This window comes from Pseudoalteromonas sp. NC201, assembly GCF_002850255.1.
Taxonomy (GTDB): Bacteria; Pseudomonadota; Gammaproteobacteria; order Enterobacterales; family Alteromonadaceae; genus Pseudoalteromonas.
Window position 1 is genome coordinate 288,358 of sequence record NZ_CP022523.1, and the last position, 57,671, is coordinate 346,028.

A 57,671-nucleotide genomic window follows, 5' to 3' on the forward strand; every position below is an offset into this window, starting at 1 on the left:
CGCCACCTACTCTACAACTTGAGCCTTCAATAAAGATCTGTTATCTAGATAGCCACTAAAACGGGTTGCTAATAAGGCTGCAGCGCTGATAAGTGCCCCTACCCAAGCGGTGTCCTGCAGCGACATATTTTCAACAATTTGGCCACCTAAGACAGAACCGAGCGCAATTCCAACGTTGAAGGCAGCGATATTCAACCCCGATGCGACATCCACCGTTTTTGGACTAAACTTTTCGGCTAGCTGTACAACATAGACCTGAAGACCAGGTACATTTCCAAAAGCAAATGCTCCCCACACTAGTACTGTGATCACCACGCCGATTTTCGACTGCATGGTAAATGTCAACACAGCCAAAATGACCGAGAGTAACGCGAAGATGATGGTCAGAGCGCTTATCGGCCCTTTTTTATCTGCTAATTTGCCGCCATAGATATTGCCAACTGCAACAGATACACCATAAACCAGCATAATAATACTGACTGTAGCGGCGTTAAAACCAGCTTCCTGTTGTAAAATTGGCGCAAGATAGGTGAATGCTGTAAAGGTTCCACCGTAGCCGAGTATGGTCATAAGATAGACGAGCAGTAATCTGGGTTGCAATAATACTTTTGCCTGCTCAGATAGACTGGCAGATGCGCTTTGCTTTAGGTTCTTTGGAATTAATAATGCACTTCCCAAGAGAGCGATAACACCTAAAGCAGAAACTACTAGAAAAGTGGCTCGCCAGCCAAACTGTTGGCCAATCCAAGTACCCAAGGGGACACCTGTTACGAGCGCAACGGTCAGTCCCGTGAACATAATGGCGATGGCACTTGCCTCTTTGTCTTTTGAGACCAAGCTAGTTGCAATCGTAGAGCCAATCGAGAAGAACACACCATGAGCGAGTCCTGTCATGATCCTCGCTAAAATGAGGCTTTCATAACTTGGCGCTTGCCACGCAAGCAGATTGCCAAAAACAAATAGTGCCATCAAACTAAGTAATACAGATTTCCTATTCCATCGCCCTGTCAGTGCGGTTAAAACGGGCGCACCAACAGCAACGCCAATGGCATATAAACTCACCAGTAAACCTGCACTTGGCAGCGAAACTGATAAATCGGAAGCAATGGTCGGTACTAAACCAACAATGACAAATTCGGTGGTACCAATGGCAAATGCGCTTAATGTCAGCGCCAGTAATGCAAGCGGCATAAATAACCCTTTTAACATGATAAGCAATAAGTTGGTGTAGTGTGAAAGCTTTTTTATTTGCAAAAAATAGCGAAAATGACAAAATACTTTTGTAGAAAATGAAAAGGAATACACATGACCGTTAGCTCAAAAACCGAAGATCTAGAAGCTTTTATCTGTGTTGTCGATACTGGGAGTTTTTCCGCTGCAGCAAATCTGATGGACGAACAAGTTGCAAAGGTCTCAAGAGCAGTAACTCGACTGGAAAAGTCCCTGCGTGTAACCCTATTCAATCGAACGACTCGACGGATAGAGCTAACCGAAGAAGGAGAGCTATTTTTACGCTATGCGCGGCAGGCACTCAATACCATTGAGCAAGGTGAAGAGGCGTTAAAGCTGTTACGATTTTCGCCAGCTGGTAAATTAAGAGTGGATGCTGCAAGTCCTTTCGTTTTTCACCAGCTTACGCCTATATTAAAAGGTTTTAATGAGGCCTTTCCCGATATTACTTTGGAAATAACAAGTCATGACAGCATCATCGATTTGCTGGAGCATAAAACCGATATCGCAATACGAATTGGTGACTTGGCTGACTCTAATCTTCATGCTCGTTTGTTAGGTCGCAGTAAACTTCATCTTGTAGCAAGCCCTGACTATTTAAGTAAATTTGTAGGTAATGAACCACTGATTGATCTTCCACATCATAACTTGATAGGTTTTACCGATGCCCCACATCTCAACGTCTGGCCTTTACAAAATCCGCAACAGCTCAAGTTTTCTATTAGCGCATCCAGTGGCGAGACCGTGAGGCAATTATGTATTGCTGGCCATGGCATTGCACTGCTATCTAACTTTATGGTGAGGCAAGATATAAAAGCCGGAAGACTTGTTGAAGTTTTTACCGAGCAAATTATTTCGCCAAATCGCAGAGAAGCAGTACAAGCCGTGTATTATCAAAATAGTGGTGTATCCTCTCGGATTTCGGCATTTCTAGACTACATTGCGCCTAGGCTCACGCTATAGTTTTTTCATTTTTTACAAATATATTTTGTATTTATTGCTGTTAATGAAAATATTTTAAATCGTTAAGCTTCTCATAGTGAAAATAAACATTGAGGAGGCCAAATGGCTGATTTATTTGAGTCGATTAACTTAGCAGGTAAAACACTGAGCAATCGTATAGTGATGCCGCCTATGACCCGCTCGCGGGCAAGTCAACCCGGGGATACCCCTAACAGTTTGATGGCAACCTATTACGCACAACGTGCAACGGCTGGTTTAATTATTAGTGAAGGGACACAAATATCGCAACTCGGTAAGGGGTATGCTTGGACACCGGGGATCTATTCAGACGCCCAAGTTGCTGGCTGGAAACAAGTCACAAAACAAGTGCATGATGCAGGCGGTGTTATGTTTGCGCAGCTTTGGCATGTTGGGCGAGTATCGCACCAAAGTAATACCGCTGGGCTTCAGCCGATTTCAGCTTCAGCAATTCAAGCTCAGGGTGTGAAAGTTTTCATCGATGAAAATGACTCCCCTGATTTTATTCAAGCTCAAACACCTAGAGCAATGACCCAAGCAGACATCAATAATGTTATTAACGAATATCGACACGCTGCACGTAACGCGATGCAAGCAGGATTTGATGGAATTGAACTGCATGCAGCGAATGGTTATTTGATTAATCAATTTTTAGACTCTCACTCAAATCAAAGGACTGATGGCTATGGTGGCTCTGTTGATAACCGCATTCGCTTTTTGCGTGAGGTCGTGACGGCGGTGAGTGAAGAAATTGGCAGTGACAAAGTGGGTGTTAGACTTGCGCCGCTTACTACCTTAAATGGTACAGTAGATGAAAACCCTGAGCAGACATACCTCGCGGCAATTAAACAGCTAACTGCGCTCAACGTATGCTATGTACACATCGCAGAAGCGGATTGGGAAGACGCGCCAGATATGCCTCTGAATTTTAAATACGCAATTAGAGAGGCATTTAATGGCGTATTAATCTATGCCGGAAAGTATACGAAAGGGCGCGCCCAACAAGCTCTAAATGAAGGTTGGGTTGATATGATTGGATTTGGTCGTCCTTTTGTCTCTAATCCTGATTTGCCCTACAGACTGGCAAATGATTTGTACTTAAACGAACATCAGTCTGAGACATTATTTGGTGGAGGTGAACAAGGTTATACTGATTATCAAATTCACGCCTCAAATCCAATTAACGTAAAATAGGCTAAAAGTTAGCTTTCAATCTGCGTATGAATTATTTAATGCGTACGCAGCCCCAATAATGACCATTTTAAGGTGAGCACAATGTAGCTAACTTTTGTGCTTGTTTCTCCCGAATTACCGCTAATGATAGTTCATGTAAATGTATATAGATTGGAGTTTGGTCTAAAAATAGATAATAATGTTGGCAAATTAAAGGAACTTAATACACTATACTTCAGAAAATGAAAAATATAATTCTATTTGCCACTGCACTGCTCTGCACCATCTCTGCTAACGCCCAGTTACCCGTAGAGAGTTACGCACAACTACCTAATATGAGTAAAGTTTCACTCTCACCCAGTGGTAAGGCCGTTGCGTATTTACAAAATTATGAAGGAAACCTTGTTCTTACTGTTCATGACCTAAAAACGCATAAAAAAAATTATATCCTGCAAACTGATAATAAAACGATAGCACTTGGTTGGTACGATTGGGCCAGTGATGACATGCTCTTATTTGGTGCGAATTACACCAAAGTGCAGCGAGGTGTAAAATACACCTCATCTCGTTTATTTAAATTTGATTTAAAAAATCCTACGGATGAATTAGTTCAAATCAACCGTGCTTATCGCTATGAAATTTCGGCACAATTTCAAGATGACGTGATTAGCATACTGCCAGAACAACCAAACAAGATATTGGTTCAAACTGACTTTGATATGGCAAACAAGCCGAGCGTTTATATCTTAGATATAGCTAAAGATAGACGCGAGAAAGTTGTTCGAGCAAGAAGAAAAATATCTAGCTGGATAGCCGATCAACAAGGCAATGTAAGAATGGGTTATGGGTTTGAAGGGATCACGGCCTATTATATGCTCTATGATAATGAGACGAAGGATTTAACCGATTTCTATACCTTTCAGGCTCGTGGCCCGGAAGCTATCCATATTCTTGGATTTGATAAAGACCCAAATATTATTTACCTCACCGCACTTCATAATGGTAAAAATGCGCTGTTTAAAGCAGACATTACTAAACGCCCGCTTTTACCTCAGCTTATTTTCTCCGATCCAGACTATGATTTTGATGGCAGTATCATTTATTCGCACGACGGCAGAGCCATAGGCTTCAGCCATTCCAACCTTGATAACTCGAGAATTTACTGGGACGAAGACCGCAAACGCCTTCAACGCTCACTTAAAGCGGCATTACCAAACTACGACACCGTTGTTATAAGTATGAGCACGGATAATAAAAAATACATAGCGTACGGCGATTCAGACCAAGACTCCGGTACATATCTGATTGGTGACAGAGAAACCAGCTCTTTGGCAGGGTTAGGACGTTTATATCCGGATATTACCGGTGACAATTATTTGGGCAAACAAAGGGTATCGTTTAAAGCGCGTGACGGCCTAGAAATTGAGGGTTACTTAACCCTACCTAAAGCATTCGATGCGGCTGCTCCAACAATCATCTTTCCACACGGTGGACCATACTCTCGCGACTACGCTGGCTTTGATTACTGGTCTGAACTATTGGCAAGCAGAGGCTTTGTGGTTTTCCAACCTAACTTTAGAGGCTCTTTTGGTTATGGTTTTGACTTCTTTAATGAAGCAAATCAAGGTTGGGGAGGAAAGATGCAAGATGACTTACAAGATGCGGCAAACTGGTTGATTGCAGAAAAGTATGCACTCAAAAATAAAATTTGTATAGGTGGTGCAAGTTACGGCGGCTATGCGGCACTAATGGCTGTGGTAAAACATCCTGAAACGTTTCAATGTGCAGCAAGTTTTGCCGGTGTTACAGACTTAGAATCGATAGTCAGTCGTGCGCGCTTTTTCACAAACAAAGAGCTTGTTCGTGACCAATTTGGACAAGATATGGATAAACTTAAAGCACAATCTCCTGTTAACTACGCTAAGCAGATTAACCGTCCCGTGTTACTTATTCATGGTGATGACGATAAAGTCGTGCCTGTGAATCATAGTCGTGACATGGCAGATGAACTTGAAGATCATGACAAGAAGTTCAAATATATAGAGCTCGAGGATGGCAACCACCATCTGAGTTATCAAGCACATAGAGTGAAGACGCTTACTGAGTTTTTAGCTTTTTTCGAAAAACATCTTAAGTAACCTGAGGTTTGGATAAGGAATGTTCCAACTTATTGTTGCTAAGCCACAACTTAGTTTTTTCCTTGTCTAGCCAGCAAGTTTTAAGGAAAACACCGCTTCCGCGTCCTGCTCTCGCTAAGGTACCTACATCCTGTAGGCAAGGCGAATTTACGCACCAATAGCTGGCTATTGGAAGTGAATTCAACGAAGTTAGCGCTAAAACTGGCTGCTAGAAAGGCATTAATTATCCGCAGCTCAGGTTAAGTAGCAAAGCGCCGCAATTAGCGGCGTTTTTTATTGAGAGAGCGACTTCTTCTGTCACAGAGTTGATGTATGATTGGGGCTAATATAAAGGAGAATTATTGTGCAGCTCGTTAAATTATTCGCCATGGCGTTGATGCCTATGCTCAGTGTATCTCAGGCCTCGGCAACGTCATTTTTAGTCTTTGGTGATATGCCCTATACGGAGATAGACAGAGGCATGTTGATGCCAAATGGTGCTCTGCACGAAAAGGTAAATGATATACAGCATGATTTTATTGTGCACGTAGGTGATATGAAATCCGGTGCTGAGCCCTGTACAGACCAGCTGCTTAAAGATAATTATGCCCTGATCTCAAATGTAAGTAGTCAACCTTTTGTATTCACGCCCGGAGACAATGATTGGACTGACTGTGACCGTGAAACCCTGAACCCTAGGTTTGATGAATTAGAGAGATTGGATTTCATCCGTAAACACTTTGCGGTGCAAACACCTGAGCTACCGGCCTTTAAACGCCAGCCAACAATACCAGAAAATCAATCTTGGATAGTGGATGATGTGCAGTTTTTAACTTTGCATGTGCCTGGTACCAACAACGGTCGCAGACAAATCTTATTATCCGATAAAAAAGTAGTGCACGAAGAATCTCATCGTCGTGATGTAGAGAATATTAAGTGGTTGGACAGCTTGTTGACGCCAAACCATAAAGCCGCGGTGATATTTCTACAAGCCGACCTATATCAAAAAGAGAAGCATTCAGGACGTTGTGATAAACACTCGAAAGCTCAGTGCGATGGCTATCAATTATATCGAGAGACACTTGCAGAGTATGCAGCTCAACTCAGTTATCCGTTGCTGTTGATACATGGAGATACGGGAGAGTTTTGCTTTTCTGAACAGTCAAAAAATTTATGGCGTCTTAACGCCCCTGGCGACTTTCAATATTTAGATATTGCAAAGGTTAAAGTTAAGGGAGGTAAAAAGAAGCCGTTTAAGGCAACACGGCTTCTTTCGCAAGATAAAATAGCTAAATGCAAGGGGCTGTAAAGCCCCTTTACACACTTTTTACGCAGCTGTACATGAAGCGTAGCGCGAATAGCTTGCCGTAACTACAGTAAAAGCTCGCGTTGTTTATTGTGGCTTTCAAACTGCTCTTGCTTGACTGTATTGACAAAATGCCACTCACTTTCTACCTTCTCTTTTGTGAAATTAAGCGTTAGATAACCACGCTGATGAATATTGGCATATTCAAGGTCATCGACTAGTAATTGCAATACCTCAGCGAATTGTAGCGCCTGCTCATCGCCTAATTGCAAGTAATACTCAAGCCCTGGAGAGCTGACTGACGCTGTCGCATATTCTTGACCACAAACGGCTCCGCTTGCATCGCAGAGCTTACCTGACCAGGCGTTGTGCGTATCTCCAGCAACGACTACTAAGTTTTTATTGGCCGCTTTTGCTGTTTGTAAAATTACTTCACGTTCAATCGGGTAGCCGTCCCATGCATCCAAATTATATGGTACGGTATACGTGACTCGCGCTTTTTCTTGTGCAGACAATGTTGAGTCACCAGCAAGCAGCCTGCCCTTTATTTGAGCAAGCTCAGTTAGTTGCGTCGGCATTTGTGTGGAAGGGTTGGCAAGAGACATGAGCAGCTCGACTGGGATCATCATTTTAGTCATCAATACTTGTTGCCCTAAAACTTGCCATTTCGCTGTTGAATTTTTCAAATTATCGGTGAGCCAAGTCAATTGGTTTACGCCTAAAAGCTGTTGCGAAGGCGCGGTGAGATCCGCCTGAAATCCGGCAAAATCCACTTGTCCTGTTGTAGGGTCAATATAATCTTGATAGTCGAGTGCTTTAACGCGGCTCTCGTGACGGGTATCTAGCATATAAAGTGATAACAAGTCGCCAAATTCAAATTTACGATAGAGGCTCTCGAGTTGGTCCTTAACCATCGGACGCACAGGCATCCATTCATAGTAGGCTTGCAGCGCAGCAAGTTTGCGGGCAGCGTACTCCCCTTCTCCCTCGTTATGGTTCTCAGCGCCATCCATGTATGAGTCATTGCATACTTCATGGTCGTCCCATACCGCAATGAATGGCGTACTGGCGTGGAGAGCTTGCAGACCAAGGTCCGTACGATATTTTGCATAGCGACGACGATAATCATTTAATGTAATAATCTCGCTCGCATTATCTGCATCCAGCCCTCGCCCCATGGCGTCGGCATTTTCAGTGGCGTACCCACCCATACCATATTCGTATATGTAATCACCTAAGTGTAACACCGCGTCTAAATCGCTGCGTTTTGCAGCCTCTGCATAAACATGAAAGTAACCTGCCGGATAATTTGCACAAGACATGACGGCAAGTTTTACCTGAGTTACATCGTTGACGGGCAAGGTTTTGCATTTACCTATGGGTGAATGCGTTTCCTTAGTGACGAAGCGATAAAAGTAGCGGCTATTTGCAACAAGGCCATTAAGATCTACTTTAACGGTGTAATCGTTTTTTGCTAATGCGGCAAGCTGGTGGCTTTGTAGTAAGACACCAAAATCTTCTGATTCTGATACTTGTAGAGTGACATCCACACTGTTAGGTGTACCTTCAGGAGTGACTCGCGTCCATAATATAACGCTATCAGCTAAAGGATCGCCACTTGCGACACCATGGTTAAATGCGACAGCAAAATCGTTACTCGCAACCGCTTTACTATTACTACTGCCGCAGCCAACTAACGAAACGCTAATTGTTGCTGCGCCAACGCCCATTAATGCACTTTTAATAAAATCTCGACGGGTAAAACTTGCCATTATTATTGTTCCTTAACTGCAAAATGCGCCATATTGGGCGCACTTATCTACTACTTGAAGGAACTAGCTTAGTTAAGCATTATTACAATTTAACGATTGGTCTTAATTAGTGCGGATTTGGAACAACGCGATTTCTGCCACTGCTTTTGGCCTCTAGTAACATCGTATCTGCACGACGAATAATGCTTTCAACGCCAGACTCACCTGCGCCAAATTCAGCAACCCCAAATGAGCTGGTAATATCGACCTCTTCACCGACCGCAATTTGAAATGATGCCTGCTCTATCATAATGCGTGCCCGCTCGGCGACTAAGATTGCCCCCTCTAAGCCAGTATTAGGGAGTACCAGAGCAAATTCCTCTCCACCTAGCCGAGCTATTAAATCCGTGTCTCGTAACATGTCAGAGAGTCGCGAGCTCACGTGAACCAGCACTAGGTCTCCCGCTTCATGGCCAAATTGCTCGTTAATTGCACGGAAATTATCGAGGTCGGTCAGTATCACACTAAATGGTGTTCTGTAACGTTCATATAACCTAATTTGACTGTCAACTTTATCGCTTAACTGCCTACGACTGGCGACGCCCGTTAATGGGTCAGTTTTAGTAATAAAATCGAGCTCTTTACGTAAGTGATCGAGTTCGCTATGCATCGCTTTTGTTGTGGTAATGTTATCTCCGTAGATAACGAAGGCATCATTCTGCAGCGAAAAACATCGTAATCTGAAGAACTCACCACTTAAGGTATCAATTTCAATTTCTGGATAGTCTAATTCACGCCCGTTGCTTAAGCCTAAAAACCATTCCGTGAGTTCATCCCCGTCGATTCTATCATCAAACGTATCGTCTGTTTGTGGGTCGAAGATATTACTCAGTGTGCGTCCTGTTATGTGAGACGAGGGTTGTCCAATTAGCTTCGCCATTGCTTTATTGCAAAATTCAAGAACCGACTTGTTGCTAACAATAGCAACTGCATCGTCACTTTTATTGAGCACTTCACTCAGTAGGGATTGTAAATGGTTAGCGTTAGACATAATTTAATTCCGTTAGGCTTTTTGTTATTTTAAATCAATCGGGAAGATTTATCTTAGATCTCGCGCAAATCACACAAAAAAGACATTTTGATTTCGTTATCTACATCAATTGATTCTAATTTAGCACCAATCATATTCCATTTCACTTATGTTTAATGCAACAAATGAAACGTATAGTTACCTCCATACACAAAGGAGGAACTATGTTAAAACCAACGCAACTCGCAACGATTATTTCTGCTTTGCTATTGCTAAGTGCATGTGGCGAAGCTGAGCAGGCAAGCAGTCAAACTCCGCCTCTTCAACCAATTGATGTAGCACCAACACCGCAAATTAGCATTGCTGATTGGCACACCTATACAACACGCCTTTCTTCTCCAAACGAAGTCGCACTTCGCGCTCGGGTCACAGGAGTTATCGGCTCGGTAAACTTCAAAGAAGGAGATACGGTGCACCAAGGCGATGTTTTATTTGAGCTGGACGATAGAACTTTCTTGGCTGAGGTTGCCAGTCTTGCCGCACAAGTGAAACGTGCCGAAGCGGCCCTTTCGCAAGCAAAAAGTGAGTCAGCGCGTGCGCTTCGATTAAGCAAGCAAAAAGCGATTTCAACCGAAGAAGTCGATGCCCGTGTTTCGCTTACCGCACAGCGTGAAGCCGAACTAGATGCGCTTCGCGCTTCATTTAAAGCAGCTCAACTAAACTTAGAGTTTAGCAAGATCACAGCACCAATCAGCGGCAAAATTTCATTTGCTGAGGTCACTCAAGGTAACACCATTAGAGCAAACGACACCTTGCTTACTACGATAGTCGCAACCGATAAGATGTATGCGTATTTTGATATCGACGAGCGAACTTGGAATAGCCAGTTTGCATCAGTGACGGAAGGTGAGCCGCTTCCTGTGAAATTACAGTTATTGGGCCGTGAGTCACAGCCAGTCATGGGTGAGCTAGACTTTATTGACAACGCCATCGATGACCACTCCGGAACCCTAAAAGTACGCGCTTCTTTTGATAACCATAGTGGACAATTACGACCTGGCTCGTTTGCGCGAGTGAGTCTTTCATCCGGTGAGCAAAACGATCGAGTATTAATTCCAGACCGCGCAGTGGGTACGGATCTTAAAAATCGCTTTGTTCTTGTCGTCAACGACGCGAATACACTTGAATATCGTCTGATCACACTCGGTAATCGCTATGGCGAATTTCGTGCAGTTGAATCGGGTTTAGCCGCAGGAGAGCGTATCGCGGTGAATGGCCCAGCGCGTGTAGGCCCTGGCATGCCGATAAGCCCAAACTCAGTGACGCTTACCTTGCCAGATAACATCGCCGCAGAAGTGGTTGCGATGACGCCAAACGATTCTTCACAAGGATTAAACTAATAATGAAATTTTCCCATTTTTTCATTAAACGGCCTATTTTTGCGGCGATGATGTCGCTTGTGATATTAATCGCAGGAGCCATTTCCCTTTTTCAGCTTCCCGTTAGTGAGTATCCAGAGGTGGTACCGCCGACGGTTGTGGTATCTGCAACTTACCCCGGTGCAAACCCAAAAGTCATTGCTGAAACCGTTGCAACGCCACTTGAGCAAGAGATCAATGGTGTTGAGAACATGCTGTATATGTTTTCTCAAGCAACCAGTGATGGTCGTTTAACGCTTACCGTGACTTTTGCACTTGGTACTGACTTGGACCGCGCCCAAGTTCAAGTACAAAACCGTGTAAATAGCGCTATTCCAAGATTACCGCAAGAAGTACAACGTTTAGGGGTTGTTGCTGAGAAGGCGTCACCAGATCTCACTATGGTGGTGCACTTGGTATCGCCAAGCGGCTCGCATGATACAAGCTACCTCTCTAACTACGCCGATATTTATGTCAAAGATCAGATAGCGCGCTTGCCGGGAGTTGGTGATGTGAAGCTATTCGGCGGCGGTAAATACGCCTTGCGGATATGGCTAAACCCCGAGCAATTGGCTGAAAGAAACTTAACCGCAAGCGATGTGGTTCGAGCAATCCAACAACAAAACCGCCAAGTAGCAGCTGGCTCTTTGGGTGCTCAACCCACAACGAATGAAAATCAATTCCAAATTCTGTTAAACGTTAAAGGGCGTTTGGTAGATACCAGTGAATTTGACAATATTATTGTTAGCGTATCGAGCGATGGCGCGATCACTAGACTCAAAGACATTGGCCGAGTTGAGCTTGGACAAGATAACTACGCGTTAAGGGCTTTGCTAGATGGAAACGAAGCGGTGGCAATGCCGATTTTCCAGCGTCCTGGTTCTAATGCGATAGAGCTGTCGGATCAGGTGCGTGAAACCATGAAAGAGTTATCGACACGTTTTCCTGAAGGGGTTGAGTACGATATTGTTTATGATCCGACAATTTTTGTTCGTGGCTCAATCGATGCGGTAATTTCAACATTATTAGAAGCCATCGTACTTGTGGTATTAGTCGTTATCTTATTCTTGCAAACATGGCGCGCTTCGATTATTCCGCTGGTAGCGGTGCCTGTATCGTTAGTTGGTACCTTTGCTGCAATGCAGTGGCTTGGTGTTTCTATCAATACTTTGTCGTTGTTTGGTTTGGTACTAGCAATCGGTATCGTGGTTGATGATGCCATTGTCGTGGTTGAAAACGTTGAGCGTAATATTGAAAACGGCCTTGCGCCCTTCGAGGCCACTAAACAAGCGATGTCAGAGGTGACAGGCCCTATTATAGCGATTGCATTGGTGCTTTGTGCGGTGTTTATTCCAACTGCTTTTATTACCGGCTTGTCAGGCCAGTTTTACAAACAGTTTGCCCTCACGATCACAATTTCGACGCTGATCTCGGCATTTAACTCATTAACATTATCACCAGCGCTAGCTGCACTACTATTAAAGCCGCACGGTGCTAAACCAGACAAACTCACAGTGGTGTTAGATAAATTGTTTGGTCAGTGGCTATTCAAACCGTTTAATCGCTTTTTTGATAAGGCAGCTCACGGCTATGTTGGACTAGTAAAAAAACTTATTAGACTGAGCACCATTGTGTTGGTGGTTTATTTAGGGTTAATTTTTGCTACTACTAAGTTGTTTAGCACCATCCCTGGTGGCTTTATTCCACAACAGGACAAACAGTATCTTGTTGCGATTGCCCAACTGCCAGACGCTGCGAGTTTGGATAGAACAGAAGCCGTTGTACGTGAGATGGAACAAATTGCATTACAGACTCCAGGCGTTTTACATTCCGTGTCTTTCCCTGGGCTTTCAGTAAATGGTTTTACAAACAGCCCAAATAGCGGGATTGTATTTGTTGCCCTAGATAAATTTGAAAATCGCACATCGCCAGAGTTGTATGCGTCTTCAATCGCTGCGCAGCTTAATCAGAAGTTTGCCATCATAGATGAAGCGTTTGTCGCGGTTTTCCCACCGCCACCAATACAAGGGTTAGGCACCACAGGTGGATTTAAACTGCAAATTGAAGATAGAGCAAACCTTGGCTTTGAGAAGCTATTCTCTGACTTACAAGCAGTGATCGCAAAAGCACAGCAGCAACCGGAGCTAATGGGACTGTACTCAAGCTTTAGGATCCAAGTACCACAAATGGACATTGATATCGACCGTGAGCAAGCAATGGTACAAGGCGTACCGCTCGAGGAAGTGTTTAATGCATTACAGATCTATTTAGGTTCAATGTACGTCAATGACTTTAACTTATTTGGTCGCACTTATCAGGTTACCGCTCAGGCTGACGCGAACTTTCGCTCAGATCCTGCACAGATTCTGTCTTACAAAGTAAGAAACAACTACGGTCAAATGGTGCCACTTGGCGCGGTACTCAAAGTCACGCCGACAACGGGGCCTGATCGTGTTATGCACTATAACGGGTATCCTACCGCCGAGTTAAATGGCAGCCCTGCGCCCGGCTACTCTTCGGATCAAGCGCAAATGGCAATCGAAGCGGTGCTAAACGAAACGCTTAGCGAAGGCATGGCATTTGAGTGGACTGAAGTCACCTATCAGCAGATCCTCGCGGGTAACGTGATGGTGTATATCTTCCCACTGGTTGTACTCTTGGTGTTTATGGTTTTGGCATCGCAATACGAAAGCCTAAAGCTACCATTTGCAATCATCCTCATTGTGCCAATGACCATACTGTCAGCATTGGTAGGGGTGTGGCTAACTGGCGGCGATAATAATATCTTTACCCAAATTGCTCTTATCGTTTTGGTTGCTTTAGCGTGTAAAAACGCAATCCTAATGGTGGAATTTGCCAAAGAAGAGTATGAGCAAGGCAAAACTAATTTGGAGTCAATTATTGAGGCATGTAAACTACGTTTACGTCCTATTCTGATGACGTCGATTGCCTTTACTGCAGGGGTTGTACCTCTGGTACTTGCAACTGGTGCGGGTGCTGAAATGCGCGAAACCATGGGGATTGCAGTATTCTCAGGAATGATAGGGGTTACCTTATTTGGTCTATTGTTTACGCCTATTTTCTTTATGGCGATGACGAAGCGATTATACATGCCAAGAATACGTGAAGCGCAGAGTGCCCCCAATACCATTCCAGTAAAGGATTAATAACTTGTAATCATGTTTAAAGGCCCATTGGGCCTTTTTTATGCTGCTTTTTATTGCCTTGTAACCGCACTATTCACCTTAACTTCATCCGTTTACGCTAAATTATCAGATACCGTCTTTTTCTCGCCGGAGTCTGTTTATGAAATCCAAAATTGCCTTTGCTGTTTTAATTAGCGCTGTTCTCAGTGCCTGTGGCGAGGACATCTCAAATCGTAAAATTGAGCTTAGTGAAACACTTAGCCGTTATCAATGTGATAATGATTCGGTGATAAAAGTTGACTACAACGACAGTGATAAGGCAACTGTCCATTTTAACGAACAGGTGGTTAAGATGAAGATTGCGCGCTCAGCCAGCGGTGCAAAATATCAAGGTGATGGGTTTGTGTGGTGGACAAAAAATGATGAAGGTATGTTGCTTAGACAGGAAGAAGATAAAAACAACCGCATCATCGCACGTTGCGAGATGCGGCCCAATGAAGCCTTAACAGTGAAGGCGCAATCAAACTGATTATAAATGCTCGTCCCAATAGGCAACGTCACTTATATAGAATTAGGATGTCTTATACCGACAACTTTTCAGGTGTAGCTAAAGTACTTTTTACAAACTCAATGGCAGCGCTTACATTAGCAAATAAAACTTGATCTAATGGCTCTGGCATGCCAATTTCTTTGCGCATTTTTTCAATCTGGCTTTTCGCAATTGCCGACTTCAACACATACGCAGCACTAACACAGCCTAACTGCAAACAGCGCTTTGCTGTATTTACCAGTAACTTGTAGGCTTCTGGTGTCGCAGCTATGGCCTTTTCGGAATAACTCACGTAACCCCATGTCGAAGAATGGATCTCGGCTCGACATTGCTCTAATGCCCTAGAAAAATAATGGATCATAGACTCATTAATATTTCCTTCGAAACAGGCAAAGAGGATATTTTGCTCGGCCCAGAGGGTTACTTTCCCGCACCGAGTTTGATAACTATATTTTGACATTAATCCTTATCCGGCTCCTTTCGAAGTGCGGATTATACATCAGCACGACAAGGTTAAAAAAGAGCAATTGCTACTTTTTTAACCTAAATCGCATATTACGCTTATGGCTCAGCGAGTTGCTGTTTCGCTGCCTCAGATTCTTCTTTTAGGTAGTTGTTAAACGACAAGCCTAAAAACTGCGGTAAAGTTGCGCTAATTGCCAAGGAAGACAAAGTACCAATGAGAATGCCACAACACAACGCCATGGCAAAACTATTAAGTCCTGCGCCGCCTAACCACCATATCGCTAACACCGTTGTGAGCGTCGTTAATGAGGTGATAAGCGTGCGGCTCATTGAATCCTTTATCGCTTGGTCTATGGTATTGCCCACGGGACTGGTTTTCCACTGCTCTTCGAACAAGAGCTCTCTAACTCTGTCACCAATCACAATCGAATCGTTGAGTGAGTAACCAATAATCGCCAGCAGCGCTGCAAGCACGGTTAAGTCAAATTCTACTTGCGTTATTGCAAACAAACCTAGCGTCACAATCACATCATGAAAAAGCGCGATACTTGCGGAGACCGCTAAGCGCCACTCAAATCTAAACGCCAAGTAAAACAATACACTAAGTAATGCGAATATACCAGCAAGGCCACCTTGCTCAATTAACTCATTACCCACCTGCGCACCAAGATAACTGGCGTCTAATACGCTTGCTTGCCATTGTGTTTCAATTCCTTCTATCCACTGTTTGACGTGTGTTTCATCGGTGGACTGAGGGGTTTGGAAAACTCGCCAGCTACCATCGTTTTGTAGAGAGATTCGCGCATCTTGAACACCAAGCTCAGCTAGCTTGTTTTGCATTTCTGTTTGGCTCGTTTGCTTGGGTAAATCGATAACCGTAACGTAACCGCCGGTAAAGTCTTGGCCTAATACAATGCCTTTTTGAGTGATGGCTATGAGACTTGCAAGGACAAGTAACAATCCAGAAATTAGCCCGACGAATCTTGCCTTTTGCGTTTTACTTGTCATTTTACTTTGCGCCTTTACGTGATTTTGAATAAAGAGATTCTGATAACATACCGGAGACGACCACACCGGCGAAAATACTGGTTACTATGCCCAGCGCCAAAGTGATCGCGAACCCTTTCACTGGTCCATAACCGATACTAAGTAGGATAAGAGCAGTTATCATCGTGGTTAAGTTGGCATCGATAATACTCGACATGGCTTGCTGATAACCTTGCTTTAATGCAGTAACCATCCCAATGCCTTTACGCCTTAATTCGCGAACGCGCTCAAAAATAATAACATTGGTGTCGACGGCCATACCGATAGTCAAAACTAGGCCCGCAATGCCGGGTAAGGTAAGCACAACACCAGGAAGCAGCGACATTAATCCAATCAGGCAAACTAAGTTTACCAGTAATGAGGTAATGGCCACTGCGCCTAGCTTGCGATACCATACTGCCATAAACAGCAAAGTTAGGCTTAGCCCTAACGCCAAAGCTTTAAAGCCGCTTTCAATATTCTTTTCGCCCAATGAAGGACCAATGGTTTGCTCTTTCACAATGGTGATTGGTGCGTCAAGAGAACCCGCCCGCAACAATAATGCTAACTCTTGCGCGCGTTCCATTGACTGCATATTGGTAATACTGAATCGGGTATTTAATACTTGTTGAATAGTGGCGACTGAAATTACCTCCGTTTTGCGCCTAATCTCTCCTTTTGGATCCGCGTAATATTCGCTGAATACGGTAGCCATTGGTTTACCAACATTGTTTCTAGAAAATCGGTTTATCTTTTCACCGCCTTGAGAAGATAAGAATAGTTGCACTAAAGGCTTGCCGTATTCATCTCTTCCTGCTGTTGCGGACTCTATTTCATCCCCGCCAAAAATGGCAACTGGGTCGACTGAAACCAAAGCGCCAGATTTATCCTTTAATTTTTGACCTCCCATTTCTTGTAATGCATGAAATGAAAGCTTTGCTGTGGCGCCGATAATACGCTTGGCTTGTTCTGGGTCTTGCACGCCAGGTAATTCGATTCGTATATAGTTAGTGCCTTGACGTTGCGTAACTGCTTCTGTGATCCCGAGTTCCTCAATACGCGAACGTAAAGTAGATAGCGCTTGGGTCATTAACTGCTTATCGAACTCTGCTTTTTTCGCTTCGGCAAAACGGAAATTAACTCTCGTTAAACTGCCTTGTTTATGAGTTGTACTGGTAAATTGTGGATAGAGTTCGCGCAGTGTCGCAGTAAGTGCTACGAGTTCATTTTGCCCTTGCGCTTTCGCTATGACCTCAACCTGCTCGCCACTGATAACTTGAGGAATAGATAGGTTACGATAACGATTTTTGATCCGTAGGCTATTGGCTTCGTCTGCGAGTGACTGCAGTTTATTTTGCGCCGCTTGCTCTGTGTCAACCTTGAGTACGAACAACACACCGCCGTCCAAGTCTAGTCCGAGCTTGATAGGTTTGAGTCCAGTGCTTTCTAACCACTGTGGCATCGTTGAAGCACTAACAACCTTAACACTTAGCTTGGAGTGAGACTCAGCCATATAAGCACGCGCTTCGGCGGTTAGCGTGCGGTTTTCAAGTTCAACTAAGTAGCCACCTTGATGAGACTCGATTTGCTTGACTTTGAATCCCTCTCCTTCTAGCTGAGATTTAAGCTCAGGCAGCGATAGAGACACTACCTCGTTACTACTTGCTTGAATTTGAATCAAATTCTTATTGGGATACAAGTTTGGTAGTGCACAAAGGATCAACAAGAACACAATAAGCGCAGTAAAAAAGCGTTTTGCACGCGCGGTTGCTCCACGAGAGGTTGATGGCCTCGTTGGCGAATTTATATCTTTCATATTTTTCTCATTATCTATCTGAGCGATACCGATTTGCTAACGAATACTGGTCATACAGACGTTAGGGTGCTGGTATCAAAACTACTATTTGGGTACTTTATTGGTAGTAGATAATGATTAAGAGGCGAAGTTGAGACTGCCTTTGAAGGTTAAGTTTGCCGGCTTACAGTTGTCGATAAAGCCATTGTTTGGCCGAGTATCACACATATACCAAGGTACAGGTTTAGGTCTATTGATGTCATAGACTGAGGCCGGTATATATTTTTCTGCTGCAAGCTCAAATACAAGCGCATATTCGGCTTGTTGTTTAGGATGTAGAAAATAACTAGGGTGGCTAGTACGCTCGCGTTCCGGTAATAAGCCCTTTTCGTGATGCGTGGTTTCACCACTGAGCTTTATTGGACTTGTAGGGCTTGGCTTACTGGGTAACTGATTGGAGTCAGCGAGGCCCTTTTGGGTGATGTTTTCGAAGCTCGTGCTGTGCGTATCAGAAGTATGGGATAAGTGATTATCAGGCGTTCCTGTCGCGCACGCAGCAGCTACCCATAACAACATGAGTAATGACATAACGGCGAAAAGGTTAAAACGCTTCATGAAAACTGATTAAACAACTTATTAGATAAAATTGCGAGATTGGGGCGATAGTAGCAAATTCAAGATAGCGGTATCAATTATAATGAATGTGAGAGGCATAAAAAAACCTCCAACTTGGGAGGTTTTTCTTGTCCAGCGAGTGGATTAAGGATTTACTTGGTCTTTTAGGCCTTTACCTGCTTTGAACGAAGGAATGTTCGCAGCTGGGATTTGGATTTCAGCGCCAGTTTGTGGGTTACGACCAGTACGCGCAGCGCGCTCTTTTACTGAGAATGTGCCAAAACCAACTAAAGCAACAGAACCGCCATCTTTTAGTGTGTTAGTTACTGCGCCAGTAAACGCTTCTAAAGCACGGGTTGCCGCTGCTTTTGAAATCTCTGCGTCTGCCGCCATCTTTTCAACTAGTTGAGCTTTATTCATTATTAGATTCCTATAACTTTATAATTTGCCTAAGCAAAACCTATGTTTATGCATTTTGCGTTTATGTGCAACCCCAAAATTGCGAAATTCGACGAAATATTTATTATTTTATTGCGTTTCGCCCCGGATCCTGTGGGTTTGTAATCAAACGCTATCAATTTGCTGGCAACTGCGCAAGCTTTGTACCCCATAAAATGCGATTAAAACTCACTATCAGGTAGAACCCCACACTCCACAGTGCGCCAAACACTGGCCAAAAAATGTACCAAGGTGTTGAGATAGAAACTACATCAAAGTTAGCTGCACCGAGATAGCTAGGTGGCGCGCAGACCAAAAATACCACTAATAATATCGGCGCTTTGAGCGTTAATAGTTTGGAAAGTGCATTATTTATTGTCAGCACCAATGCTATCCACAAAACCCAAAGCCAAACCGGAAGTAATTCACTACCTTGGTAATTGATGAGCTGAGCTTTGACCGCAATCAATTCAATGCTCATTCCTATGGCGGAACCAACGAGTGCAAGCACCAAATTGAGATGCTTGTTTTGGTGTCCTGCGAGCATAACGAGACAGCCAACCAACATCAACCAAAGCGCATCTGCTTGAAAAAATAATGCAGCAAACCAAATGCTTTGGAAGAGTAGCGCGTTAGTAATCCAATGTTTGAGTACAGACATTGGACTGGTATCTTGGTTTTCTGGCGACTAAATGCACGGCACTAGTTGCTCTTTGTTTAAACGCCCCTTCGCAGTAGCATAAATAAAATTGCCAAAGGCGATAAAAGCGTTCATCGAAACGTTTACCATCAAGCGAAGGCCATGCTTTTTCAAACCGAACACGCCAATCGTATAGCGTTCTGGCATAGTGCAGACCGATATCATGGAGTTCGTGGACAACCATATCGGTGGAATTTACGATTTGCTTGCTCATTTCACTCACGGAAGGAAGACAACCGCCAGGAAAAATGTACTGCTGAATGAAATCCGATTGCTTGAGGTAATGTTGATAACGTTGGCAGGCGATGGTAATGGCCTGAATCAGCATCGCGCCAGTCGGTTTCAGCAAGTCGTTGCATTTGGCAAAAAAGCCCGATAAATAAGCATGTCCAACTGCCTCAATCATTTCGATAGACACCAGCTTGTCGTACTGGCCGTCCAATTCGCGGTAATCTTGTTTTAGTAATGTGATGTGCTGCTGCAACCCTTCTTTTTCAATCAGTGCTTTTACGTAGGCATGCTGCTCTTCTGAAATAGTTGTTGTGGTTATATGGCAGCCGTAGTTTTTTGCAGCATAAACAGCAAATGCGCCCCACCCGGTGCCAATCTCAACAACTTTGTCAGCTGCCTGAAGATCCAAACGCTCACAGATTGCGGCTAACTTATGTTGCTGCGCTTCTTCAAGCGATGCTTCCTTTGAGGGATACACTGCACTAGAGTACAGCATTTCTTCACTTAAAAATGATTCATAAAGGTCGTTACCAAGGTCGTAGTGGGCGACAATGTTACGCTTTGAGCCTTGTTTCGAGTTTTTATTTTTAAGATGCTTTATCTTATTCACAATGCCGGAGAAAAATGCAAACTTATTTTCAAATGCATCTAGCTGAGCTTGGTTTAGGACGAAGATCTCAATCAGTTTGGTTAAATCCGAACAATTCCAGTGACCAAGAATGTAAGATTCACCTGCGCCGACACTGCCGCCAAGTGCAAATAGCTTATACATTTGCGCTGAATGAACATGAATATCAACGCTTAGGCTTGTTTCTGACTCACCAAAACAGTATTTTTGGTCGCCTTCGACAAGTACCACTTTTCCGGTTTCTAAGGTATTCAACGCGCCAAAGACGAGCTTTTTGTACACTCTATCGAATGTAGAAAGCGAAATTGATGAGGATATTGTCGTGGTATTTTCCATCTTATACTCTTCCGGGGTGCCCAACAAAAGGCACTTTTTTTAAAAATAACTTCAACGCTTGCCAGTAGATGCCTTTAGCTATGCTCCATGTCATTGCTGGAAACCGCTTAAGCAATTGATTAATATTTGCTTCATTGAGCTCCTGCTTTTTGAGCGTCATCGTGGCATCAAATAGCAATTCGTCACCTTTTCTGTTTTCAATATGGATTAGCGTATTGCTACCGGGTGGCTTCACTTTCCAGTGGTAGTGCATATCCAAATTCATAAAAGGTGATACGTGAAATTGCTTTTTAAAGTTCACTTCTTTACTTAATTCAACTAAATAAAAATGACGCTCATTCCAAGGCGTATTACTGACCTCAGCGAGCATATGGCTAAAACCAGCCCCCTTCTCGTCTTCAAAAAAGTAGAAATTAACCGGACTGAAGTAAAAGCCTAAACAGCGTATTTGCGCCATTAAATATACTTTTGTTTGTGATGAAACGGGTTTGCCTAGCGAATTTGACTTAGCACGTGCGCGCTCAACTAAGCTTTCGCCTTCTGTGAGGATATAGTCAGCTTGATTGAATTTAAGCAGTTTTAAGCCGGATGTACCAAACTTTGACGAAATACTATTGAGTGCGTCGAGCTCACTTAAATCTAGCCACATCATATACATGGGGTAAGAAAAAGCATGCTTGGCATGAGCGAATCGCCGATGCCGAACTTTTCCCACCAGTATTGCACTGTTCAAAATGAGATACCCAATTGCTCGGCCACATCTACCGCACTTCTCACCCCATCTTCATGAAAGCCGTTGAACCAGTACGCACCACAAAAATAACTATGGTGTTTACCATCGATGTCGGCTTTACGTTTTTGGGCCGCAATGCTGGTGGTATTGAATACCGGATGATGATAGACAAAGCGGCGGATCACTTTGTCTTCAGCTATCCCTTCATCATGATTTAACGTGACACAGTATTGATGTTTGGCATCAAGCCCCTGCAGTATGTTCATTTGGTAGGTGACAACAGCGGCTTTGTCCGTCGCTTCGTTTAATAAATAGTTCCAACTGGCCCACGCCAGCGGACGTTTTGGCAATAAACGGGTGTCAGTGTGCAGCACCACTGAGTTTGCAGTATAAGGAATTGCACCAAGTATCGTTTGTTCATCACTCGATGGAGTATTTAGTAACGCTAAAGCCTGATCGCTATGACATGCAAAGACGACTTTATCGAAGTACTCATTACTACCATCTTTGAAGATGATGGTCACACCAGAGTCATCACGAACTACTGTCTTGATGTCGGCATTAAGCACAATATTGTCTTTAAATTCTGCCACCAATGGTTGAATGTATTCCCTCGAACCACCTGGGATAACATACCATTGAGGGCGATTTGTGATGTCCAAGAGCCCATGGTTGAAGAAAAACTGGACAAAGAATTTAGCTTCAAAGTCGAGCATCTCTTTGATACTGGTTGACCAGATAGCTGCGCCCATTGGCAAGATGTAGTGCAGCTTAAAAAACTCATTAAATTGGTGTTGCTGTAGCAGTTTGCCAAGTGTTTCAACACCTCGATAGTCGTCTTCTTCGTATAATGATTTACAAAGATCATTAAAACGCACAATATCCTTTAGCAATCGCCAGAAGGTTGGCCTCAGTAGGTTACGTTTTTGTGCGAATAGCGTGCGGAGTGAATGGCCATTGTACTCAAACTTCGATTGACTGTTGTGAACACTAAAGCTCATTTCGGTTTCTTGGCGACTAACACCAATTTCAGCCAGCAATTTTTCAAACTTTGGATAGGTTCTGTCGTTAAATACGATAAAGCCGGTATCAACCGCGAGCTTTTCACCTTGGTATTCAACATCAATAGTTGCTGTATGTCCGCCAATATAATCATTTTTTTCAAAAACTTTCACGTCATGTTGACGACTTAAAAGGTATGCTGCGGTCATACCTGAAATACCGCTTCCAATTATTGCAATCTTAGCCACGGGCTATCCTTTTTGCGAGAGGTAACCACAACGAAAACGGCAGTAACCTGAGAAGTTTTAAAAATAGAGTAAATCTTTTTGGGAAATGTATTTCCTTGCTGCGCTTTTCTATTCCTTTGCTAATGTAACTCACGGCCTCATCGACACTTACAATAAATGGCATCGGAAAGTCGTTTTTATCTGTCAACGGCGTTTCTACAAATCCTGGGTGAACTAAGGTCACATCAATGTCTTTTAATGTTGCTGTCAGGGTGCGCGCTAAATAGCTGACAGCCGCTTTCGACGCACCGTACGCTTCGGCGCGAGGCAAAGGTAAAAATGCACTGCTGGAACTTACGATGCAAAGTTGCCCGCCTGATTTAATTTTTGGCAGTAAAACGTCTAGGCAGTGGCCGATTGAGATGACGTTGATATGCATTACCCGCTCAAACAAATAGCCGTCAAATTGGTTGGGATTATCGATATACTCACAACCACCTGCGTTGAGGATCACAAGATCCAAGCCGTCAATATCTTTGAAGTGATCTTCTATCTCTTCGCGGTTTGTTAAATCAAATGCTTTGCTCTTTGCACCTACGCTGCTTTCTAATTCGTCTAACACTTTTTGGTTGCGGCCACAAGCAGTTACTTGATGTGACTGTTTTGCATAAAATTCCGTAAGACCTTTACCTATTCCTGATGTTGCGCCAGTAATTAAGATGTTGCTCATGCCGTGATCCTTTTATCCAATAGCCGAATCACACCACCGAGTAGTGGAACTTGGCGATACAGCATTTGCGCACTGTCAAAGTAATCCCGATGTTGCGCCACTTTTTCGCCAATAAAACTTAAACGACTATGACCATCGACTTCTATGAGCTTACCGCCATTTAGCTTGGGGTGTTGATAGGACATAGTCCAGTAGATAAAGCTGACGTCATCAACTTGATAGGCGTTCGTAACAAGAAATTCGATTTCAGAGACATTTTCATATAACCCCTGAAAATAACTCGTTAGCGCATCAAGTCCTTGAATTTTATGTAAAGGGTCTACGAAACTGATGTCCTCAGTGTAAATTGAAGCCAATTTACCGAGACAGTATTTGTCTATTTCATTATAAATTGCCACGAATCGCTGCGTTCTGTGATCCATACCTATTTAAACCTTAAATGCGTCAAGTGCTCTTGCTCTTGCTTCTTTATGATCAACCAGCGGCTCTACATAGTCATCCTTTCCGCCAAATGCCGCTAAATAGTCATGAGGAAAATGAATATGCTTTGCTGGAACATTTTTCAATTCAGGCACATATGTACGAATAAAGGAACCATCGGGATCAAACTTTTCGCTCTGCGTGATGGGATTAAAAATACGAAAATAAGGCTGCGCGTCACACCCCGTACTTGCAGCCCACTGCCAGCCACCATTATTACTGGCAAGGTCGCCATCTATTAACTTTGACATAAAATAGGCTTCGCCTTTACGCCAGTCGATGAGCAAGTGTTTGGTTAAGAAGCTGGCAACAATCATGCGTAGCCGATTGTGCATCCAGCCAGTTTTATTGAGCTGACGCATTGCCGCATCGACAATCGGATAGCCAGTTTGACCATTACACCAGAGCTCAAAAGCTTGGCTGTCGTCACGCCACCTAACCGCGTTATATTTATCATTAAAATTAAAACCTTTACATAAACGCGGGAAAGCGACGATAAGATGGCGATAAAACTCACGCCAAATGAGCTCGTTTACCCAACAAAACTCTGGTTTACTTGGGTTTTCAAGCACTTCAGGGTAATGAAGTTGGATCTCTGCGATGAGCTGCTTGGGCGACACAATGCCTAATGCCAAATATGGGCTGAGCCCCGAAGTTCCTTTGATTGCAGGGAAATCACGGTCATCTTGGTAGTCTGCTAGTTTGTCCTTAATAAAACGATTTACAATCGCGACAATGGCATTATCATCGGCTGGCCACTTTTCAGATTCATTGGTCAACTCGAAGAACGTTGGCTTTTTGAAGTTTGCTTCATGTTGTTTATCCAATGGCCAACTAGTGAAGTGAAATTGCTGCCCCACAAAACGTTTTAACCATGCTTTTTTAAAGGGGGTAAACACCTTGAACATCTCACTGGAGCCCGTAAGCACAGAGCCCGGTTTGGCAACGAGATCGCCATCGAATAATTTTAACGTGATCACAGTTTCACACGCTTCATCGCGCGCCACTTCATTTACTTCATACTCTTTATTTGCATATAAGCAATCAATGCCTTTATCGTCACAAACAACTTGAAGCTGCGCCGGCAGCTCAGCGAATGTGCTCGCTTCAATGATATGTAGCCTAATGCCAAATTCACTAAGCTGGCTGCCAAGCTCAAGTAATCTGCGCTCAAGTAGGTCGAGCTGAATACTGGCTACGTTGTGTGACTGCCACTGTGGCTTGCAATAAAAAAAGAGCGCATCGCGTGCGCCCTCATTCACGGCTTCAATCAAAGCCTCGTTGCCGTAAACCCTGAGATCACGGCGAAACCAAAAAGCTGTTTTCATTATTAAATTCCGAATCTTAAACGCAGTTCGTTGGGGTATGGGTCAAAGTACACTTGGCTTTGCAAATACGTTTTAGGATGTACGGTAAGGTGATGCTTGAGCAGGGTCAGCGGTACATATAAAGGTACGATACCTTTGCGATATTGCTCTATTGCGCTGCACATCTCTTGCTTCTCGATGCTCGAAAGCTCATTCTTAAAATACCCCTGTAGATGCGTTAACGTGTTTGCTTGATTTTTGCGATTGGCAGGCTTGCTCAGTGCCGACATCAAACCACTGATGTATTTATGTTTCAGCGTCTCTCTATCAAATTTTTTGCCATCACCAAGTAGACGCCCTAAATCTTTATAGGCTTGGTAATTATGGCTCATCAACAGATATTTGTGCTTGGCGTGGAAATTCGTCAGCTCGTGTAGACCGATGTTTTCCGATTGCGTTAGTTCCTGCCAGCTTTTATAGACAAATACCCGCATTACGAAGTTTTCTCTAAGATGCATGTCATTCAATCTGCCATTTTCCTCGCAAGGCAAAAGCGGATTGTGTTTTATAATTTGCTCAGCAAAAATGCCAATACCCTCAGATGTATTACCTGTTCCTGCTTCGTTATAAACCTTAACACGCTCCATTCCGCAGCTTGGGCTTTTGGCGCAAAACACAAAGCCGGAGAGGCTTTGTGTTTGTGAGGTTGCAACCTTTTCACCAAACTCCTTAAGCTTTGGTGCGACATCTTCTTTACCGTCGGGGCGACTAACTTTGATAATGTCGCCTACGCGGATCTGTCTGATAGTTGGTCTTGGAATTGGCATGCCTATCGCAACTTCCGGGCAAAAGCGCACATACTCAACATGTTCGGCGAATTCATCCATACAAAAGTTTGAACGCTTGTGGCCTGAGTCAAATCGCACTTTTTCTCCAGCCAAACACGCGCTAATGCCAATTTTTATTGGTGATGAAAATTTCATTTCGCAACTATTCCTTTAATAAATCAACTTACCAATTGGGTTTAACAGCTTACTTAAGCCTTTATTAAAGTGTAGTGCACTGCTTACCACGGTAAAGCACAGGCAGCCTTCTTTTGTGCGCGGAGAATGATTATGTTTGTCGTCTTGCCAAATAAAGTCGCCCGGTACGTATTCACCAGCCTCATCTGCAAAATCGCCGTCAAGCAACAAGGTTATCTCAAAGCCCGTGTGGGTGTGCTCTGGAATTTCGCCTTCCGCACCAATTTGTAAAAGACTTGAGCGTAAGTCGCCGTCTTCTAGCAATAACCGAGAGCGGGCGATTTTGCCTACACCTGAAAACTTGGTGCGATCGATATTCGCAATAGCCCGAGGTAACTGAACATCCCTGCCCTGATAGTTAAATGAGGGTTGGATATATTCTTTAACTTCGTCTATTTCGTCGTCCAGTGTTATCGCTTGCATCATCGCCTCGAAATCGCTGCTTAGTGAAGAGTCGCTGCCTCCTCCAAGCTGAACATTCGCTTCTTGCGCTTCAAGCTGTTGAGTCTTTTTCTGACAACATGGACACATTTCGACATGTGCTGCAATTGCGACACTGATACTTGCAGGCAAATTACCTTCAACAAATTGGCTTAATAATGAATCATTAGGGTGATGCTTTATCATGCTTGATCTCCCATTTCTGCGCGAAGTTTTTGTAAAGCAAGCCGTAAACGTGACTTAACTGTCCCGACAGGTATATTAAGATGCTCTGCCAATTGTTCTTGAGACATTTCTTGAAAGTACACGCCTTTGACTATGTCTCGTTGTGCTGGCGGCAACTTATTGATGTATTTTTGAATTTGCGCCGTTTGCAAGTGATCTTGAAAACCGTCGTCGTCAGCCTGCGAGTCTTGAATTATCGGCCAGATGTCTTCACTGATATGTTCTTCTTTATTACTCTTCATTTTACGCAATGCGTCGAACGACGCGTTACGCATCACGGTATAGATCCACGTTGTGGCTGCGCCTTTATCATGATGATAGAGGTGGGCTTTACGCCACACTGACGTCATCGTGTCTTGTACAAGCTCCATCGCTTGGGCGTCATTACCAAATTGTTTCACACCAAAGCGCCTGATTTTTGGCGCAAAGTACTCAAACAAGAAGGCAAAAGCTTTGCGATCTCGTTTTTCTGCAACCTTAACTAAAGCGTCCGATAACGCTTGAGAGGGAGTTTCTTGCACTGCTTTGCGAGTTCCTGACTGAACGTTGCAATCAATAGATTGCTGTTGGCCTAACATAGCTCACCTTCCAATTTATAATTATAAGCTGTAATACGCTGTAAAACTTGGCATGGATCACTATTTTTCATCTAATACAGTATGTAAGAACTCTGCCACCTGTTCAAATGTTTGTGCTTGTTTTATTTTTAGTTTTTGGGTCATCGAGATGGGTAAGATTTCTAGCCAACGATAAGCAACCCAAAGAGGCTGAGTAAAATGCTTGTCGCGGTACAAATCATCAAGGATTGGGTTGGCGATAAAAACACTCTGAAGTTTATGAGCAAGGGTTTCGTCAACTAGACTAAATGCTTCTTCACTACATTGCCATGGCGGCCCATCAATAATGTCACAATCGCCATAACGTAAAGATTGTGAGTCTACTTCCACATTACTGATCGCGACGCGCGATAGTGCCTCAACATCAATGAGCAGCTGACCATAATCATCTTGTGAAAAGTCAACAATTTTAACGTGCACGCCTTCTTTTGAAACATTGTTCGGCGTATCCGCGAGGTATGGGCATAACACAAAACCTTGCTCTGTTTTCGCGGCCTCTTTTACCATATATAGATAGCGCTGCTCAAAGATCCGCAAGCGGGTGAACCCGCCCGGAAGCAAGAATATTGGCAATGGAAATAAAGCGAGTTTCATAATTCCCGTTCAAATATACAAAAACTAACGATAATTACGACGGCCCTATTTATCTGGATCAGTTAACGCTAAATTTATGACTATTCCCAAACGCAGTGTTTAGCTATCACGTTACTATTTGAGAATGTGACGCCCTCAGCTTGCAAGCGTGACTTTTGCTCTTGAAATTTACTACTGTCTTCAGGAAAAGAAATGCGCCGTTGGCTATTTACTACTCTGTACCAAGGTAATGTTGAACCTTGTGGTAGGTTCTTCAGCAATTGACCAACCTTTCGGGCATGTTTTGGATAACCAGCTAAGCTCGCTATTTGCCCATAGGAGGCTACCTTCCCAAACGGGATACCGCCAATTACGGTGAAAACCTTTTCAGCGAGTTCTTGCTGGGGATTGCTGCTTTTCATATTGAATATTTAACTCTTTTAATTTGTCCCAAAAATATCTTGCTACCGGTCCATGGTGGGAAATATGCAAACGATACGCGTGGATTTCAGCTTCAAACTCGTCTTTTCTATCAAACACCCTCACTTGTTGCAAAACACCAGACTCTAATTCTTCTCTACAAAGGTCAAGGCCGATTAAGGCATAGCCCATACCTTGTAATAAATATCTTTTTATTGCCAGTGCGTCATCGAGTTTCATGACATTGTTACTATTTCTGTATGCCAAGCGCTCACTATCAAACTTGAATTTACTTTCTTTCATTGCAAGAGATGGGTATTGCGCAAGCTCCGAAAAGCTCAGCTCTGGTGGCATATAGCCTGTTAATGAGACTAAGCCTAATTTTACGTGTCCAATCGGCATTGATTCTAAATCGCCAGTTGAATGAAAAAGGTCAAACCAAGGGCCAATGCCAAGGTTTGCAATCCCCTGTGTGACTTGCTCAAGCGCAAAAAACCGTTTACCACTTGAGATGTTCATTTCAGTTGCGGGAAACTTAATGAAGGCATTGCCTAATACTTGATCAATCTGGTTTTGATATACAATCGGTTCGTAACAGATGTTAAAGCTTGGTTCATTACCCGCCGCGAATTCAGTCGCGAGTAATGACAAATCTCTATGATGATTAAGTAATTTTTCGGCTTCAAAATAAAATCGACGACCTTGCTCTGTTAACACATTGCGATATTTCTCACGCTCAAAAAGGGCAAATCCCAAAGATTGTTCTAATCTTTTAATTGATTGAGAGACCGCAGGCTGCGTCTTATGAAGCTTATTTGCTGCTTCGGTAAGGCTAGGCGCTTCAACAACGGTGCAAAACGCTGCTAAGTCCGAAATCTTCATAAATAAATCTTATGCAGTATAGAATGTTTTATAATTTTTATTTTATATGTAATTCCATTATTCTGCACGCATTAAAATTGACGTTGTCATGGAGAACAAAATGTTAAGAGTGTTTTCTGGAATTGTGCTGGCTACCCTATTAGTGGGTTGCCAAGAGCAAGCAGAACAAGCCCCAACAGAAGCCCCTAACCGACCAGTTAAAATTCACACGGTTTCGGACCCCAATAGCAGCACGCTTCGTAGTTTCCCTGCTGAAGTGGTGGCAAATCAAGGCTCCTATCTTGCCTTTCGTGTGAATGGTGAACTTATCGAGTTTCCAGTTCTCGCAGGCCAAGACGTACAAAAGGGGCAATTGCTAGCTAAGCTTGATCCTGAAGATTTCAATCTGCAATATGAACAACGTAAAGCCCAATTTGAACTCGCTAAATCGCAGTTATCGAGAATTGAGCCGTTATTTGAAAAAGGCATAGCGACTAAAGCTGAGTTTGATAAAGCAAACGCAGACAAGCAAGTTGCGGAATCTGCATTTAAAATTGCTAAAACAAACCTTGAATATAGTGAGTTAAGAGCACCATTTAGCGGCACGGTTGCTAAGGTATTTGTCAAAAATTACGAAAACGTGGTAGCAAAGCAAAATATCCTTCGCCTTGAAACACGCGATATGATGGATGTAGTTATTCAAGTACCTGAGCGCATCGTTGCACGTGTTGATAAAGATTCGGATTACAAACCGACCGTTGTTTTTGATGGCTACCCTAGTAAGTCTTACCCGCTTACGATTAAGGAATGGGATACGCAGGCAGACCCTGCAACCTTAACCTACAAAGTCGTATTTAGTCTTCCAATCCCTGAGGACTTTAATTTGTTCGCAGGTATGACAGGCCATGTTTACGTCGACCCAAGCAAAATTACGAACCGTGAAAATACAGCAATCATCGTACCTAACCAAGCAGTATTCTCAGATAAAAAGCAAGGCACAGAGGGGAATAGTTACGTATGGGTATATCAAAGAGATAATCAGACCGTCACAAAACGCGAAGTCACCGTTGGTCAACTTAATCATACTGGTATTGAGGTAATGTCGGGTCTTGAACCTGGTGAAGAAATTGTTGCTGCGGGCGTGCATTACTTGCAAGAAGGCGCAAAAGTGAGACCTTGGACTAAAGAAAGAGGTCTGTAATATGAGTTTAGCCAAGTGGTCAATTGAGAATAAGGTTATCAGTTGGATGTTTGCCTTGCTCCTGCTTATTGCTGGGGCGGTATCCTATTTGGGCTTAGGCCAGCTAGAAGATCCTGAATTCACACTAAAAAAAGCCATGGTCGTGACCATGTATCCTGGTGCATCGCCACAACAAGTGGAAGAGGAAGTCACCTTCCCGATTGAAAATGCGATTCAATCTCTGCCGTATGTTGATTATGTTACTTCAATTTCTTCTCCCGGTAAGTCGCAGATCACTGTTGAGATGAAGAGTAAGTACCGTAAGAAAGACTTACAACAGATCTGGGATGAGCTGCGCCGTAAAGTAAATGATCTCTCGCCGAAGCTACCGCCAGGTGTTATGACGCCAAGCGTTATCGACGATTTTGCTGATGTTTACGGTGAACTTTACGCGATCACCGGTGAAGGCTATTCGTATGATGAGCTAAAAGACTACGTTGACTTTTTAAAGCGCGAATTAGTGCTAGTAGAAGGTGTGAGTAAAGTCACTGTTGCGGGTGAGCAACAAGCACAAGTGATCGTCGAAATATCAACACAAAAACTGTCACAACTTGGCATTGCGCCTAGTTACATTTTCTCGTTGCTACAAGCTCAAAATACAGTATCTAATGCGGGTAAAATACGAGTTGGAGATGAGTCTATTCGCCTGCACCCTACTGGTGAGTTTACAGACGTTGCAGAGCTAGAGGGTTTACTTATCTCAAAGCCCGGCGCCAAAGAGCTTATTTATTTGGGTGACGTGGCAAAAGTAACACGCGAATATGCGGAGGTGCCGAATCATATTACACGTTTTGATCAAAAGCGTGCACTGCTGGTTGGGGTTTCTTTTACTTCTGGTGTAAATGTTGTTGAGGTGGGTAAAGAAATCGAACATCACTTACAGCAATTAGAATATCAGCGCCCTTACGGTATTACGATCAACACGGTTTACAATCAACCAACAGAAGTAGAAACCTCGGTTGATGGTTTCATCGTTAGCCTTTTAGAGGCCGTTGCCATTGTAATTATCGTTTTGCTTATTTTTATGGGTGTAAAGAGTGGTATTTTAATCGGCGGTATTTTGCTTATTACCGTGCTGGGTACCTTTATCTTTATGAAGATATTTGCCATTGATTTACAACGTATTTCATTAGGTGCTTTGATCATTGCGCTGGGGATGCTAGTCGATAATGCCATTGTAGTGACTGAAGGCATTTTGATTAATATTAAACGGGGTCAATCTAAAGTAAAAGCTGCTGTGAACATTGTTGAACAGACAAAATGGCCACTTCTTGGCGCAACCGTTATCGGGATCACCGCATTCGCACCGATTGGCTTAAGCTCCGACGCCAGTGGTGAGTTTGCAGGCTCGCTATTTTGGGTGTTGTTAATTTCACTACTGCTAAGTTGGGTGACGGCTATTACACTGACGCCATTTTTTGCCAATATGATGTTTAAAGGGGCTAAAGAAAAGTCATCAGATACTAGCGAAGAAGACGACCCTTATAAAGGTGTGATCTTCACCGTGTATAAATCCATGCTGACCTTCTGCCTTAAAAATCGTGCTATTACTATTATTTCTATGGTACTGCTATTAGTCGCTGCAGTTGTTGGCTTTAAATCAGTTAAGCAATCTTTCTTCCCAGCTTCAAATACACCGATGTTCTATGTAGATTACTGGCATTATCAAGGTGCAGATATACGCAGCACGGCACAGAATGTTGAGAAAATTGAATCCTTTTTACTGGCCGATCCGATGGTTAACGAAGTAACGGCAACGATTGGGCAAGGCGCGCCTCGTTTTATGTTGACCTATTCGCCTGAAAAACAATACGACGCTTATGGTCAGTTAATTGTACGTGTAAAAGACCGAGAAGCAGTAGTGGCTATGATTGCCAAGCTTCGCGATTATGAGCTTGAAAATGAGCTAGACGGACGTCTCAAAATAAAGCGTATGGAAATTGGTCCTTCAACTGATGCAAAAATCGAGGCTAGGTTCTCGGGACCAGACCCTGTTGTGTTACGCCAACTAGCTGAAGAAGCCAAAGGTATTATCAGCCAAGACGAGAAAGCGTTTAATATTCGTGACAACTGGCGACAAAGAACCAAGCTGGTACGCCCACAGTTTAATGAATTGAAGGCGCGTCGATTGGGGATCAGTAAATCAGACTTAGATCAGTTGCTACTGACTTCGGTGTCAGGTAACAAGGTAGGGTTATATCGAGATGGTACACAACTGTTGCCTATCATTGCGCGCTCTCCTGAGGAAGAGAGGCTCAATGTTGAAAATCTTGGTGACTTACAGATATTCAGCCCTGTCCTTAGCGTCTACGTACCAGTTTCACAAATCGTGGATGATTTTAGTGTCACTTGGGAAGATAGCCTGATCATGCGCCGCGACCGTAAACGTACCATCACGGTAATGGCTGATCACGACGTGATAGGTGATGAAACCCCAGCTAAGTTATTTGCAAGAGTGAAGGCGGATATCGAAGCCATTGAGCTACCCCAAGGGTACGAGATGCAATGGGGCGGCGAGTATGAGTCGTCAAGCAAAGCGAAGAAAGCTATTTTTGGCTCATTACCAATCGGTTATTTAGCGATGTTTATGATCACTGTATTGCTCTTTAACTCTGTGAAAAAGCCATTAGTGATCTGGTCTACAGTGCCGCTTGCTATTATTGGGGTAACGGCAGGCCTTGTTTTACTACAAGCACCATTTAGCTTTATGGCGCTGCTAGGCTTGCTAAGTTTATCCGGCATGTTGATTAAAAATGGTATTGTACTGATGGATCAAATAAATATCGAAATAGACTCTGGTAAGTCCCCTTACCAAGCGGTATTTGATTCTGGTGTGAGTCGTGTAAGGCCGGTGTCTATGGCTGCTATCACAACCATACTGGGTATGATCCCGCTATTATTTGACGTGTTCTTCCAGTCCATGGCGGTCACCATTATGTTCGGTCTTGGTTTTGCGACCATACTGACGTTGATTGTATTACCTGTGTTACATTGCGTGTACTTTGGTATCGAACAACCAAAAGACTAGTTGAGCGACATCCACCTTCTTCGGAAGGTGGATGTTATTATCGCTTTCGCTGTTTATCTTTCACCTTTAAATCGACAGGAGTGCTACAGCCACCAACTGTCTAACTTATCTGCAACAAGCTCAGCCCTCCAGCCTAACGCAAGATCGGGTTTCATCAGCAATTGCTTTTCTTCCGGTGACTTTTTCCACGACCAGCTGATCACCTGATTGATTTGTTTTTTCGAAGCAAACACATCAACAGGAATATCGTTAGTTTTGGCGACTTCGGCGATAACCTGTTTGATATCCTTGCACGCTGCTTTGTAACCTTTGAAGTCGATAAGTCTTCTCACGCGTTGTGGACAATCTTGTTCACTTACTTCTTTTGCTTTTTCTATACAGGCGAGAATTTCTTTGCCAGAGCGATTAACTTCCATTGGCTCAACACCTGGAACATTACGTAAACTTCCCAGTGAGCTTGGACGACGTTTAGCAATTTCGACCATGTTATGTTCTTTAAGCACGAAATTTAGCGCTAAGTTCTTTTTCTCTGCCTTAGCTCTGCGCCACGCTGCAAGTTCTTTTAGAGTAGCAAGATCTCTAGGCTTAAGTTGCCACACGTTTTTGACATCAAGATAAAGTACTTCATCAGGTTGACGGAAGCTCCTCTTTTGGGCAAGCAACTCACTCTCTTGAAGCACTATGTTAAATAGCTGCTTTTCATTTACTCGCGCTTGAATAGTCTCAAAACATGGCAGTAAATGATATACATCGGAGGCGGCGTAATCTAATTGGCTTTGAGTTAAAGGGCGGCGTAACCAATCTGTTCTGGATTCACTTTTGTCAATGTCTACGTCTCTAAGTTGCTTCACCATATTAGCAAAACCAATACAACTCCCCTCACCTAACAACTGTAAAGCAAACTGGGTATCGAAAATTGGTGATGGGATAAAACCTGCAAACTTTAGAAATACTTCGATATCTTCTGACGGAGAATGAAGTACTTTTAAAACACTAGTATCTGAAAACAACGTCCACAGCCTACTAAAATCCATATCGGCTAGTGGATCGATAAGGGCAAGGTGGTTACCATCAAAGATCTGTAACAGAGCAATTTCTGGGTATAGGGTGCGGCGACGCATGAACTCGGTGTCGACGGCGAGCACTTTGGCTTTCGAAATAGACAAGACAAATTCATCTAGTGCTGTTTGGCTTTCAATAACTTGATACTGCACTGTTACTCCCATGCAATTTACATAACTAGCCATATCACGCTAGTTATAAAAAAGCCGGCTAGTGCCGGCTTTATTTGTTATTCTTTTAACGCTCTACGCAGTATTTTACCAACGTTAGTCTTTGGTAGTTCATCTCTAAACTCAACTAGTTTTGGTACTTTATAGTTCGTTAGATTATCTCGGCAATGTGCAATTATATCTTTTTCTGTTAAAGATGGGTCTTTTTTAACAATAAAAACTTTAACTTGCTCACCACTAACCTCATGAGGCACGCCAACCGCTGCAACTTCCAACACGCCTTCGTGCATGGCAACGACTTCTTCGATTTCATTAGGGAAAACGTTAAAGCCAGACACTAAGATCATGTCTTTTTTACGATCAACGATGTAGAAGAAACCGTCATCATCATAAGTAGCGATATCACCCGTTGCAAACCAGCCGTCTTTTAAACATTCGGCGGTTGCGTCTGGACGGTTGTAGTAACCAGCCATCACCTGTGGTCCTTTAACACACAGCTCACCGGGCTCACCTTTAGGTGTTTCATTGCCGTTGTCATCAACTATCTTAATGTCAGTGCTTGGTGCAGGTAAGCCAATAGACCCGTTGTAGGCTTCAAGATCGTGTGGGCAGATAGTAACTAGCGGCGCACATTCTGTAAGGCCATAACCTTCCATCAGCTTCGACTTTGTCACCTTCTGCCAGCGTTCAGCGACAGGGCGTTGTACAGCCATACCACCACCTAAAGACATTTTCAGGGTTGAAAAGTCGAGGTCGGCAAACCCTGGTGTGTTTAACAGGCCATTAAATAGCGTGTTTACACCGGTGATAGCGGTAAATGGAACTTTTGCCAACTCTTTTACAAACGCAGGCATGTCACGCGGGTTGGTGATCAAGATATTGTGACCACCGTACTTCATAAAGGTCAAACAATTCGCTGTTAATGCAAAGATATGGTATAGCGGTAGTGCCGTGATAACGACTTCTTTTCCTTTAACTAATACTGTATCTAAACAGCCTGAGACTTGCTCTAGGTTTGCTACCATGTTGCCATGAGTCAGCATCGCGCCTTTAGATACGCCAGTTGTACCGCCAGTGTATTGCAAGAAGGCAAGGTCACTTAGCGTCACGTCTGGTTTACTGTATTTTGCAGGATCTGCTGCAATTACTTGTTTGAAAGGAATGGTATTTGGCAGGCTAAAGTCAGGCACCATTTTTTTGAAGTGCTTAACAACAAAGTTCACCAGATGCTTTTTGAAGCCACCTAACATGTCACCAATTTCTGTCAGCACTACATGCTTCACACTGGTTTTTGGTAAGGCTTGCTCCAGTGTATGGGCAAAGTTTGCAAGAATAAAGATAGCTTTTGACTCGGAGTCATTTAGCTGATGCTCTAATTCGCGCACGGTGTAAAGCGGATTGACGTTTACAACGGTACAACCAGCACGTAGTACACCTAAAATAGTAACTGGGGTTTGCAACAAGTTTGGCATCATGACAGCAACTTTATCGCCACGGCCAAGTTTCAATTCATTTTGTATATAACTAGCAACTGCTTTGGTCTTTTCATCAACTTGCTGATAAGTCAGTGTCTTACCCATATTGGTGTAGGCTGGATACTGAGCATAATCTGCAAAACTTTTTTCAAATAATTCAAGCAATGAGTTGTAATGCTCTGGGTCGATAGTTTCAGGCATACCTTCTGGGTAGCGCTTAAGCCAGATTTTTTCCACTCTTAGCTCCTGTGTTCTCGTTATTTTTATATTCACCCTAAACCATAAACGATGTAAGGCACTTTAACAATTGAGCAAATACTCTAAAAACGCCATATTCCCACAATATCTGAGGATTTACAATCTAGATGCTGTTGAAACGTAGGCTTTAGCGCTCTTTGTGAACTTTTCTTTCCATGATTAGTTTATTCTTTACGCTCCTTCAGTTGTGAACGATGTTTTGTCGCAGTTTTGGTGTGCTTCAATTAGCTTATAGCAAATTTCCGGGTTTTCCATATGGCAATGGTGGCCGCCAGGTATTTTCTCAAGCTTGAGTGAGTCGAAACAGCCTTTAAATTGACTATATTGTCTGACAATCATGTTATAGCCTTGTTCTGCTAACACCAGTAAGGTTGGAATGGTAATCCCATTGAGCGCGGATTTTGCCTGCGAGATGGAATACCTAAATCCAGAGTGGTGCTTTAGCCTAGGGTCTAATGCCAGTTGCACGCCTTCACTGTGCGGCAGGGTATTTCTTGCCATAAGCAGCGCTGCTATTTCTACGGAAACATCACTGATTTTACTGCGCAGTTGCGTAAGTGTATTTATATCAGGATAAACCCGTGGTTCAGATTGTTTTAATTTATCTCGGGAATTAAACGCATTAATGAGCTGGGTTTTGGTATCACTCTCTGAGGTACTCACAATTCCTATTCCCTCGATTAATACCAAAGATAAACAGCGTGTTGGATAGCAGCTTGCAAACAAGTTAGCTATCATCGCCCCCATAGAATGACCAACAATATGGCACGTTTTGATTTGTGCTAAATCTAAAAAGTACTTTAAGTCATAGACATAGTCGATAAAGTAATAAAAGGCGTCGGCACTTTTCCAATCTGAATGTCCATGACCTGGTAAGTCAAGCGCTATATGCGTGTATTGTGTATTGCAAAATGGCGCAAACGGCACAAAACTGTTGCTATTGTCTTGCCAACCGTGAAGGTAGATAACGGTTTGCTCTCCTTCTCCCCAGTGTTGGTAGGAGAATGGCCCGATTTTTTGTTCTTTTATCGCATATAGAGACATCGACGAATTCTTTTAGTGTTCATTGTACCATCATTGATTTATCATCTTACCGTGACATATTTGAACTTACTACTTTGATTTGTTGAAAATATTTTTATCCAACATCCATTTTATTACGAATGCGTTTAAATTGATCAAATAGTAGAGAATCACAAACCTTCATCACGATAAGTACACGGGAATAACAATGAATTTCAAAACTAGCCTTTTGGCCTCATTTGTTGGATTAGTATTTGCGGCTCCGACACTGGCTGCTCCAAAAAACATTATTTACATGATTGGCGACGGTATGGGGCCGGCTTACACAACGGGCTACCGTTATTTTAAAGATGACCCTTCCACGAAAGTGGTTGACCCAACGGTTTTTGACTCTATTTTGGTTGGTATGGCGCATACCTACCCAGACGACGACACGGTTGTAACAGACAGTGCTGCGGGCGCAACCGCCTTAAGTACAGGAACGAAAAGCTATAATGGCGCAATTGCGGTAGATACCCATAAAGACCATTTGGAAACGATGCTCGAAGTGGCGAAAAGAAAAGGTAAAACAACCGCGCTTGTTGCAACATCGCAAATCAACCACGCAACACCTGCAAGTTTCGCGTCTCATAATGAATCACGTCGTAACTATGACGACATTGCCAATGATTACATAGACAATAAAATCGCAGGAAAATTACCTGTAGATCTTATGCTTGGTGGTGGCACTAAATACTTCATTCGTGAAGATAGAAACCTAGTTAATGAATTTAAAGACGCAGGTTATCAATACGTCGATGCTTTATCTAAGCTTGATACGCTAAATAAAATTCCTGCGATGGGTCTGTTCGCAGAAGTAGGTCTGCCATTCGCAATTGATGAAGAGTCGCAGCGCCTAACTAAAATGACTAAAACGGCATTATCATTATTGGAAAACCAGAATGATAAAGGCTTCTTCTTAATGATTGAAGGTAGTCAGATTGACTGGTGTGGACATGCTAATGATATCGCTTGTGCTATGCATGAAATGGACGACTTTGCAGAGTCAATTAAGCTGGCAAAGGCTTTTGTTGATAACAACCCAGACACTATCTTGGTGATCACAGCAGATCACTCTACCGGTGGATTAACGCTTGGTGCGAATGGTCAGTATCGCTGGGAGCGTGATGTGGTAGCTAAAGTGAAAGGTTCAGCGGGCGAGATAGCAAAAGCACTCACAAAGACAAAAGACGTTAAAGCAACATGGCAAGATCTCACAGGTCTTGAGTATGACAGTGCGACTGAGCTAAAAGTAAAAGAAGCTCTTTCACAAGGTCCGAAGGCGCTTAGTGTTGTCGTAAAAGAGGCAATTAGTGATGCATCTTTCACTGGTTGGACAACGGGTGGTCACACCGCTATCGATGTACAAGTGTTTGCCCATGGTAAAGGTAAAGAAGCGTTTATCGGCTCGCAAAACAATACCGCAATTGCTGATAAACTGATTGGATTTATTAAAAAGTAAAAATCTTCATCTATTATTTCAAACAAAGAAGGTCAGCATTTGCTGACCTTCTTTGTTATCGAGTCTTGGAAGAGATAATATACCAATTAGCTTTAATACTTGCTCAATTTGAAGGAGCAAATCTGACGCTAACGGCGTTAAAAATTTCTCATTTAGAACAACTAAATAGCAAAATTTTCGTCTTGTTATCGACAAGATTTTCTCGCCTCAAAATAGACCACTTAATTAAGCGAATTGGTATTACGCGTAAACAGAAACGCCAATCATACCTTTGATCTCATCTCGTCTTGCTTCCGTTGCAATTGCTTTGTATTCACTAATTGCCTGTCCAGTACGAAAGTTAGGGCGGTCGTAGATAGTCGAACGTTGCTGCGATTGGAACTGCTCCACCAACGCAATGCCCTTTTCACTGGTTTTGATCTGAGCGGTATTGAGCTTAGCCGTACTCACTTCTTCAATAGCAGGGCTCACCGCCTTTTTAGGCTGTGGCTTTACTTGATATGTACCTGCTTGTTGAATGATTGAATTTAGTTTCACAGTTTAGCTCAATAAATACGAAGTGCTTGTATAAAAATACGCCTTTATTCTCGACCTGGCAACTTTTTCCACGTCACAGTATCCCTTACATATTGCGGCTGGGCGTCAGCTGCATCCACAGATAAGCCTTGTGTGAAACTATCGTCGGCTATAAACAGCATGTAATAAGCATCCGGTAACGTGATATTGTCAATGATTTCGCAGTCAAGCTGTGTGGCAAGCTCTGAGAATGTTTGCCACCCTGTACCAACACCGGCCGCGCCAGTTGATGTAAAATCGATATTTTCAGGTTTAATAACTGTTTCTTCGGTGCTCGGTTGAATAACACCACGAGTTTCGCCGTTGTATTGGCATAAGTAGATCTCACCCATACGTGCATCTATTGCTGACACTACACTGGATTTACCTGTTTCCATGTATGCTTGTTGCGCCATCGCCTGCAAAGTTGAAACGCCAACCAACTTAAGACCTGAAGAATAAGCTAAGCCTTGCGCAACCGCTGTACTTATTCTAACCCCAGTAAAACTGCCCGGCCCACGTCCAAACACAATGCCATCAAGTTCACTAAGCGTGATATCGGCTTCGCGTAAAATACGTTCAACTAAGGGAAGTATCTTTTGGCTATGCTGCTGTGGGCAAACCTCGAAGTGGCGAATAAACTTGCCTTCATAGTGCAATGCAATACTGAGTGCTTCGGTGGAGGCGTCTATGGCCAACAGGTTATTTTTCATTTTTATCAATATTCTCTAAAAATCGGATTGCCTTGTTTAAGTCTCTCGTGCGAGACATATCGGGCAAACTACTTAAAAACGTCTGGCCGTATTTTCTCGTAACTAAGCGATTATCGCAAATAATCAGTACACCTTTATCGTTAGCATCACGAATTAGCCGTCCAACCCCTTGTTTCAACGCGATAACAGCTTGGGGGAGTTGTATTGCATCAAAGGGTTCTAATCCACGCATTTCAGCGTCTCGCATGCGCGCTTGCAACAAAGGGTCATCTGGTGAAGCAAATGGTAGTTTATCAATGACAACACAACTCAACGTCTCACCTCTCACATCCACCCCCTCCCAAAAGGAGGCCGTACCAAGTAGTACGGCGTTACCGTGCCGAATAAATTGCTCTAAAATTATCCGTTTCGATGCTTGACCCTGCATAAAAATGGGATATTGCAGTGCCGTATTCAGCCCTTCGTAGACTAAATGCATCGCGCGATAACTGGTAAAGAGTAAAAATGTACGCCCTTTTGCAGCTTCAATCACCTGTTTTGCAAGCTTTACCAGCGCATGTGGCATTAAGTCGTCACGGCTTTCTGGCAAATAGCGTGGCAGGCAAAGCAAGGCTTGCTGCTTATAGTTAAATGGGCTATCAACAATAAATTGTGAGGTCGGTTTGAGTCCTAAGCTACGACTAAAGTGCTCAAGGGAATTATCAACGGATAAGGTAGCGGAGGTAAATACAAAGCTTGCCTCAGTGGTTTTGACAATTTGTGCAAACTTACTTGATACATCAAGCGGCGTGATATGAATAGATAAAAAGCGCCTTGTGGTTTCGAACCAGTAACTAAATCCAGTTTGACTGGTATCAAAGGCACGTTCAAACTGATTTTTAAAGGTCATGACCTTTTCAAATGGGTGTTCTATTTTTTCACTTCTATCCAGACAAAGTTTGAGCACTTTATAGAGAAAGTCTAAGTTAGCTATCACTCGATGCATGGCATCGCAAATTGGTTTATTCGCCAGCGCCTCACGCCAATCACCACGGGCACCATCGCCACCAAATACCAAACGCAAATCGGCGACACTGGTTTCCAATTTATTGAGTGTTTTGCCAAGTTGCAACATATCTGGAATATCAGAACGGTAGATCACCCTTAAATCGTTAATAAGCGCCTGCAAAGCTTTAGTGCTGATAGTCTCACCAAAGTAGTCACTGGCTATTTCTGGTAATTGATGTGCTTCATCGAAGATATAGCTATCCGCGGTTGGCATTAGCTCCGCAAAGCCTAAATCTTTTACGGCCATATCGGCAAAAAATAAATGATGGTTGATCACCACAACATCGGCATCGACTGCCTTTAATCTTGCCTTTCGGATATAACAGTCTTCGTAGTCTGGGCACTCTTTCCCTAAACAGTTGTCTGCAGTTGAGGTAACGTAGGGTAATACCTTTGCGTCTTCTTCGATACCCACACAGTCGGCTAAGTCTCCACTGTGTGTTTCAGAAGCGAACTTTGCAACCATGGCAAGTTGGTGCATAACATCTGGGTCGTCGGTTGGCACATGGCTCAAATGCTGTGATAAACGATAAGGGCAAAGGTAATTGGCCCTACCCTTTAGCAAAGTGACTTTTTCCCCACTGCCAAGCACCTTTTTTAGGGTTGGCACGTCACGATGGAATAATTGCTCTTGCAAGGCCTTAGAGCCGGTTGAGACGATGACTTTACCTTTAGACTGAAAGGCAGGAATGAGATAAGCAAACGTTTTCCCCGTCCCTGTTCCAGCTTCGGCGATGCATTGTCCACCATTTTGTATGGTTTCTTCTACTGCAATAGCCATATCAATTTGGGGCTGCCTTGGTTGATAGCCTGGGAAGTGCTGGGCTAAAGGCCCCGTAGAAGAGAAAGTCGTAGATACAGCCAAAGTAATGTAGTTTACAAACAGACAGGTCGCGAAATTGTATGTGGCTAAGCACCAAATCGCAAGTAATCATTCAAAACCAGCATACCGACACCAACAATGATTGCCTTCAATTAAAAGTTGCGGTGATTAGCTGAAGAAATGGTAAACAAGCAAATGAGGAGAAGCGCAGTGCTTAAATAAAATACTAAAACAGTTATACTATCAGGAAAACACAGGGGCTAACGCGAGCACAGACAGACCTACAACGAATCAAGCTATAAGGTTCTTTACTGATTTATACGGCATGTTATTTCTCCAGTGTAAAATGGTGAACGGTCAGGTTAAATTAGCTTTGGCTTGACGTGGTGGCTACTGGCCCTAGTGAAATTTGTTGAGCATAAAGATTGAGGGAAAAGCCGTGCGGTATAGCTACACGGCTTAAATATGTACAAAATAAGTCTATTTTGGTCAACAGTTACTTTGTTCAGCTAACAGTGATGGTTGGATCCCATTGATAATATCCTAAAAGCGACTGGCTTTGACCATCTGAACTAAGCGTATATAACGCAAACTGAACTTGAAAGTTTTCAGTGCCTGAGTTTCGCACCTTAGAATCCAGCGTCATAAAGTTTGTGCTTACATGCGCCGCTGGTAAACCATTATTGTTGCCGGAATTAACATTTGGAACTGCTGCTTCAGTGCGATTTACGCTGTTAGTCACAAACGTGTTAAATACCTGAGTACCACCAAATTGTTTGATCCCGTAGATAATCACTGCATCATCGGCGTTGCCGTAAATCGACGTGCCGCTAAAGGAAACATTGTCCCCAGCGTTTGCTCTAAAGTTTAGTACCGCAGTACCTTGTCCACTAACAATGCCTCTGGGATCTGAAGCAATCATAAACTCACTGTTATGATCTATAGGTGTGGGATTATTTTGGTCTTGGCTTGGGTGGGGGTAATGCGCTTTCACGTACTCTGTATCAATGACAATGAGCACATTAATGCTTTCTGAAGATGCTTCTAATGTTGACATGACATTCCTCTCCTATCGGATGAAATTTACAAGAAATTAGTGATCCCTCTCTTGTGGCGTCCTGCACATTCACCATATCATCGAATCACTTTCTTTCACTTAACTTAAAATGGATTTACGGCCTAGAATTTTTATCCTAGCCACCATTTCGTTTATAAACATAGGTGTGAAAATGCTAGATTTGAATTACACGGCATTACACCTTTATAAACAAAATATCTTATTTTTTAATATGGTTGGGGGTAGCGGTTACTAACTTTTTGAAAGGCGGCAGTTTTTCTGGTCTAAGTATTGCGAAGACGAAAAATATCTTTACCAGTTCTGGAAATGTATTGGCACCGAGGTGAAGTGAGTTTAAACTAACAGACGCAACAAAACATTTTACGATCACGCCCATGTATCTAGATTCTCACCTTTATGTTCTTCGTGAGATTTTTCCTCCTCATCCTCTTCATCTTCGCTTTCTTTAATTTTTTCATGCTCAGCAGCTTGGCGTTTAAGTTCGATCTCGGTTTTTAAATCTTTCTTAACTTTTTCAATCTTATAGTGCTGCACACCAGCTACATGAAATGCAGACTTATGAGTTACATCTAGCCGTACGATTGGGCCTAAAAACGGTTTAAACGCATCCATATATTTCTCCACTAACCTATTGTTGATCTTACTTATTATCGGCTGTTATAAGCTATTCTTTAATTTGCGTTAAAAAATGATTGCCAAGTAGAACAAAATTATGTTTATCTATAAATGAACTTTTTGAACAGCAGATATATTACAAAGGTAACATCATGCTAATAACACTGACAGCAATTCATCATCACCATCATCATACGGGATAACCTGTCAGGTATTTCGCTGGTGGGTTATTCCTTAAAGGAACCTCCGGCGAAGCAAAAAGTATAGTCAAAGTTTATTTCGCCCCGAGGTTCCGCCTCGGGGTTTTTCGTTTAAAGAATTAGGAAATAAATAATGAGCAACAGCAACCGTTTAAGAATCGCAATCCAAAAATCAGGCCGTCTTTCAAAGGATTGTCAAGCCCTACTCAAACAACTTGGTGTAAAACTAAACCTACGTGAACAGCGTTTGATCGCCCACTCTACCAACATGCCTATTGATGTACTTAGAGTACGTGATGACGATATTCCCGGCCTTGTAATGGACGGCGTTTGTGATTTAGGCATTGTCGGCGAAAACGTGTTAGAAGAAGCTCAAGCTGAGCGTGTTCGCAACGAGCAGTTTGCTGAAGTCACTAAACTTTCAAGACTGGACTTTGGCTTTTGCCGTTTAGCACTGGCGTGGCCACAAGAGCTAGGTCAACAGGATAAAGCGTGGTTTAACGGCAAACGCATCGCAACCACCTACCCTGAGATTTTAAAGCAATATCTAAAGCGTGAGAACATTGATGCTAGCGTGGTCATGTTAACGGGCTCGGTAGAAGTAGCACCTCGAGCAGGCCTTGCTGACGCCATTTGTGACTTAGTATCAACCGGTGCAACGCTTGAGGCTAATGGCCTTATGCAAGGCGATACCATCTTAGAATCTAATGCTTGCCTCATTCAAAATTCAGCATTGACTGACCAAAGTAAGCTTGCGCTTATCGATAAGTTAATGCCACGCCTTAAAGGGGTGAAACAAGCAAAAGAAAGCAAGTACATCATGATGCATGCACCAAAGAATAAGTTAGATGAAGTATGTGCATTACTTCCAGGTACAGGCCAACCAACTTTACTTGCACTTGCTGGCAGTGATGAATATGTTGCACTTCATATGGTTAGCTCTGAAACCCTATTTTGGGAGACAATGGAAGAGTTAAAGGCGCTCGGTGCTAACTCTATTCTCGTCATGCCAATTGAAAAGATGATGGAGTAACAGCATGTTTGATTGGCAGCAAGCCACCAGCGAGCAACGCAGCGAATGCTTGAGCCGTCCTGCGGTCAAAGTGGGCGATAAAGTAAAAGCAGCAGTTGAAAAGATAATTGATAACGTCGCTCGCAACGGCGACAACGCATTACTTGGTTATGCCGAGCAGTTCGACGCACGTATTAATCCAAGAATACGGGTAACAGGATCAGAGCTTATTGAAAGCGAATTTGCGTTAACACCTGAACTTAAAAGTGCTATTGACCAAGCGTATAGCAACATTAAGAAGTTTCACCAGTTGCAGTTACCACAAAGCAAGAAAATTGAGACTCAGCCAGGCGTGACCTGCGAGCTCAGATATCAAGCGATAGAAGCCGTGGGTTTATATGTGCCAGGTGGTAGCGCGCCACTGCCTTCTTCTGTCTTGATGCAAGGCGTGTGTGCGCAGCTAAGTGGTGCAAAACCAATCGTGTTGGCGACGCCGGTTAAAGGCGGTAGCCAAATACATCCTGCGATTTTGTATGCGGCTAAACTGTGTGGCGTTACGGATGTGATTGAATGTGGTGGTGCAGGTGCAATCGCTGCCATGGCGCTAGGTACTAACAGCGTACCAAAAGTGAACAAAATTTTTGGTCCAGGCAATAGCTTTGTCACAATGGCAAAACAGCTGCTTTCTCAGTCAGTGCCAGGACTTGCGATTGATATGCCGGCAGGCCCTTCGGAGGTGTTAGTGATTGCAGATAAGGGCGCTAATCCAGAATTTATCGCCGCCGATCTACTTTCTCAAGCGGAGCATGGGGAAGACTCGCAAGTCATATTATTGGCGTCTGACAGTCAACTTATCGAAGAAACTGAAGCTGCAATCGAGCGTCAACTAAGCAAGCTTAGTCGCGCTGATATTGCCAGAGCTGCGCTTAAAAACAGCACGCTGATTTTAGTTGAGAGCATAGAGCAAGCATTTGAAATCTCAGCAGAGTATGGGCCAGAACACCTAATCTTACAGATAAGAGATGCAGAGCGTTTCCTGCCGCTAGTAAAAAACGCAGGCTCAGTGTTTGTTGGTGACTATACGCCAGAATCAGCAGGTGACTATGCGTCTGGCACCAACCATGTATTGCCAACCTATGGTTATTCAAAAACCTACTCAAGTTTAAATCTGATGGATTTCTATAAGGCTTACACAGTACAAACCATCACAAAAGAAGGCCTTCGTGGTTTGCGCTCTGCCATTTTACCTTTGGCACAAGCTGAGGGCCTAGATGCACATGCGAACGCCGTTAAAGTGAGGTCGGAGAATAATAATGACTAATATTGCGTTACCAAATAACATTGAAAAGCTTAAGGCTTACAGCTCTGCAAAGAGTGCAAAGTTGACCGGCACCACGTGGCTCAATGCCAATGAAAGTCCATACGCTCGTGTGCTTGAAATGTGCTTTGATAACTTAAACCGTTATCCAGATCCGCAACCTCAAGCGGTAATTGATGCCTATGCAGGCTACGCTAAGGTCGAGCAAACAAATGTACTGATGACGCGTGGAGCCGATGAAGGCATTGAGTTATTAGTACGCACATATTGTGAACCGGCCAAAGATAGCATTGCAATCTTTACCCCTACCTATGGTATGTACAAAGTAACGGCAGACACCCACAACATCGCTATTAATGAATTAAGCCAAGCGCAGCTTGCTAATAACGATGTGGGTTCACTCATCAGTGCAATTGGTGACGCTAAATTGGTATTTGTGTGTAATCCAAATAACCCAACTGGCGCAATACAACCTGCCAGCAAAGTCGCTGCACTTGCTGATAAGCTTAAAGGCCGAGCAATCGTGGTCGTTGATGAAGCTTATATTGAGTTCTGTGAAGAACAAACCTGTGTCGAGCTTATCAAAGAGTTCTCAAACGTTGTTGTGCTGCGTACGCTATCTAAAGCGTTTGCACTGGCAGGACTGCGCGTTGGCTTTATGTTAGCGAGTGAAGCGCTATTGGCACCGGTGAGAAAAGTGATTGCGCCCTACCCTGTTTCTACAGTCGTGGCACAAATAGCAGCAACAGCGTTAACGTCAGATGCGATAACGCAGATGCGCCGGCAAGTCTCTATTTTGAACCTAGCAAAAAAGAAGCTTATACAATGGCTACAAGACAGCGAGTTCGTAAGCGCAATATTATGCGGCGAAGGCAACTTTGTTACTTTACAGCTAACCGACAAACAGTTTGTGGAGCAAGCGATGCGCCAGGGGTTAATCATGCGGCCATTTGTGCTGTTTGGCGAGGACAACTGGCTGCGGATCTCTATCGGCAATGAGCAGGAATTAAAACAAGTAGAAAACTGGCTGAAACAATGCCAAGTCACTGAGGAAGTATCATGAGCGCCCCCTATTTATTCATCGACCGCGATGGCACTATTATCGAAGAGCCAATAACCGATAAACAAGTGGATAGCCTAGAGAAATTGGCACTATTACCCAATGTGATCCCAGCGCTATTACAACTGCAGTCGTTTGGTTATAAGCTAGTGATGGTATCTAACCAAGATGGTCTCGGTACAGATAGCTTCCCTAAAGCTGATTTTGATGCGCCTCAAGATAAAATGATGCAAATCTTAACAAGCCAAGGGATCCGTTTTGAAGAAGTACTGATCTGTCCTCACTTTGACGAAGACAACTGCCAATGTCGCAAACCTAAAACAGGATTACTCACTGAACTGATGCGTTCAGGTAAAGTGAACCTTAGCAAATCATTTGTTATTGGCGATAGGCAAACCGATATTCAGCTTGCAGAAAACCTCTGCATTGAAGGTATTCTCTACAAAGATAACTGGCCTGCTATTGTGACGCAGTTAACCACCTTAAATCGCAGCGCACAAATTGCCAGAAATACCAAAGAAACGCAGATTTCGGTAGCGATAAATCTGGACCAACAAGCCAATGGAGAGATTTCAACGGGGCTTGGTTTTTTCGACCACATGCTAGATCAGATCAGAACTCACGCTAACCTTGGCCTGAATATTCAGGCGAAAGGTGACTTACATATAGACGAGCACCACCTTGTAGAAGATATCGGGATTGCCCTTGGTCAGGCCTTTAAGACCGCGCTTGGCACAAAATCACAAATCGCACGTTATGGCTTTGCGCTGCCGATGGATGAATGTAAAGCAGAATGTCAGTTGGATTTATCTGGACGCGCGTCTTTTGTACTTAATGCTGACTTTACAAGAGATAAAGTGGGCGACTTGGATGTTCAAATGGTTGAGCATTTCTTTAAATCCTTCGCGGATAATGCGGCAGTGAGTTTAATTTTGAGCGTAAGCGAAGGTAATGCCCACCACCAAGTTGAAGGCTTATTCAAAGCATTTTCTCGTGCTATTCGTATGGCAATTGCAGCGGATGCGTCACAGCAAATGGCAAGTTCTAAGGGGTGTTTATGATTGCAATTATTAATACTGGTTGTGCCAATATTAACTCAGTGCGTTTTGCATTTGAGCGCCTTGGTGTCACGCCTGAAGTGATCACTGCACCTGAGAAATTAGTCCGCTTTGAACGAGCCATTTTACCCGGCGTCGGCCACGCCAATGTGGCAATGAAGCGCTTAAATGAGCAAGGCTGGGCAGACGCAATAGCCGATTATCAACGGCCTTTGATGGGGATTTGTTTAGGGATGCAGCTGCTTTGTGAGTCGACTGAAGAAGGGGATATTCCGTGCTTAGGTCGCATTCCGGGTAAGGTTGAGTTATTAGAGACTAACGAGTTAACTGCACCGCACATGGGCTGGAATAATCTTCGTGTGGTGAAGCCCCATGCGCTCACTACAGGGCTCAGTGAACAAGACCAAGTGTACTTCGTGCACAGTTTTGCGCATACCATCAATCAATCGACACTGGTTTCGGGTGAGTACGGTCAAGCGTTTTCTGCGATTGTCGCAAATGACAATTATGCCGGCATGCAATTTCACCCAGAGCGCAGCGGTAAGGTTGGCGCGCAGCTTTTACAAAACTTTATTAATTGGCAGCTATAAAGGACGAACAATGATTATTCCCGCTTTAGATGTATTAGAGAACAATATTGTTCGTTTGTATCAAGGCAAGTACGAAACCGCACAGTTTTACCCATTTAATTTAGCTGAGCGTTTACTTGAATACCAAAATGCAGGTGCTGCCAAGCTACATTTGGTGGATTTAGAAGGCGCTCGTGACCCGAGCAAAAAGCAATGGCGCACTATCCAAGCGGCGACTAAGGCTTTATCTGTTCCCTTTCAGGTAGGCGGTGGTATTCGCAGTATTGACGACGTAAAGCAATGGTTAGATGCCGGAGCTGCCCAAGTGGTGATTGGCTCAATGGCGGTAGATAAACAGCAAGAAGTTGCTGCGTGGATTAAAGCATGTGGCGCCGACAAATTCGTGATTGCACTTGATGTTAACAAAACCGAAAGCGGCTGGTCTCCTGCCACTCACGGCTGGCTAAATGATGCGAAAAGCGATCTATTCGAGCTGTTAGATTTTTATGTTGAGCAAGGTGTGAGTGATTTCTTATGTACGGATATCAGTAAGGATGGCACGATGACAGGTCCATCGTTTGCATTATACGAAGACATCACTAAACATAACGGCGCAATTAAAGTACAAGCATCAGGGGGCGTGAGCTCTCTTGACGATATTGCACGGCTTGCAAAGCAACAAGTAGGTGGAGTAATACTTGGCAAATCGCTACTTGAAGGTGTATTTAGCGTTGAGGAGGCTCTAACATGCTATCAAAACGCATAATTCCTTGTTTAGACGTAAAAGACGGTCAGGTGGTCAAAGGCGTTAAATTCCAAGGCCATGAAGTCGTCGGTGATATTCTTGATCTCGCCCAGCGTTATAGTGAGGCAGGTGCTGATGAACTGGTGTTTTATGAGATCAGTGCTAGCGTAGAAAAGCGTTTACTCGATGTCAATTGGGTAGCTGAAATTGCCAGACATATCGATATACCATTTTGTGTAGCTGGTGGGATTAAATCAGTGGCTGATGCGGCTCGAGTGCTTGAGCAAGGCGCAGATAAGATCTCGATTAACAGCCCTGCCATTGCAAGGCCTGAACTCATTAAAGAGTTACATGACGAATTTGGTAAGCAATGTGTGGTTGTCGGCGTAGACAGCTTCTATGATAAGCAAACTCAGGAATATTTAGTATACCAGTTAACTGGCGATCCGAATGCGGCAAGTCGTACTCGATACAAAACGCACGAATGGGTCAAACGAGTTCAAGACCTTGGCGCTGGAGAGATTGTACTTAATTGTATGAATCAAGATGGCGTGCGTAATGGCTATGATATAGCGCAGCTCAGCGCGATTAGGGCGCTGTGTAAAGTGCCTCTTATCGCTTCTGGCGGCGCGGGTAGTATGCAAGACTTTGTTGATGTATTTAAACAAACTAATGTCGATGGCGCCTTGGCTGCAAGTGTGTTCCATAAAGGCGTGATTGACATTCCAAAGCTCAAGCAGTTCTTAATAAATAATGATGTGGCGGCACGACAATGATTATTAATAAACAAAACATAGCAGAAGTAGATTTTGATAAATCAGCACTCATTCCCGCTATCGTACAAGATGTATTAACCGGGGTAGTGTTGATGCAAGGCTTTATGAACAGAGAAGCTCTTGAGGCGACGCTAGAAAAGCAACTCGTTACTTTTTATTCGCGTTCAAAATCGCGCCTTTGGACCAAAGGTGAAACCTCAAACAATGTATTGACCTTGGTGGAAGTGCATACCGATTGTGATAAAGACAGCCTGCTGATTTACGCAAAGCCGCAAGGTCCAACTTGCCACCTTGGCAGCGAAAGCTGCTTTGCGGAAACCATGCCAGAGCTTGCATTTTTAGGAAAGCTTGAGCGAGTGATTGCCCAGAGGAAAAATGCATCACCTGAAAGCAGCTATACCGCCTCTTTATTTGCTAAAGACTTAAGTCGTAGTTGTCAAAAGGTCGGAGAAGAAGGGGTTGAAGTGGCGCTTGCGGCGATGAAAAACGACAACGAAGAGTTGCTCAATGAGTCCGCAGACTTACTGTATCACCTCATTGTCTTACTTCAGAGGCAGGGCCTTACACTCAGTGAGGTGGTCAGTACGCTAAAAGATAGGCATAAGTAATTTTCGCTTTGGGTAAGTAATCATTTCGTCTATCCCTTCGTTGGCTTGTTCCAGACATCGTGACGAAACAAGCCAGCTTAGTAAAATTGGGATAAACCTGTAATTAGATCAACTCCTGTTCATATAAATAAGGTAAACTTCTCATAGTCTTACAACTATGCAGTGGCAAAATATTAGTCTAACTTTAATGGTGCTACTACGAACAGTATGGAACGGTTTATGAAAACAAGATTACTTGGTCTAATGCTGGCAGGATTGACAGCTGCCGGATGTTCAACATTAACCCCAGAGCAACAAGAAAAGCTCGATGATATGTCTAATTGCGAGAAACTTAATACGCTTCTAAGTGCATCATCCACAGGGTTTTCAGCGCTTAAAGGTGCTGAAGTCGGCGCAAAGTTAATTAACTCTTGGCAGGCTAAGGCACATTTAGTTGGCAATAAATGCCAAATTATAGAAAGCGCTAGTGGAAAATCAAAATATACCTGTTCTGAGCAGTTCAAAGAGTACGAAAACGCAGTAAAAATCCATAACTATGCACAGAGTCTAGCAAGGCAATGTTTAGATCACTCTTGGGCTGGTGATAGCCAAAAGAGTGGCCAGCTAATGCGTACGGACATTACTTCGCCGAGCTCTACTAGCAAAATTGCAATTGAACTGGGCAAAGGCCTCGATAAAGTCTCGCCATGGATAGTTTCGTTTAATGTGACTGAAAAATAAATACAAAATACGGAGAAGTGTTGTGCTTCTTCTGCCCTATCCCACCCTAGGATTCCTCGTTTGCAATCCCCTTGACTTTGTCTGTTTAAGCGTTAATAAATTTTTCATTGTTGCTTTACTCGATTCTAATGTCGCTTCGCGTAGCGTCTTTTATATAAAAATAGTGAATAGTAATTGTGGTGTAACGCGATACAAATTTAGAAAAAATAAGCTGTATGTATTTTGAGCGGAGTTGGGATCTGCAACAGTCTGTATTTAATTGATGTTGATTATGCATTTCTTTGGTTTTTTGTGTTAATAAAAAAGCTTGTTTATTAAGAAAAGGTAGCGTTTAATTCAGATGCTATTTTTGTTGTTGGCGCTAAATTAACTACTATTTTTAAAGGAATTAAGATGAACACATTAATAAAGCTTTCAGCTCTATCCTTCTCTGTTGCAATGCTTAGCACTCCTGCTTCTGCTAATGAACAAGCTAAGCCATTCGAGTATACAGTAAATGGCAGTGTATATGAGATCCCCGCTTCTCAAGCTAAGAATTTAGATGAGATAATTGCGCTAATAGAAACTAATAACGATGTTTCAGGTTATGACGTTACTGAGACTAAATTAGCGAAAACTGAGAGCACTGAAATTGCCAGTGATTTTTCAACGCTAGCTGGTGGTAACTTACGTGTTTATAGTGAACTCAATACGGGGTATTTAAATGATTTTGACCAAGCATTTACTTACACTTGTCCAAGTAATATGTTTATTAAATCAATTTCAAGCTACCACCAAGATAAGCAAGAAGACAGACGTTTTAGCTTAGTCTGTGCAAAATTTACAACGGATAGTGGTAGTCGCATTTATCGTAAAACGACTAAGTGGAGCGGTTACGTAAATTCATACGATCAAGCGTTTAACTTTGTTTGTCCTAATGGTCAATTCTTTGTCGGAATGTCAAGTCGTCACGATAATGGTACAGAAGACCGCTTGTTTAACTTTAATTGCGCATCTATGGCAACCTCTAGCGCAGGCGCTGCACTATTCGCTGAATCATGTATTACAACACAATACACAGGCTACGACCAACCTTGGACATTAGGTGGTAATGGTGCAATCATCGGCATGTCAAGTCGCCATGATAACAGAACGGAAGACCGTCAAACTGCAGTGAGTTACTGCTCAGCTGCGAGTGATTGGTAATAATTTCCTTTAGAGTAGGGTTGATACCCTACTCTCATGTCAGAATTTGGTCATTTCATTGTCATACAAAAGTCGCACACTCATAATGTAATTAGTTAGCGGATTTAAGAGTTATCGTGACCAAACCGAATATTTTTCTTATCAATTTAGATTCTTGCACTGATAGACTCAAGGAGTCTACTTTCCAGTTTGATAAGTTCTCTCTACCCTTTGAAAGGATTAGCGCTGTAAAAGGCGCAGAGCTGAGCGCAGACGTTATAGATACGAGCTATTGTAAGTTAAAAAACGCTAAGCAATATTTTCGCCCTTTAACCTTGGGTGAAATAGGTTGTTATCTAAGTCATATCAAAGCACTTGAAAAAATTGTTGAGTTAGAATTGCCCTATGCTTTTATTTTTGAAGATGATTTTCAACTCCACCACGACTTAGCACAGATAGACCAACTGATTACTTCATTGCCATTTGGTTGGGATATGATCAAGCTATTCCAATCTCCGAAGAACAAACGCACTCCGATTGCAAGCTTTCCGCTAAATAAATCGTTATCGTTATTTATGCAAAATAAAGTACCCGCCGGAACCGTCGCTCAGCTTGTAAGTTTTGAGGGGGCGAAGAAAATATTATCTAAGTCAACTCCTTTCGGTAGGCCTATAGATATTGATTATCAACATTTTTGGGAAAAACAGCTCAGTGTATTTGTAATGAGTCCTTGTCCTGTTAGTCATGGTGAAAAGTTTGCGAGTACCATAGATAGAGCTCCAAGTGTTACAGGAGCAAAGCGGTATTTTTGGCGTAAACAATTGCTTCAGATAAATAAGTTTATAAAAAACAAGTTTTATCGCGGACTGGTTCTCAAACGCTATCAGCAACACTTCTAGTTATATGATGCGAAAGCCGCTGTACGCCTTTTGAACAATGGGTTTTATACTTGTACGGAATAGAGAAAAATTCGTGTTAAAAGTGTAATTTATGGGAAGACTTCTGAAAAAGATGTGCTAGTATCTAAGATTATTGCAATAAGTTTAACTTTTTGCTTAAACCATTAATAATAACAACGTTGAGGGAGCACAGACGTGTCTATAGAAATCAACTTTGAACTCTCTGATTCAGATCTTGAACACTTCCGTGGAATGATGAAAGCTGCTATTGAGAAAAGTGGCGATGTGAGTGATGCCGAAATTATAGCTAAAGCGCGTAATTTAGTGGCAACGATGGAAAAATCCAACCTTCCTGAATTTGTTAGCACTCGTCTGATTTCGTTACAAACGCTAATTGACGCAGTGTTAGACGAAGAATGGCAAATGCCAGAAGATGAAAAGCGTGAAATCATGGCTTCTCTTGCTTATTTCAGTGAACCAGAAGATATCGTTCCAGATCATATCCCAGTATTAGGCTATGTCGATGATGCGATTATGATTGAACTTGTGTTACAAGAACTGTCGCTAGACTTAAAAGCATACAGAGAATTCTGTGGCTTTAGAGCAACTGAAGAAGCAAGACGTGGTGATAACGCTAAGGTAGATCGTGAAAGCTGGCTCGCGGGCACGCGCTCTCAGATCCGCTCTTCTATGCGTAGAAGTCGCTCTAAAAACCGTTCACGTTTCTTCTCTCGTATTATGTAGGTTAAGTTGCCCTAAGTTTAGCTAATTGCTTTTTAGCTTAGGGCTGTGGACTATAAAAGGGCTGATAATCATCAGCCCTTTTTGATTGCCATTATTTTATTTCATTTGGGTGAGAAACCCCCATCCACGCTTTATAAAGTAACGCTTGCTCGCTTGATGGGTTAGGCGTAAATGTTATCTTTTTAGGCTTATCATGGTCGCGGTCAAGCTTGATTTTCGTATTCATCAACTTATCACGACGGATAAAATCTACCGTGATTGTTTGACCTGGCTTGAAGTTTTCTAAGCTCGCTTTTAAATCTTTACGAACATGGTGCTTATCAAATGCAACGATAAGGTCGCCTGCTGTTAGCCCCGCTTGCCATGCATTTCCATCTCGAGCTACATGGGTCAGCTCCAGTAATTCACCCTTTTGTCTTGCCATACCATCTAAGCCTGCAATCACTTTTGCTGACTTAGGATAATCATAAACAAGTCCTACTTTGTCGAGTAATGTGTCAAAATCTATGTTCGCTGGTGTATCAACATATTCATTCCACCAAGTATTGTAGTCTTGACCGGTAAGCACTTTTAGGATGTTTTTAACATCTTCACTGGTGAAGCTATTTGGCAATTTATGCTGTTGGTAAAGTGCTTTATGAACGTCACGGTAGCTAATTTTTCCGTTTGATTTTTCGAGTAAGTCGATATCAAGTGCCATGGACACCAACGCACCTTCTGAATAGATATTGGTGCTGTAATTTATCCCATGATCGCCACCTTGATTGATCCATTTATCAAAGCTCGTTGCAGCAACCGACTGAACATGACGACCAGGAGTTTTCAAATGACGATTAACACGCTTAGTCAGCATTTTAAGATATTCGTCATTGGTGGTGATCCCTGCACTTAGCAGCAAATAATCCTCAAAGTAGCTGGTTGAGCCCTCTGCTAGCCACAACAAATCCGTGTAATTTGGTGCTACGTAATCATAAGGAACCATGCCTGCTGGACGATAGTTTTTGACATTCCACGTGTGGATGAATTCATGTGCGGCTGTAGAGATAAAACCAATGTAGTCATCTCTTTCTTTAAAACTGTCTCTATGTCTTTGAATAATCGTCGAGTTTAAGTGCTCTGTTGCCCCTCGTGCACCGCTGGTTGCATGCACCATAAAGACATAACGGTCATAAGGATAATCGTGCCAAATGAGCGTGCCGGTTTGAACGAGTTTTTTAAGATCGGCTAGCATTTGGTCAACGTCATAGTTGCCCTCGCCCCAAATAACTAGTTCATATCTACGGCCATCCACTTCAAATTTGTGCAGCTGATTAATACCAGTCTCAATAGGAGAATCTAACAATATGTCATAGTTATCGGCTTTGAAACTGTTTTTTGAATCGGCAAACTCCATACCGGAGACTGAGCGCCAGCCTTTAGGTGCATTGAGTTCAACAGAAACAGGCTCTGATCTGAAAGATTCACTAAACATCAAAAAGCCAGATGCATCGATAAACGCGTGGGTGTCATCTATGTGTCTGGCTCGAAGACCTAACTCATTGGCATAAACCTGATAGTTAACCGTCAGCTCGGTAGGCTCGCTAAGGTGTACGCGCCATGTGTTTTTATCAATTTTTTCCCATTTTTGTGATTGCCCGCTTTGAGATTTGGCGTCAAAAAAGCGTACGCCGTTGGCTAAATCCAATATCTCGTAGCGACCTGTACGCCAATCTGGAAGTTGCACATCAATGCTTGATTGTGAGGATTTTGGAAATTTAACTTCTACTTCCGCAAGGTGATGCTGCGGTTGTGTAATTGAAATACGGTAGTCAACGTCAGCATAAGCACTAAATGTTGCTGCACATGCTAAGGCAATAAGGCTTTTTTTCATTATTTTTGTATCGGTAATTCGAGATAAAATCAATTTACCAAATCAGCGACTTACACGCTAAGTAATATCGATGAGTAAACAGCAAACTCCGATACATTACCACGTTAAATTTCCGCGCATAACAGCGTAATTTGTTGTAGACTTGGTAACTAAGAGATTATTTTATGATTGGAAATCTGTGACTGACAATGCCTTAATGCTCGAGCAGAAATTAAAGCAAGCCATAGAGGCTAGAAAAACGCTTGAGGATGCAAGAAAACAACAAGTAGAACTCCTTACTCAGTTTGCTGCAAAGTTATCCTTAGCCTGCAAAGGGCAAGATGTTTCACTTGATAATCAGTTAGCTAAATTTCGTATTGCACTTAATAAAGGCGTCGATTTTGAGCTGCTTGTGCCTTTTATCGATGGAATTTCCGAGCCGCTAAAGTCACAAGAAGTGACCAATTCAAATAATCAAAAAGCATTGCAAACGGCAATTCAGCAAAGCGGAAAGTTACTGCAGAAGCTCAAGGGATTACCAGATGAGTCGCGCAGAAAATTGCGTCATTTATTGGATGTAGAACTTGAAGATATCAACTCTACTAATGCTTACATCCCCGCGTTAGAGTCTTTGGTTTCTATCTACCATACGGTTTTACAATCAAAAGTAGAAATTACAGAAGAAACATCTCATAGCCACCACCCAGAACTAGCTGCTGAACTTCAAGCTTTGATCAACGAATTAATTTTCGAAGATGAAGTAATAGAAAAGGTTAAAGAGATCCGC

At 43.0% G+C, this 57,671-nt stretch carries 53 protein-coding genes (1 of these 53 running past the window's edge); 23 read left to right on the forward strand and 30 right to left on the reverse strand.

Going from position 1 to position 57,671, the window contains the following annotated elements:
* Positions 1–6: 6 nt before the first annotated feature.
* Positions 7–1,191 carry an MFS transporter gene (locus PNC201_RS19215; RefSeq protein WP_102058612.1) on the reverse strand — a complete coding sequence of 395 codons (1,185 nt, stop codon included), beginning with the start codon at positions 1,189–1,191 and terminating at the stop codon, positions 7–9.
* 114 nt (positions 1,192–1,305) lie between these two features.
* Between PNC201_RS19215 and PNC201_RS19220 the strand changes: the two genes are divergently transcribed.
* The 4 genes from PNC201_RS19220 (at position 1,306) to PNC201_RS19235 (ending at position 6,810) form a co-directional block, all read left to right on the forward strand.
* Positions 1,306–2,193: a LysR substrate-binding domain-containing protein gene (locus PNC201_RS19220; protein WP_102058059.1), complete on the forward strand. Its 888-nt coding sequence runs from the start codon at positions 1,306–1,308 to the stop codon at positions 2,191–2,193.
* A 102-nt stretch (positions 2,194–2,295) separates the two neighbouring features.
* Complete coding sequence (locus PNC201_RS19225) at positions 2,296–3,405, forward strand: alkene reductase (protein ID WP_102058060.1); 1,110 nt, start codon at positions 2,296–2,298, stop codon at positions 3,403–3,405.
* Positions 3,406–3,626: 221 nt separating this feature from the next.
* Complete coding sequence (locus PNC201_RS19230; RefSeq protein ID WP_102058061.1) at positions 3,627–5,522, forward strand: alpha/beta hydrolase family protein; 1,896 nt, start codon at positions 3,627–3,629, stop codon at positions 5,520–5,522.
* Positions 5,523–5,865: 343 nt separating this feature from the next.
* On the forward strand, positions 5,866–6,810 hold the full coding sequence (locus PNC201_RS19235; RefSeq protein WP_102058062.1) for a hypothetical protein: 945 nt from the start codon (positions 5,866–5,868) through the stop codon (positions 6,808–6,810).
* Positions 6,811–6,872: 62 nt separating this feature from the next.
* Here PNC201_RS19235 and PNC201_RS19240 read toward each other — a convergent pair whose 3' ends face one another.
* The gene (locus PNC201_RS19240) at positions 6,873–8,579 is read right to left on the reverse strand and encodes an alkaline phosphatase D family protein (RefSeq protein WP_102058063.1); all 1,707 of its coding nucleotides are present in this window, start codon (positions 8,577–8,579) and stop codon (positions 6,873–6,875) included.
* Between the two features lie 106 nt (positions 8,580–8,685).
* Positions 8,686–9,609 (reverse strand): GGDEF domain-containing protein, encoded by a 924-nt coding sequence (locus PNC201_RS19245; protein WP_102058064.1) that lies wholly within the window; start codon positions 9,607–9,609, stop codon positions 8,686–8,688.
* Between the two features lie 203 nt (positions 9,610–9,812).
* Here PNC201_RS19245 and PNC201_RS19250 point away from each other — a divergent pair, with 203 nt between their 5' ends.
* The 3 genes from PNC201_RS19250 (at position 9,813) to PNC201_RS19260 (ending at position 14,681) form a co-directional block, all read left to right on the forward strand.
* Entirely contained in the window at positions 9,813–10,988 is a 1,176-nt protein-coding gene (locus tag PNC201_RS19250; RefSeq protein ID WP_102058065.1) for an efflux RND transporter periplasmic adaptor subunit, read from the forward strand.
* A 2-nt stretch (positions 10,989–10,990) separates the two neighbouring features.
* On the forward strand, positions 10,991–14,173 hold the full coding sequence (locus PNC201_RS19255; protein WP_102058066.1) for an efflux RND transporter permease subunit: 3,183 nt from the start codon (positions 10,991–10,993) through the stop codon (positions 14,171–14,173).
* Between the two features lie 139 nt (positions 14,174–14,312).
* Positions 14,313–14,681: an MliC family protein gene (locus PNC201_RS19260; protein WP_102058067.1), complete on the forward strand. Its 369-nt coding sequence runs from the start codon at positions 14,313–14,315 to the stop codon at positions 14,679–14,681.
* Between the two features lie 52 nt (positions 14,682–14,733).
* Here the strand turns inward: PNC201_RS19260 and PNC201_RS19265 are convergent, their stop codons facing one another.
* The 18 genes from PNC201_RS19265 to PNC201_RS19350 all read right to left on the reverse strand — a co-directional run bounded on the left by PNC201_RS19265 (position 14,734) and on the right by PNC201_RS19350 (position 29,595).
* The gene (locus PNC201_RS19265) at positions 14,734–15,063 is read right to left on the reverse strand and encodes a hypothetical protein (protein WP_233525291.1); all 330 of its coding nucleotides are present in this window, start codon (positions 15,061–15,063) and stop codon (positions 14,734–14,736) included.
* A gap of 200 nt (positions 15,064–15,263) precedes the next feature.
* Complete coding sequence (gene secF / locus PNC201_RS19270; protein WP_102058069.1) at positions 15,264–16,175, reverse strand: protein translocase subunit SecF; 912 nt, start codon at positions 16,173–16,175, stop codon at positions 15,264–15,266.
* A 1-nt stretch (position 16,176) separates the two neighbouring features.
* Positions 16,177–18,009, reverse strand: a complete 1,833-nt coding sequence (gene secD, locus PNC201_RS19275) for a protein translocase subunit SecD (protein WP_102058070.1) — start codon at positions 18,007–18,009, stop codon at positions 16,177–16,179.
* Positions 18,010–18,126: 117 nt separating this feature from the next.
* Positions 18,127–18,603, reverse strand: coding sequence for a hypothetical protein (locus PNC201_RS19280; RefSeq protein WP_010605446.1), 477 nt, complete (start codon positions 18,601–18,603; stop codon positions 18,127–18,129).
* Between the two features lie 144 nt (positions 18,604–18,747).
* Positions 18,748–19,023: an HU family DNA-binding protein gene (locus PNC201_RS19285; RefSeq protein WP_010377204.1), complete on the reverse strand. Its 276-nt coding sequence runs from the start codon at positions 19,021–19,023 to the stop codon at positions 18,748–18,750.
* A gap of 154 nt (positions 19,024–19,177) precedes the next feature.
* Positions 19,178–19,702: a DUF2878 domain-containing protein gene (locus PNC201_RS19290; RefSeq protein WP_102058071.1), complete on the reverse strand. Its 525-nt coding sequence runs from the start codon at positions 19,700–19,702 to the stop codon at positions 19,178–19,180.
* A complete protein-coding gene (locus PNC201_RS19295) occupies positions 19,674–20,936 on the reverse strand; it encodes an SAM-dependent methyltransferase (protein ID WP_102058072.1) in 1,263 nt (420 codons plus the stop codon). The genes PNC201_RS19290 and PNC201_RS19295 overlap by 29 nt, the downstream gene beginning before the upstream one ends.
* Position 20,937: 1 nt before the next feature.
* Complete coding sequence (locus PNC201_RS19300; protein ID WP_102058073.1) at positions 20,938–21,669, reverse strand: DUF1365 domain-containing protein; 732 nt, start codon at positions 21,667–21,669, stop codon at positions 20,938–20,940.
* A complete protein-coding gene (locus PNC201_RS19305; RefSeq protein WP_102058074.1) occupies positions 21,666–22,919 on the reverse strand; it encodes an NAD(P)/FAD-dependent oxidoreductase in 1,254 nt (417 codons plus the stop codon). Before PNC201_RS19305 ends, PNC201_RS19300 begins: the two co-directional genes overlap by 4 nt.
* A complete protein-coding gene (locus PNC201_RS19310; protein ID WP_102058075.1) occupies positions 22,912–23,628 on the reverse strand; it encodes an SDR family NAD(P)-dependent oxidoreductase in 717 nt (238 codons plus the stop codon). Before PNC201_RS19310 ends, PNC201_RS19305 begins: the two co-directional genes overlap by 8 nt.
* Entirely contained in the window at positions 23,625–24,050 is a 426-nt protein-coding gene (locus PNC201_RS19315) for a nuclear transport factor 2 family protein (RefSeq protein ID WP_039495225.1), read from the reverse strand. Before PNC201_RS19315 ends, PNC201_RS19310 begins: the two co-directional genes overlap by 4 nt.
* A 6-nt stretch (positions 24,051–24,056) precedes the next feature.
* Positions 24,057–25,436, reverse strand: a complete 1,380-nt coding sequence (phrB, locus tag PNC201_RS19320; protein WP_102058076.1) for a deoxyribodipyrimidine photo-lyase — start codon at positions 25,434–25,436, stop codon at positions 24,057–24,059.
* A gap of 2 nt (positions 25,437–25,438) precedes the next feature.
* Positions 25,439–26,398 (reverse strand): YbgA family protein, encoded by a 960-nt coding sequence (locus tag PNC201_RS19325; protein ID WP_102058077.1) that lies wholly within the window; start codon positions 26,396–26,398, stop codon positions 25,439–25,441.
* Between the two features lie 15 nt (positions 26,399–26,413).
* Positions 26,414–27,064: a ChrR family anti-sigma-E factor gene (locus PNC201_RS19330; RefSeq protein WP_102058078.1), complete on the reverse strand. Its 651-nt coding sequence runs from the start codon at positions 27,062–27,064 to the stop codon at positions 26,414–26,416.
* A complete protein-coding gene (locus tag PNC201_RS19335; protein ID WP_039495233.1) occupies positions 27,061–27,681 on the reverse strand; it encodes a sigma-70 family RNA polymerase sigma factor in 621 nt (206 codons plus the stop codon). The genes PNC201_RS19330 and PNC201_RS19335 overlap by 4 nt, the downstream gene beginning before the upstream one ends.
* A gap of 60 nt (positions 27,682–27,741) precedes the next feature.
* Entirely contained in the window at positions 27,742–28,314 is a 573-nt protein-coding gene (locus PNC201_RS19340) for an LON peptidase substrate-binding domain-containing protein (protein WP_102058079.1), read from the reverse strand.
* A gap of 80 nt (positions 28,315–28,394) precedes the next feature.
* Entirely contained in the window at positions 28,395–28,715 is a 321-nt protein-coding gene (locus tag PNC201_RS19345; RefSeq protein WP_102058080.1) for an MGMT family protein, read from the reverse strand.
* Positions 28,681–29,595, reverse strand: coding sequence for a LysR family transcriptional regulator (locus tag PNC201_RS19350; protein WP_102058081.1), 915 nt, complete (start codon positions 29,593–29,595; stop codon positions 28,681–28,683). The genes PNC201_RS19345 and PNC201_RS19350 overlap by 35 nt, the downstream gene beginning before the upstream one ends.
* A gap of 100 nt (positions 29,596–29,695) precedes the next feature.
* Between PNC201_RS19350 and PNC201_RS19355 the strand changes: the two genes are divergently transcribed.
* Both PNC201_RS19355 and PNC201_RS19360 read left to right on the forward strand, forming a co-directional pair.
* Positions 29,696–30,775: an efflux RND transporter periplasmic adaptor subunit gene (locus PNC201_RS19355; protein ID WP_102058082.1), complete on the forward strand. Its 1,080-nt coding sequence runs from the start codon at positions 29,696–29,698 to the stop codon at positions 30,773–30,775.
* Between the two features lies 1 nt (position 30,776).
* Complete coding sequence (locus PNC201_RS19360; RefSeq protein ID WP_102058083.1) at positions 30,777–33,842, forward strand: efflux RND transporter permease subunit; 3,066 nt, start codon at positions 30,777–30,779, stop codon at positions 33,840–33,842.
* 83 nt (positions 33,843–33,925) lie between these two features.
* Here the strand turns inward: PNC201_RS19360 and rnd are convergent, their stop codons facing one another.
* The 3 genes from rnd to PNC201_RS19375 form a co-directional block, all read right to left on the reverse strand.
* Positions 33,926–35,056, reverse strand: a complete 1,131-nt coding sequence (gene rnd, locus PNC201_RS19365) for a ribonuclease D (protein ID WP_102058084.1) — start codon at positions 35,054–35,056, stop codon at positions 33,926–33,928.
* Positions 35,057–35,133: 77 nt separating this feature from the next.
* Positions 35,134–36,786 (reverse strand): long-chain-fatty-acid--CoA ligase FadD, encoded by a 1,653-nt coding sequence (gene fadD, locus PNC201_RS19370; protein ID WP_010605463.1) that lies wholly within the window; start codon positions 36,784–36,786, stop codon positions 35,134–35,136.
* Between the two features lie 192 nt (positions 36,787–36,978).
* On the reverse strand, positions 36,979–37,851 hold the full coding sequence (locus PNC201_RS19375; protein WP_102058085.1) for an alpha/beta fold hydrolase: 873 nt from the start codon (positions 37,849–37,851) through the stop codon (positions 36,979–36,981).
* A 187-nt stretch (positions 37,852–38,038) separates the two neighbouring features.
* Here PNC201_RS19375 and PNC201_RS19380 point away from each other — a divergent pair, with 187 nt between their 5' ends.
* Positions 38,039–39,331: an alkaline phosphatase gene (locus PNC201_RS19380; protein ID WP_102058086.1), complete on the forward strand. Its 1,293-nt coding sequence runs from the start codon at positions 38,039–38,041 to the stop codon at positions 39,329–39,331.
* Positions 39,332–39,571: 240 nt separating this feature from the next.
* On the opposite strand, the gene PNC201_RS19390 is transcribed toward PNC201_RS19380, so the two are convergent.
* The 5 genes from PNC201_RS19390 to PNC201_RS19410 all read right to left on the reverse strand — a co-directional run bounded on the left by PNC201_RS19390 (position 39,572) and on the right by PNC201_RS19410 (position 44,159).
* Positions 39,572–39,868: a hypothetical protein gene (locus PNC201_RS19390; protein ID WP_102058087.1), complete on the reverse strand. Its 297-nt coding sequence runs from the start codon at positions 39,866–39,868 to the stop codon at positions 39,572–39,574.
* Between the two features lie 44 nt (positions 39,869–39,912).
* Positions 39,913–40,599 carry a tRNA (adenosine(37)-N6)-threonylcarbamoyltransferase complex dimerization subunit type 1 TsaB gene (tsaB, locus tag PNC201_RS19395; RefSeq protein WP_102058088.1) on the reverse strand — a complete coding sequence of 229 codons (687 nt, stop codon included), beginning with the start codon at positions 40,597–40,599 and terminating at the stop codon, positions 39,913–39,915.
* Positions 40,589–42,427, reverse strand: coding sequence for an ATP-dependent DNA helicase (locus PNC201_RS19400; RefSeq protein ID WP_102058089.1), 1,839 nt, complete (start codon positions 42,425–42,427; stop codon positions 40,589–40,591). The genes tsaB and PNC201_RS19400 overlap by 11 nt, the downstream gene beginning before the upstream one ends.
* Positions 42,428–42,974: 547 nt before the next feature.
* Positions 42,975–43,526 carry an inclusion body family protein gene (locus PNC201_RS19405; RefSeq protein ID WP_102058090.1) on the reverse strand — a complete coding sequence of 184 codons (552 nt, stop codon included), beginning with the start codon at positions 43,524–43,526 and terminating at the stop codon, positions 42,975–42,977.
* A 387-nt stretch (positions 43,527–43,913) separates the two neighbouring features.
* On the reverse strand, positions 43,914–44,159 hold the full coding sequence (locus tag PNC201_RS19410) for a hypothetical protein (RefSeq protein WP_010605471.1): 246 nt from the start codon (positions 44,157–44,159) through the stop codon (positions 43,914–43,916).
* Between the two features lie 336 nt (positions 44,160–44,495).
* On the opposite strand from PNC201_RS19410, the gene hisG reads away from it, so the two are divergent.
* The 12 genes from hisG (at position 44,496) to PNC201_RS19470 (ending at position 55,035) form a co-directional block, all read left to right on the forward strand.
* Positions 44,496–45,395 carry an ATP phosphoribosyltransferase gene (gene hisG / locus PNC201_RS19415; RefSeq protein ID WP_102058091.1) on the forward strand — a complete coding sequence of 300 codons (900 nt, stop codon included), beginning with the start codon at positions 44,496–44,498 and terminating at the stop codon, positions 45,393–45,395.
* Positions 45,396–45,399: 4 nt separating this feature from the next.
* Positions 45,400–46,695, forward strand: coding sequence for a histidinol dehydrogenase (gene hisD, locus PNC201_RS19420; protein ID WP_102058092.1), 1,296 nt, complete (start codon positions 45,400–45,402; stop codon positions 46,693–46,695).
* The gene (hisC, locus tag PNC201_RS19425) at positions 46,688–47,755 is read left to right on the forward strand and encodes a histidinol-phosphate transaminase (protein WP_102058093.1); all 1,068 of its coding nucleotides are present in this window, start codon (positions 46,688–46,690) and stop codon (positions 47,753–47,755) included. Before hisD ends, hisC begins: the two co-directional genes overlap by 8 nt.
* A complete protein-coding gene (hisB, locus tag PNC201_RS19430) occupies positions 47,752–48,813 on the forward strand; it encodes a bifunctional histidinol-phosphatase/imidazoleglycerol-phosphate dehydratase HisB (protein WP_102058094.1) in 1,062 nt (353 codons plus the stop codon). The genes hisC and hisB overlap by 4 nt, the downstream gene beginning before the upstream one ends.
* Positions 48,810–49,400 carry an imidazole glycerol phosphate synthase subunit HisH gene (hisH, locus tag PNC201_RS19435; protein ID WP_102058095.1) on the forward strand — a complete coding sequence of 197 codons (591 nt, stop codon included), beginning with the start codon at positions 48,810–48,812 and terminating at the stop codon, positions 49,398–49,400. Before hisB ends, hisH begins: the two co-directional genes overlap by 4 nt.
* 10 nt (positions 49,401–49,410) lie before the next feature.
* Positions 49,411–50,145: a 1-(5-phosphoribosyl)-5-[(5-phosphoribosylamino)methylideneamino] imidazole-4-carboxamide isomerase gene (locus PNC201_RS19440; RefSeq protein ID WP_102058096.1), complete on the forward strand. Its 735-nt coding sequence runs from the start codon at positions 49,411–49,413 to the stop codon at positions 50,143–50,145.
* On the forward strand, positions 50,127–50,900 hold the full coding sequence (hisF, locus tag PNC201_RS19445) for an imidazole glycerol phosphate synthase subunit HisF (protein WP_102058097.1): 774 nt from the start codon (positions 50,127–50,129) through the stop codon (positions 50,898–50,900). The genes PNC201_RS19440 and hisF overlap by 19 nt, the downstream gene beginning before the upstream one ends.
* Positions 50,897–51,508, forward strand: a complete 612-nt coding sequence (gene hisIE, locus PNC201_RS19450) for a bifunctional phosphoribosyl-AMP cyclohydrolase/phosphoribosyl-ATP diphosphatase HisIE (protein ID WP_102058098.1) — start codon at positions 50,897–50,899, stop codon at positions 51,506–51,508. Before hisF ends, hisIE begins: the two co-directional genes overlap by 4 nt.
* A 219-nt stretch (positions 51,509–51,727) precedes the next feature.
* Positions 51,728–52,228: a hypothetical protein gene (locus PNC201_RS19455; RefSeq protein ID WP_010605480.1), complete on the forward strand. Its 501-nt coding sequence runs from the start codon at positions 51,728–51,730 to the stop codon at positions 52,226–52,228.
* Between the two features lie 393 nt (positions 52,229–52,621).
* Positions 52,622–53,413, forward strand: a complete 792-nt coding sequence (locus PNC201_RS19460; RefSeq protein ID WP_010605481.1) for a dermatopontin-like protein — start codon at positions 52,622–52,624, stop codon at positions 53,411–53,413.
* Between the two features lie 116 nt (positions 53,414–53,529).
* Positions 53,530–54,291 (forward strand): glycosyltransferase family 25 protein, encoded by a 762-nt coding sequence (locus tag PNC201_RS19465; protein WP_102058099.1) that lies wholly within the window; start codon positions 53,530–53,532, stop codon positions 54,289–54,291.
* A gap of 195 nt (positions 54,292–54,486) precedes the next feature.
* A complete protein-coding gene (locus tag PNC201_RS19470; protein ID WP_010605483.1) occupies positions 54,487–55,035 on the forward strand; it encodes a YkvA family protein in 549 nt (182 codons plus the stop codon).
* A gap of 91 nt (positions 55,036–55,126) precedes the next feature.
* Here PNC201_RS19470 and PNC201_RS19475 read toward each other — a convergent pair whose 3' ends face one another.
* Positions 55,127–56,905 carry a M61 family metallopeptidase gene (locus tag PNC201_RS19475; protein ID WP_102058100.1) on the reverse strand — a complete coding sequence of 593 codons (1,779 nt, stop codon included), beginning with the start codon at positions 56,903–56,905 and terminating at the stop codon, positions 55,127–55,129.
* A gap of 178 nt (positions 56,906–57,083) precedes the next feature.
* Between PNC201_RS19475 and PNC201_RS19480 the strand changes: the two genes are divergently transcribed.
* Positions 57,084–57,671, forward strand: partial view of a GGDEF domain-containing protein gene (locus PNC201_RS19480; RefSeq protein ID WP_102058101.1) — the beginning only. The gene runs 945 nt beyond the window's last position; the window shows 588 of its 1,533 coding nt (coding positions 1–588); its start codon is at positions 57,084–57,086; its stop codon lies off the right edge, out of view.

Excerpts from the sequence above, each read along its gene's own strand:
- PNC201_RS19215 (WP_102058612.1), bottom strand. The coding sequence starts at position 1,191 with ATGCCGCTTGCATTACTGGCGCTGACATTAAGCGCATTTGCCATTGGT.
- PNC201_RS19220 (WP_102058059.1), top strand. The coding sequence starts at position 1,306 with ATGACCGTTAGCTCAAAAACCGAAGATCTAGAAGCTTTTATCTGTGTT.
- PNC201_RS19225 (WP_102058060.1), top strand. The coding sequence starts at position 2,296 with ATGGCTGATTTATTTGAGTCGATTAACTTAGCAGGTAAAACACTGAGC.
- PNC201_RS19230 (WP_102058061.1), top strand. The coding sequence starts at position 3,627 with ATGAAAAATATAATTCTATTTGCCACTGCACTGCTCTGCACCATCTCT.
- PNC201_RS19240 (WP_102058063.1), bottom strand. The coding sequence starts at position 8,579 with ATGGCAAGTTTTACCCGTCGAGATTTTATTAAAAGTGCATTAATGGGC.
- PNC201_RS19245 (WP_102058064.1), bottom strand. The coding sequence starts at position 9,609 with ATGTCTAACGCTAACCATTTACAATCCCTACTGAGTGAAGTGCTCAAT.
- PNC201_RS19250 (WP_102058065.1), top strand. The coding sequence starts at position 9,813 with ATGTTAAAACCAACGCAACTCGCAACGATTATTTCTGCTTTGCTATTG.
- PNC201_RS19255 (WP_102058066.1), top strand. The coding sequence starts at position 10,991 with ATGAAATTTTCCCATTTTTTCATTAAACGGCCTATTTTTGCGGCGATG.
- PNC201_RS19260 (WP_102058067.1), top strand. The coding sequence starts at position 14,313 with ATGAAATCCAAAATTGCCTTTGCTGTTTTAATTAGCGCTGTTCTCAGT.
- PNC201_RS19265 (WP_233525291.1), bottom strand. The coding sequence starts at position 15,063 with ATGATCCATTATTTTTCTAGGGCATTAGAGCAATGTCGAGCCGAGATC.
- secF (WP_102058069.1), bottom strand. The coding sequence starts at position 16,175 with ATGACAAGTAAAACGCAAAAGGCAAGATTCGTCGGGCTAATTTCTGGA.
- secD (WP_102058070.1), bottom strand. The coding sequence starts at position 18,009 with ATGAAAGATATAAATTCGCCAACGAGGCCATCAACCTCTCGTGGAGCA.
- PNC201_RS19280 (WP_010605446.1), bottom strand. The coding sequence starts at position 18,603 with ATGAAGCGTTTTAACCTTTTCGCCGTTATGTCATTACTCATGTTGTTA.
- PNC201_RS19285 (WP_010377204.1), bottom strand. The coding sequence starts at position 19,023 with ATGAATAAAGCTCAACTAGTTGAAAAGATGGCGGCAGACGCAGAGATT.
- PNC201_RS19290 (WP_102058071.1), bottom strand. The coding sequence starts at position 19,702 with ATGTCTGTACTCAAACATTGGATTACTAACGCGCTACTCTTCCAAAGC.
- PNC201_RS19295 (WP_102058072.1), bottom strand. The coding sequence starts at position 20,936 with ATGGAAAATACCACGACAATATCCTCATCAATTTCGCTTTCTACATTC.
- PNC201_RS19310 (WP_102058075.1), bottom strand. The coding sequence starts at position 23,628 with ATGAGCAACATCTTAATTACTGGCGCAACATCAGGAATAGGTAAAGGT.
- PNC201_RS19315 (WP_039495225.1), bottom strand. The coding sequence starts at position 24,050 with ATGGATCACAGAACGCAGCGATTCGTGGCAATTTATAATGAAATAGAC.
- phrB (WP_102058076.1), bottom strand. The coding sequence starts at position 25,436 with ATGAAAACAGCTTTTTGGTTTCGCCGTGATCTCAGGGTTTACGGCAAC.
- PNC201_RS19325 (WP_102058077.1), bottom strand. The coding sequence starts at position 26,398 with ATGAAATTTTCATCACCAATAAAAATTGGCATTAGCGCGTGTTTGGCT.
- PNC201_RS19330 (WP_102058078.1), bottom strand. The coding sequence starts at position 27,064 with ATGATAAAGCATCACCCTAATGATTCATTATTAAGCCAATTTGTTGAA.
- PNC201_RS19335 (WP_039495233.1), bottom strand. The coding sequence starts at position 27,681 with ATGTTAGGCCAACAGCAATCTATTGATTGCAACGTTCAGTCAGGAACT.
- PNC201_RS19340 (WP_102058079.1), bottom strand. The coding sequence starts at position 28,314 with ATGAAACTCGCTTTATTTCCATTGCCAATATTCTTGCTTCCGGGCGGG.
- PNC201_RS19345 (WP_102058080.1), bottom strand. The coding sequence starts at position 28,715 with ATGAAAAGCAGCAATCCCCAGCAAGAACTCGCTGAAAAGGTTTTCACC.
- PNC201_RS19350 (WP_102058081.1), bottom strand. The coding sequence starts at position 29,595 with ATGAAGATTTCGGACTTAGCAGCGTTTTGCACCGTTGTTGAAGCGCCT.
- PNC201_RS19355 (WP_102058082.1), top strand. The coding sequence starts at position 29,696 with ATGTTAAGAGTGTTTTCTGGAATTGTGCTGGCTACCCTATTAGTGGGT.
- PNC201_RS19360 (WP_102058083.1), top strand. The coding sequence starts at position 30,777 with ATGAGTTTAGCCAAGTGGTCAATTGAGAATAAGGTTATCAGTTGGATG.
- PNC201_RS19375 (WP_102058085.1), bottom strand. The coding sequence starts at position 37,851 with ATGTCTCTATATGCGATAAAAGAACAAAAAATCGGGCCATTCTCCTAC.
- PNC201_RS19380 (WP_102058086.1), top strand. The coding sequence starts at position 38,039 with ATGAATTTCAAAACTAGCCTTTTGGCCTCATTTGTTGGATTAGTATTT.
- tsaB (WP_102058088.1), bottom strand. The coding sequence starts at position 40,599 with ATGAAAAATAACCTGTTGGCCATAGACGCCTCCACCGAAGCACTCAGT.
- PNC201_RS19400 (WP_102058089.1), bottom strand. The coding sequence starts at position 42,427 with ATGGCTATTGCAGTAGAAGAAACCATACAAAATGGTGGACAATGCATC.
- PNC201_RS19405 (WP_102058090.1), bottom strand. The coding sequence starts at position 43,526 with ATGTCAACATTAGAAGCATCTTCAGAAAGCATTAATGTGCTCATTGTC.
- PNC201_RS19410 (WP_010605471.1), bottom strand. The coding sequence starts at position 44,159 with ATGGATGCGTTTAAACCGTTTTTAGGCCCAATCGTACGGCTAGATGTA.
- hisG (WP_102058091.1), top strand. The coding sequence starts at position 44,496 with ATGAGCAACAGCAACCGTTTAAGAATCGCAATCCAAAAATCAGGCCGT.
- hisD (WP_102058092.1), top strand. The coding sequence starts at position 45,400 with ATGTTTGATTGGCAGCAAGCCACCAGCGAGCAACGCAGCGAATGCTTG.
- hisC (WP_102058093.1), top strand. The coding sequence starts at position 46,688 with ATGACTAATATTGCGTTACCAAATAACATTGAAAAGCTTAAGGCTTAC.
- hisB (WP_102058094.1), top strand. The coding sequence starts at position 47,752 with ATGAGCGCCCCCTATTTATTCATCGACCGCGATGGCACTATTATCGAA.
- hisH (WP_102058095.1), top strand. The coding sequence starts at position 48,810 with ATGATTGCAATTATTAATACTGGTTGTGCCAATATTAACTCAGTGCGT.
- PNC201_RS19440 (WP_102058096.1), top strand. The coding sequence starts at position 49,411 with ATGATTATTCCCGCTTTAGATGTATTAGAGAACAATATTGTTCGTTTG.
- hisF (WP_102058097.1), top strand. The coding sequence starts at position 50,127 with ATGCTATCAAAACGCATAATTCCTTGTTTAGACGTAAAAGACGGTCAG.
- hisIE (WP_102058098.1), top strand. The coding sequence starts at position 50,897 with ATGATTATTAATAAACAAAACATAGCAGAAGTAGATTTTGATAAATCA.
- PNC201_RS19455 (WP_010605480.1), top strand. The coding sequence starts at position 51,728 with ATGAAAACAAGATTACTTGGTCTAATGCTGGCAGGATTGACAGCTGCC.
- PNC201_RS19460 (WP_010605481.1), top strand. The coding sequence starts at position 52,622 with ATGAACACATTAATAAAGCTTTCAGCTCTATCCTTCTCTGTTGCAATG.
- PNC201_RS19475 (WP_102058100.1), bottom strand. The coding sequence starts at position 56,905 with ATGAAAAAAAGCCTTATTGCCTTAGCATGTGCAGCAACATTTAGTGCT.